The organism is Vibrio profundum, from assembly GCF_050337555.1.
In the GTDB taxonomy this organism is placed as follows: Bacteria; Pseudomonadota; Gammaproteobacteria; order Enterobacterales; family Vibrionaceae; genus Vibrio; species Vibrio profundum.
On sequence record NZ_JAKJTA010000010.1, the window covers coordinates 1 to 57,488 of the forward strand.

The following is a 57,488-nucleotide window of genomic DNA, read 5'->3' on the forward strand; positions in this document are numbered from 1 at the left end:
GGGATGATGGGCACCCAAGAAACGAAGCAGTTAAAGCGTTAAAAAATGACACGTTAACCCAATGGAAAATCGACTCTGGTTACCATGACCGCTCCCTGTCTGAGACGGCCATGTCTCGATACAAAGGACTCACTAGCGGTCAATTGAGCTTAAGGCATTACAACGCTCAAGTCGGTGAGGCACTCGCTAATGTCAAAGCCATGAACAAAGTCATAGGACTAGGTATGCCTGTTAGACACTAACGGAAGCTAAGCGTAGGTAAGATCTGTCTTCAACCTGATTTGTTCAACAACGCCCTTCTCAAACGCGTCGCTCCTGATAGCTCTCGACTCCCTCTTTTAAATTTTGTCGTAATACCATATGAATCTAAATATGGAGATATTCGTGCGAGTTCAATCGAATGAACAACTTATAGGTCTTCTATCTCAAGGTGGAAAATCAGAATACTTATTCTTTTGGGGGCATCAGAAGCCCAAGTCTGGTGTGTCAAAAAGTTGCTTAAGCCAATGGTATGATTCTCCTTTTCAAGAAAATGGGATTCACTTTGCTACGGCTGAGCATTACATGATGTATCACAAAGCGACGTTATTTGATGGCAGCGAAATCGCTCAGAAAGTCATTAATAGCTGCCATCCGAATGAGGTTAAAATGCTTGGTCGGAAGGTATGTAACTTTGATGAAGAAATATGGAATCGAGAGCGGTTTGAGATCGTTGTTAGAGCAAATAAACTTAAGTTTGAGAAAAATCCCGAGCTTTTGGATTTTTTACTTAGTACTGATACTAGAGTGCTAGTCGAGGCAAGCCCAGTAGATAAAATTTGGGGGATAGGTTTAGCTGCTGATGATCCCAACGCATGGGTACCGAAAAACTGGCAAGGGCTCAATTTACTGGGTTATGCGCTAATGAATGTACGTGAGCAGCTAAAATACCCCAGATAGTCCGCATGAGTTTTGTGTACTGAGTAACACTATCGTTTTTTATTCAACAAAAAATCTGCTACATATTTGCTACACAGAAATTTAAAAAGAGAAAAGGCTAAGTGGTTACTCACCGCTTAGCCATTTAAATATGGCGCTCCCGGAGTGATTCGAACACTCGACCTGCCCCTTAGGAGGGGGCTGCGCTATCCAGCTGTGCCACGGGAGCTTAGCTTCTATCATACTAAAATGATCAAAGAAGTTAACCCTCAATTCTTTGTTTTAGCTCTGTTTGTTCATAACGTCGCCAATCTGCACGCTAGATGCCATGTCTTCCTGATCGATATTGAGCTCTGATCCACTCTCGTACACGCGAGTTACGGTTAAGGTGATATCGGTTTGTGACACTTTGGTACGTGGTAAGCCGTGTTGGTCAATAAATGACCCGGTATGCCATAAATGGAGTTTATCGCCGACTTTGACACCGTGAATACGGCCAAGGTCCATGGTCACTTGGTTGCCAAATTTGGCCACGACTTCTGGAAGGGTAATTTTACACGCTAGCTCCGATTCAAGATCGAGCATAATATTTCGGCTAACCCGGACTAATGTCTCGCCATAGGTTGATGCCCAAAAGCGCGCGCTTCGAGTATCGACTTGGCTTGTTTTGGCAAATGGCCACTTTGCAACTTCACGGTACTTCTTCTTAAAAATGCGATGGCCAGTTTTGCCATCATATACTTTTACGTCTAGAGCAAATTGGCGGTTTATGACATCGCTTTTGAGCAACTTGCTTTCAACGGTTGCGGTGAGATCGGTGATTTCGCCAGTAACGACATATTGAGCGCCAGTATCTTGCGAGATCATCTGGATTCGAGTTGGGTCGTTTTCAGGGATAGCATAATCCGTGGTGCCGACGGAAATGAAGCTCGCCGATTGCTCGCTGATCTGGTTGTTGACGATTTTGGTAAAGTCGTCGCCGACGGAATAAATTTGGCCCATGACTGCTTGCTGAGGCGCCACGATATCAATATTGCTGAGCAGAAGCGGCTTTTTATATTGGCTGATGTGGCAACCTGTTGCCGATGGGTAGATATCTACCCGAATCGACGCGTACATGATGTTATTGCTGGAGATATAACGGTTAACCAAGATGTAGCGCACTTCGCTGTTAGCAAACTGGTACTCTTTTTGATCGGCATGCAGTAGTGGACGAATACTACTAATACTGGCGATATCAGCTCCTGAAAAGGTGACAGCGCGGTAAATGGCATCTTCGAGAGCATGCACCTTGGCTACCTCTTTAGACGCAACGACGGTTGAGGTTCCAGTCACTTCATACCAATTGGCCATGGTTTGGCTAGAGAAGAGTAGCCAAACACAGCTCATCAGAAATAATAGGAAACGATTTTTCATAAGGTATCACCACTCGGGTACAAAAATTGCTAGTTTATTTTCAGTGACTCTAAACACTGCTTTCAAAATGTAACTATGATCAGGAAAGCAATTAATGTTCCAGCTGAGTCAGGATGTTAATCAGTTCGCATCAGATTGGAACTCTGGAGAAAAAGAGAATGAAAAAATGGCTACTTTTACTACCTGTGGTCTTACTTACGGCCTGCGCTTATGCCCCTATTTACAATGGTAAAGAACAGTACAATGGGTCACAGTTTATGTTGATGGAAAGTCCTCGCCATACCTTAGATTTTTTCATACAAAGTATGACGGAAGATTTGATGGTTTCGAATACTAGCGTGTCCGCCAGAACACCGATAGCAGTGACTTCTTTTGTTGATTTACAAAATCTTGATGCGACGAACTGGCTAGGAAATTCGGTCTCTGAAGGCTTTATTTATCAGTTTCAGCGGCGCGGATTTAAGGTTGTAGATTTTAAAACAACGGGCTCAATTCAGGTGACTCAACAAGGTGATTTTGCGTTCAGCCGCGATTGGAAAGATTTGGCTCAGGAACAGGAAATCCAGTATGTGTTAACTGGAACCATGTTGCGTCAAGAAGGTGGTGTTTTAATCAACGCCCGTGTGGTGGGGATGCAGTCCAGAATTGTGGTTGCGACCGCTCAAGGTTTCCTCCCTGCCGATAGGATTGGACGAGATCTGGATACTTTGAATAGTATGCGAACAGAAGATGGAGTGATTATTCGCTCAGATCCGACGATTCGCCAGCCTTATACCGTGATTTTGCGACCATAAGGAGTGTGGTTATGAAAAAGTGTCTATTAATCATCGTCGTTATTTTGACTGTAGGGTGTCAGCCGCTAACAGCGATTCGCCAAGAAAATTGGCTGACGGCAGTTGGCTATGCCAGTATTAGTGAGCAAAAAGGGCGTAACGTTGCTGAGAAGCAAGTCAGAGCGATGCGTGCATCGAAAATTGACGCTTATAGAGAGTTGGCAGAACAAGTCTATGGTATGCGTGTCAGCGGCAGAGCAGATCTTAAAGACCAAAGGCTGGGCACTGAATTAACTTCCGGGGCGGTAGATGGCGTTATTCGCGGCGCCGAGGTAGTCAGAGCTTACAAAGTTGGCGACAGTTATGTAACAGAGTTGAGACTTGATATCTTAAAAATGAACAAACTGCGTGAATTTGGTGAAGTGCAGCAAGTGCCAGAAAACCGACAGCAGACGTTGTTTTAAGCAAAAGGCTAAAGATAAAAACCCAAAGCGGCCATTAATCTACCGCTTTGGGTTTTTATCTTTTTAGAGATCACTCACTAGGCTTTGATGTTGGTGCCTAATGTGGAAATAGTCTGCGCTTGTCCACCCGCATTATATGTCATACCCATTTTTCCTTGGCTTTGTTGCATCAGGTTGTTTAGCTTGTTAAAGCTTAATTGGGCACGTTGTAGCGCTTCGCCATTGGCGATGTTGGCTTGCTGGCAATCATGGACGATGGATCGAATTACATCCACTTTTTGGCTGAAGGTTGGGTTACTATCCAGGCTAGATAAGTCGGGGTGTTGACCAATACGCTGGTCGGTATTTTGCAGTTGGGAAATGAGTTCTAATTTCTGGTTGGCTAGTTTTTCGATGTCTTTTGCTATGCGTGAGGTGATCGCGAGCTTTTCTTTCTCCAACAATAAAGAAAGATCTTGAGCGTTTTTGAGTTGAAAATCTAATAGGCTGTCTAATGCCGCCATTTATCCATTACTCTTGTTAGTCAGAGGCACCTCTGAGCTCATGTTCAAACTTGATGATGTTATCGGCCAGCTTTTCTGGATCGACAGAGTAGGAGCCATTTGCGATTGCTTCTTTGATGGCAGCTACTTTAGCGCTGTCAAAGGTTGGTCGTGCAGCCATTTGGTTGTGCATTTTACCAATATCTTTGCTTTGCTGACTGAGCGAAACAGCATCTTCATTACGCACGGTTGATTGTTTCTCCGCGCTCTTTGTGTTCCCCGTTGATCTAGCCTCAGATCGAGAGGAGTCTCTCGTCGAAGACGAGGTCATCGATTGGCCAGAACGTATGTTATCTATACCTGCCATAAATTAGCCTTATTACAAAAACCCGAACCTGTACAGTTGTAGTATCGACATAGAAAGGAATTACTTTAGTACTTTTTGCTTAACAATTCATCTACATGAATCTGGACGTTCTGTTGGGCAATCAAAACTGTACGGTTACTTCAGCGATTCCTGTCACTCTTCCTTCAATTATACGGTTGGATTTACTATTTTTCACTTTTATCTGTTCGCCTTGTGAGCCATCAGATAAGGCGGTTCCTTTCGTGGTAATGGCCATTCCATTTGCAACGGCTCGGATTACGACGTTCTCATTTCGGCATACTAAGCAAATGTCATTACTTTCAATGGCTTCCCCAGCTCGCACGTTTCTCTTTAATTTTGAGCCCACAATTCCACTTGCTGAAGAGAAGCCTTGCCTGCGCTGACGTAACAGATCTACCATGGCCGTAGAAATGTCCTGCTCGGTGACAATTTGCCCCCGGTTGAGGCTTTTACTTGCCACCATCTGTGGGCCAAGCAGCGTCAGTTTTACTGGAACATAGACCTTCCAATTATCGCTCGGACACTCAACGAGAACGGTAATGTTACTGCTCGTCGTCGAATTGTTTGATGACGATGTTTTTAAAGGAAGCTTACAAATGGTTGCTCGTATCCTAGAGTCAATATAGGACGCGTGGGCGCTTAATTGGCTACCCGCAGGTGCATTAACCGTGTTGAGTACATGATTTTGTGCGGCTTGTTGTATTTTTACAATTTGTTCTTGGGTGGCAGAATAAACGTTGCCTGCAAAGAAAAAACAGAAAAAGCTGATACTCAGGTAAAAATATTTTAATAAAGCTCTACACTTAATGGACAAAGGATATGAACGTATATTGAAGTCGAACATTCTAACTCTCTGGTTTTAACTTCGCCTAAATTTAGACTATCACTTTTATTATACAAGTTTGAGATGGAGATGGGTTTATGTCGGGTATTCTTGATTCGGTGAATCAGCGTACGCAACTCGTTGGTCAAAATAGACTTGAGCTATTGACGTTTCGGCTGATGGGCAGTCAGCGTTATGGGATCAACGTGTTCAAGGTGAAAGAGGTTCTACAATGCCCGAAGCTCACGTCCATGCCCAATTTACACCGCTTGGTGAGAGGGGTGGCGCATATTCGTGGGCATACTGTTTCCGTTATCGATTTAAGTTTGGCGATAGGAGGGCGACAAACCGTCGAGGTGGAAAAGTGCTTTGTGGTCATTGCAGAGTTTAACCGAACTATTCAGGCCTTTTTGGTGACTTCGGTGGAACGTATCATCAATATGCACTGGGAGGCTATTCTGCCACCGCCTGATGGCGCGGGTAAAGCTAATTATCTGACTGCAGTCACAAATATCGATAATGAACTGGTTGAAATCCTTGATGTAGAGAAGATCTTGTCGGAAATCGCGCCAATGGATGAGACCATGGATTCGTCGATAGGTGAAGAAATCGCGGAAGCTGAGGCTGAGAATGAAATTGTTCGCCAGATCTTGATTGCCGACGATTCCACGGTCGCACGTCGTCAAGTCGAGCGGGCGATCACTTCGATTGGGTTTGAAGTCATTGCGGTGAAAGATGGCAAAGAAGCTTACGACAAATTGGTTGAAATGAGTGCCGAGGGCAGTATTTACAATCAAATTTCCTTAGTGATATCGGATATTGAGATGCCAGAGATGGATGGCTATACGCTGACAGCGGAAATCCGGCGTCATGCCGAGCTTAAAGATTTATACGTTATTCTGCATTCATCGTTGAGTGGTGTCTTTAACCAAGCTATGGTGGAGAGAGTGGGTGCTAACGCATTCATAGCGAAATTTAATCCTGACGAACTTGGTAATGCCGTGAAAGCTGCGGTAACCAAATAAAGAGATATTAATGACAGCGATCACTATAAGCGATCAGGAGTATCGCGACTTTAGTCGTTTTTTAGAGTCCCAGTGTGGCATTGTTCTTGGGGACAGCAAACAGTATCTAGTTCGTAGTCGGCTTAGTCCTTTAGTGTCTAAGTTCAGCTTGGCGTCTTTATCAGATCTGCTTAGAGATGTTGTCTCTGGGCGCAATCGCGAATTGAGAGTAGCCGCGGTGGATGCCATGACCACGAACGAAACGCTGTGGTTTCGTGATACCTATCCATTTGCCGTGCTTGCTGAAAAATTATTGCCGGAGATGGCGGCGAACAATAAACGCTCGGTCAAGATTTGGTCTGCGGCAAGTTCATCGGGGCAAGAACCGTATTCTATGGCAATGACAGCACTTGAGACGCAGCAGCGAAAACCAGGAATGATCTCCAGCGTTGCAATTACGGCCACAGATATTTCAGCCAGCATGTTAGATATGTGTCGCGCTGGGATTTATGACAACTTAGCGTTGGGGCGAGGCCTGTCGCCTGAGCGTCGTCGTACATTTTTTGAAGACGCCGGAGATGGCCGGATGAAAGTGAAAGACAACGTGAAGCGCTTGGTGAACTTTCGTCCGCAAAATCTGATGGAGAATTACACTTTGCTGGGTAAGTTCGATATTATTTTTTGCCGCAATGTATTGATCTATTTTTCCCCTGATATGAAGTCTCAAGTCTTGAATCAAATGGCTGGGTGTTTAAACCCAGGGGGCTACCTGTTGCTCGGGGCATCGGAGTCTTTAACTGGGTTGACTGATAGATTTGAGATGGTTCGTTGCAATCCAGGCATCATTTATAAGTTGTTATAAACAGCAGCTCACTTAACAAGCCCAGTGTTTTCACTGGGTTTTTTGTTACTAGGTGATAGCTTATTGAGTCTGTGCAGAGTACATGAAGGGGCGTTGGAGCAGTTCTTGCTCTATTTCTTTCTCAATAGTAACCAAGAGCAAATGTATTTTGAGTTTATAAGTTGGTATACATATTGCTAAATATTTAGGGTAGATAAGGACAGTGTTAAGTAGAGGCGAATATGGCTATTTCTTTTGACAGCGCTTTAGGGATTCATCAGTACACAGTTGGCGTGCGTGAACGCAATGCTGAGGTGATATCGACGAATATTGCTCAGGCTAATACCCCTGGCTATAAAGCAAGAGGAATGGATTTCAGTAAAGCGTTGCAAGCGGCAACGTCTGGCGCTTCGATTTCACTGAGCCGCACCGATGGTCGGCACATTCCTGCCACATTCGCAGTCACGGGAGAGAAACTTTACCGCGTACCAACCCAACCAGATACAGGGGATGGCAATACGGTTGATGTTGATCTCGAACGTAACTTGTTTATGCAAAATCAAATTCGCCATCAAGCGTCGCTGGATTTTTTAGGCGGCAAATTTAAGAATTTGACCAAAGCGATTACAGGGGAGTAGCTAGATGAGTTTATTTAATGTATTTGACGTGACTGGTTCAGCGATGAGTGCCGAGTCTGTTCGTCTAAACACGACCTCTAGTAACTTGGCCAATGCTGATAGTGTATCGAGCTCGGCGAAAGACACTTATAAAGCCAGACACGCAATCTTTGGCGCAGAGCTCAATAAGGCGATGTACAACGATGATGATACGGTGCCGGTTAGAGTGCTTGGCATCGTTGAAAGTAACAAGCCATTGACGGCGGAGTATAACCCGGAACACCCTTTAGCGAATAAAGAAGGCTACATATACAAATCCAATGTCAATGTAATGGAAGAAATGGCCAATATGATTTCCGCCTCTCGCTCATACCAGACGAATGTGCAGGTCGCGGATGCAAGTAAACAAATGCTGCTGCGCACGCTGCAGATGGGGCAATAAGGAGTTAGCGTATGGCTGGTATAGATAAACTTGGTCAAAGCAGCTTATCCTATCTCGATCAATTGAAAGCGCTGCAAGATAAGGATAAACCCGAAGAAACTACGGGTAAGCAGGACCTCAAACAAGAAGATTTCTTGTCATTACTGACTAAGCAGCTTGCACAGCAAGATCCGTTTAAACCTGTCAGTAATGATCAGATGATTGCTCAGATGGCGTCTTTCGCAACGGTTGACGGCATCGGGAAAATGAATCATCAGTTTGAGAACCTCAATTCTTCAATGACTTCTAATCAAGCATTACAGGCATCGACGCTCGTCGGACGTGATGTATTGGTGCCGGGAGCGGCCGGCTTAAAAGAAGCCGATGGCGGCATGGCGGCCATGGTGAAGTTACCTGAATCGATGAAGAATGTGCTGGTTCGGATACAAGATGAAGCCGGCCAGTTAGTAAGAACATTCGATGTCGGGGCCAAGCCTGCTGGTGATAACCGGGTGGAATGGGATGGCAAAGACGGCAAAGGAAATTTCTTGCCAGCAGGTAAATATAAAGTCTCAGCATCTGGGCTAGTTGACGGCGCAAACAAAGCGTTTGAAGTGTCAAGTTATGCCAATGTAAACAGCGTGCTGTTGGGCAAAGGTGATGGAAATGTACTGCTTAATCTGGCTGGATTTGAATCGCCAGTTCGACTTTCTGAAGTACTAGAAGTAGGCAAAGCGTAACTCGCTAGCCAGATAGGAGATTATAATATGTCATATATATCTTTGAGCGGATTATCGGCCGCGCAACTAGATTTAAATACCACCAGTAATAATATTGCTAACGCGAACACTTATGGTTTTAAGGAGTCGCGTGCAGAATTTGGTGACGTTTATTCAAATTCGTTGTTTACACAGGCGAAAACGACGCCGGGGCAAGGGGTTCAAGCCAATAAGGTTGCGCAACAATTCCATGAAGGCTCTAGTGTGTATACCAATAACCCTATGGATTTACGTATTGCAGGGACAGGCTTCTTTGCTGTCGCAAAGGATAGATTGGTTCCTCAGCAAAACGAGCTAACTCGTAACGGCTCATTTCACCTGAATAAAGACAACTATATGGTGACATCGCAAGACGAATTTGTGCTTGGTTATCAAGTAAACAAAGATACGGGAGATGTTTTGTCGTATGAGCCTTCTCCTCTTAGTATCCCAGCTGAATTTGGTAAGCCGAAAGAAACGTCTAATGTCGATGCGGGTTTTAACCTACCGGCGAATGGCGACCTGAAAAATCCTGCATTGTTCGACTTTAACGATCCGGAAACCTATAACCGTTCCACATCGTCGACGATTTATGACTCAATGGGTTCTTCGTATAAATTAACCGCGTATTACTTGAAAGACCAAACTCAGGCCAATACATGGCAAGCGTATTACACAGTGACGGATGCGACAGGCGAAAAACCAATCAATATTGTTGGCGGGGACGCGACTACACCGACTGGACAAATTGGTCATACAATGAAGTTCAATAATGATGGGACGTTAGAAAGTATTAATAATGGTCAAAAAGTTCTGTCTGAGCCGCTAGGCTCTGGGGCTGTACCGGTTGATCTCAATGGAGCTGATGGCTCACAAACTATCTCGTTTAAACTAGACTCAGCAACACAATTTGCGGCTCCATTTGAATTGACCAAATTCGACCAAGATGGCGCGACAACGGGCTTTTTGACCAAAGTCGATTTTGATGAAAACGGCAGCGTATTAGGGACGTATTCCAACGGGCAAAATATTACCTTAGGCCGTATGGCCTTGATCAGAGTAGCCAACGAGCAAGGTTTGGATAAGAAAAGTGGTACTCAGTGGGATGCTACGCAATTCTCCGGGCATAAAATTTGGGGTGAATCTAACAAGGGCTCATTTGGCTCGGTCAACAGCGGTACCTTGGAGCAATCGAACATTGATATGACCCAAGAATTGGTTGACCTTATTAGTGCTCAGCGTAACTTCCAAGCTAACTCCCGTTCGCTAGAAGTACACAACCAACTTCAACAAAATATTCTACAAATCCGCTAACGTGATAAACAAGCGGCAATAAAGAGCTCTAACGAGGCAAAGTTGGAACTTTTTATTGCCGCTTCCTTTCTTTCTTTCTTCTAGGCTTCAATGTCCTTCCCATCTATCAACATAATTAGTTGATTAAACGGCCAATATTCGTTGGCACATGAATTGCTTTACATATTGTACCCAAGTGCTCTCAGTGCTTGGTTATTAGAGTCGATATGGAGAGCAATTTATGGATCGCGCATTATATTTGGCAATGAGCGGCGCTAAGCAAAATATGCAGGCAATGCAGTTGCGGGCGAACAACCTAGCGAATGTTAGCACCACTGGTTTTCGCGCGGATTTAGAGCAAGCACGTTCAATGCAGGCCTACGGTGAAGGTTTGCCTTCTAGAGTGTTTAGCATGACTGAGCGCCCTGGGCATAATTTTGAGCAAGGCAGTGTGGTCACGACTGGCCGAGATTTGGATGTCACTGTACAAGGCGATGGTTGGATTTCGGTGATGGACAAAACTGGAAAAGAAGGCCTAACCCGCAACGGCAATTTAAATATCGACTCGAATGGATTATTGACCAACAGCAGCGGTCACGCTGTATTAGGTGAAACTGGTGCACCTATTACGCTCCCAATACCAATAAGTAAAGTCGAGATCGGTAAAGATGGGACTATTTCCGTTGTTCCACAAGGAGCACCCGCCGATGCGATTGAAGTGGTCGACCGTATTAAACTAACTAAGCCAGATAATCGCACTCTTTATAAAGATGCGAATGGTTTATTTCGCTCGAAAGATCCCAATGCAGTGTACACGGCAGACGCTCAAGTGAAACTGTTAACAGGGGCCGTTGAGGGCAGTAACGTCAATGCCATTGGTGAAATGACCAGCCTTATCGACATTCAGCGTCAGTTTGAGATGCAGGTGAAAATGATGAACACCGCAGAAGACATGGATAAAACCTCTGATTCGCTATTGCGAATGAGCTAGTGATTGATGTGAGGAGAGAATTATGCAACCAGCATTATGGGTAAGTAAAACCGGTTTAGATGCACAGCAAACTAATATTGCTACGATTTCCAACAACCTAGCTAACGCCTCAACCATAGGGTTTAAAAAAGGCCGAGCAGTATTTGAAGACTTGTTCTATCAAAATATTAACCAACCGGGTGGGCAGTCCTCGCAAAACACTGAGATGCCAAGTGGGTTGATGCTGGGTGCAGGTTCTAAGGTCGTAGCAACGCAAAAAGTATTTACCAATGGTAATGTTCAAACCACGTCTAATTCGATGGACATGATGATCGAAGGCGATGGATTTTTTCAAATACTTATGCCGGATGGCAACATCGGTTATACGCGTAACGGTCAGTTTACTTTGAATGATGAAGGCATGATCGTGACGTCGGGCAGTGGCTATGCGTTACAACCAGAAATTGTGATACCACAGGATGCGATCAGTGTGACGGTTGGGACTGATGGCGAAGTCTCAGCCCGTGTTCGAGGTCAGCAAGATAATCAGGTCTTGGGCCAAATAACGACGACGGACTTTATCAACCCAGGTGGGTTAGAGCCGATAGGGCAAAACTTGTATTTGCCGACAGGTGCGAGTGGTGATCCACAAGAGGGTGTCCCCGGGCTCGATGGGTTTGGTGATGTCCGCCAATCTATGCTGGAAACTTCCAACGTCAATGTTACGGAAGAGCTGGTGAACATGATTGAAGCGCAGCGCGTTTATGAAATGAATTCAAAAGTGATTTCTGCCGTAGACAAAATGCTGAGCTTCGTAAACCAACAGCTTTAGGTTGAAGGTGAGGGGATGAATATGTTGCGTATTGTATTCTTAGTGATGATCACTCTGATGTCTGGGTGTGCGCTCATTGATGGGCCGATAGAAACGCCGGAACAAGTGTCAGGCACCACAACAGTCGATGCTGTCGAAGGTGACAAAGCCAAGCAAGAAGAATCGTCTTCAGGTGGTATTGTGGATACCTTACGTGGCCGAACGGACCCAATTGCCGGTGACCCAGCGTGGGCACCGATTCATCCCAAACACAAGCCCTCACATTATGTTGCTGAAACAGGATCATTATTTAGCTCAATACAAGCGAGCAGCCTATACGATGACTCGAAGCCGATGGGTATCGGCGACATTATTACCGTTGAATTGAATGAAAGCATGAAAGCGGCAAAAAGCGCTGATGCGGATCTATCGAAGAAAAACGATGCCTCCATGGATCCGTTGGAAGTTGGTGGAAAAGAGCTCAAAATTAAAGACTACAACTTTTCGTACAAACTCTCTAACGATAACAAGTTTAGCGGCAGTGCAGCGGCCAATCAAAGTAATAGTATAAGTGGTTCCATTACCGTTGAGGTGATTGAGGTGCTTGCCAACGGTAATCTCGTAATACGAGGAGAAAAGTGGCTGACTCTCAATGCGGGTGACGAATATATTCGCCTTAGCGGAACTATCCGTCCTGATGATATTTCGCATGACAACACCATCGCGTCTAACCGGATTTCTAATGCACGAATTCAATATTCTGGCACAGGAACCAACCAAGATATGCAAGAGCCTGGATTCTTGGCACGATTCTTTAATGTTGCTTTGTAACAGTGACGGAGCGTTGACGCCTCTATTGGTAGATGTAAGGGATATCGGATGAATAAGTGGAGCATAGCCGGAATAGTTTTGAGCCTGTTGGCATTGACGGCAAATGCTGCTCGAATTAAAGATGTGTCGCAAGTTGCTGGAGTGCGAAGCAACCAATTAATCGGCTACGGTTTAGTTTCCGGTTTGCCGGGCACGGGTGAATCTACCCCGTTTACCGACCAAAGTTTTAACGCCATGCTGGCAAGCTTCGGCATTCAATTGCCACCCGGAACCAAACCCAAAACTAAGAATGTTGCCGCGGTGATTGTAACTGCAAATTTACCCCCTTTTGCGAAACAAGGGCAAACGGTTGATGTGACCGTTTCGTCTATTGGTTCGGCAAAAAGTTTACGGGGCGGTACTTTGATTCAAACCTTTTTGAAAGGGGTCGATGGTAAGGTTTACGCCATTGCTCAAGGTAACCTAGTGGTTAGTGGATTCAGCGCTACAGGAGCCGATGGTTCTAAATTGGTCGGCAACAATCCGGCGGTTGGCTTAATATCGTCAGGGGCAACGGTGGAAAAAGAAGTGCCGACACCATTTGGTCGTGGCGATTATATCACCTTCAATTTAGTTGACCCTGATTTTACTACAGCTCAGAGAATGGCGGACACGGTCAATAATTTCCTTGGTCCCAATATGGCGTCGGCTATCGATTCAACATCAGTGAAAGTGCGCGCACCAAGAGACATAAGCCAGCGCGTGGCTTTCCTATCTGCGGTCGAGAACCTAGAATTTCAAACCGCTGACGGTCCTGCGAAAATTATTGTTAACTCGCGCACCGGAACAATTGTTGTGGGTAGCCATGTACGATTAAAGCCTGCCGCAGTGACTCACGGTGGCATGACGGTTGCAATTAAAGAGAACCTCAATGTCAGCCAGCCTAATGCTTTTTCTGGGGGGCAAACGGTGGTAACGCCAGACTCCGATATTCAGGTGACGGAAAAGCAAGGAAAGATGTTTAAGTTTGCGCCTGGCCCAACATTGGATGAATTGGTTCGTGCCGTTAATGAGGTTGGGGCTGCACCTTCGGATCTGATGGCGATACTACAAGCGTTAAAGCAAGCTGGGGCCATTGAAGGCCAGCTGATTATTATCTAAGCCGTAGGAGCTAAATCATGATAGACAATAAAAATGATGTTGGTTTTATCCATGATATCGCGAGCTTAGATCATTTTCGTCAACAAGCGATTAATGGCGATAAGAAAAGTGAGAAAGCGGCGCTTACTGGCGCAGCTAAGCAGTTTGAGGCCATTTTTACCTCGATGCTATTTAAATCAATGCGTAGTGCTAATGCAGCTTTTGAATCTGATATGACCCAAGGGCAAAACGGTAAGTTCTATCGCAATATGCTGGATGAGCAAATGGCGAGTGATCTTAGCAGCTCTGGCTCTCTCGGCCTAGCCGACATGATAGTTGCTCAGCTCAGTAAAGGGCAGATTGATAACCCAAATGCAGCCTCACGTACTTCTAACTTTGATCAAGTCATGAAAAAGGTACAGGCTCATAACCGTAGCGTACCAATGGCAAATAACGTGCTGCTAACGAATGAAGATAGCAAAGATAACAAAGAGGCCGTGCCGATTGCCTCTTCTGCTGATGTACAAATGGCTCGTCCTGTCTCATTTGAATCACCGAAATCCTTTATTACCTCAATGAAACCATACGCTGAGAAGGCTGCTAAAGCATTGGGCGTCGACAGCTCCTTATTGTTGGCTCAGGCGGCGCTGGAAACGGGTTGGGGTAAAAAGGTGGTTAAGAATGTGGCGGGGAGCAGTAATAATCTATTTAATATCAAAGCCGATCGTAGCTGGCATGGCAATAAAGTGGCAACGCAAACCTTGGAATATCAATCAGGTGTACCTGTAATGGAAAAAGCTTCATTCCGTGCTTATGATAGCTACCAAGACAGCTTCAATGATTATGTCCATTTCTTACAATCTAACCCAAGATATGAACACGCGTTGGCGAGTGGCAATGGTGCCGAGTTTATCCGCGGCATACATTCGGCAGGTTATGCGACCGATCCACAGTACTCCGATAAGATTCTGAGGATTAAACATAAAATAGACACCATGTAGAACTTCTACTTTCTCTTTCCTCCATTGAGCCTACATCAGGCTCATCCTCTGCTTTTGAATTTGTCTTTTCTATTACTTTCGTTGGATCTTCTTCGGCTTTAGCTATTGCAGCGGCAATCTAAGTCGATGGCACATAAGTTGCTTACCTTAGTTTAAGCTCAGCGTGAGCTGGCAGTAACAGACTTAGGGGGCAATATGTCATCGGATATTCTGAATGTGGGTTTGCAAGGCGTACTCACTGCTCAGAAACAGTTAAATACAACTGGTCACAATATTACTAATGTGAACACCGATGGATATAGTCGTCAGTCCGTTATCCAAGGCACGAACACGCCAAGACGATATGGTGGTGAAACTTATGGTATGGGTGTGCATGTGGACAATGTTCGCCGCTCATGGGACCAGTTTGCCGTTAGCGAAATGAACACCTCCACCACCAGTTACGCCAATAAAAAAGATGTCGAAGAAAATCTACAAATGCTGGTGAGCATGTTGTCTTCAGTATCGTCGAAAAAAATCCCAGAAAATTTTAACGAATGGTTTGATGCGGTGAAAACGCTTGCCGATAGCCCGAACGACATGGGTGCACGTAAGATCGTGCTAGAAAAGGCGGAAATGATCACCAAGAGCATGAACGAGTTTCATGAGACGATCCGCCATCAGTCGGATGTGGCAAACGATAAGCTGAAGCTTGGCGTCGAACGTGTGAATGATTTGGCGTTGGAGCTGCGCGACTTACAACGTTTAATGTTGAAGTCTCCAGGGCCGCATAATGACTTGATGGATCAACATGAGAAGCTGATTGCCGAACTTTCTGATTACACCAAAGTGACCGTAACCCCTCGTAAGAATGGAGAAGGTTTCAACATTCTTATTGGCAATGGGCATACCTTGGTATCCGGTACTGAGGCCAGCAAATTGGCCATGATGGATGGTTACCCTGATGTCCATAAACACCGCTTGGCCATGATTGAAGGGAAAGGCATCAAAGCGATTACTAGTAAGGACATCGATGGCAAGATCGGCGCTTTTCTGGATATGCGTGACAACGAAATCCCCCATTTAATGGATGAGTTGGGTCGCATGGCTTCTGCTTTTACCTATGAGGTGAACAAACTTCAGTCTCAAGGGCTGGATTTACGTGGCGATGTGGGCCGCAATATCTTTACCGACATTAACTCTGAGAGCATCGCCAAATCGCGCATTGTGGCGTCTGGAGACTCCAAAGCGGACTTAGCGGCTTATATTGAAGATCCCAATCAGATAAAAGCGGGTGAATATTCACTGAAATATGACGGAAGTGATTATGTCATTACTCGCCCAAGTGGTGAGTCTCTCACTGTCCCTGTAGTTGGGGGCGCCATTGTATTAGACGGGATGCGCGTTGAAGTTCGTAATGATTTAGCGAGCGGAGAAAAGGTTTTGATTCGTCCAACTCGCCAAGCGGCAGCGCAAATGAAAATGGAAACCAATGACGCGAGAGAAATTGCAGCGCAAAGCTATGAAGCTTCAACGACATTTGCGCAGGGCAGCGCCAAGTTCAATATCCTCAAAGCAGGCCAGTTGCGAGAGTTTGAAGTTTTAGTTTCACCGCAAGGGAATCAGTTTGTTGTTACCGACACTAAAGGAAAACTGCTGACCCAGCCTAGCGATTATCCTCCTTCAGGGCCTGTTACCGTTCAGGGCACCACATTTGAATTAACTGGTGGCGCATTACCTAATGACAAATTCACGGCCAATCTTGTGCCATCTGAAGGTGATAACGGTAACTTGCTGAAAATGCAGAATCTTCAAACAGATAAAACACTCAATGGCAACGAATCCACGGTGTTGGATCTGTACAATAATCTCAGTACTGATGTTGGGTTGAGAACTGCCACGGCATCGCGTCTGACCGATATTTCCCGCTTAGAGAAAGAATCTGCTCAAGAGCGTATCGCATCGATCTCTGGGGTTAACCTGGATGAGGAAGCGGCCAATATGATGAAATTTCAGCAAACCTACATGGCTTCATCGAGAATTATGCAGGCCGCTAATGACACGTTTAACACCATTCTTCGGCTCAGGTAACGGGGGTAGAGTTGCATGATCAATCGTATTTCTAGCTTCCACAGTTATCAAGCAGTGCAAAATGATATCCGTCGTCAAGAAGCCAAAATACACCATAACCAAGAGCAATTGGCATCAGGTAAAAAGCTACTCACTGCGGGGGATGACCCTCTTGCTACGCACTACGTACAAGAGCTTGGCCAGCAATCTGAGCAAATTCGACAATACCTTAATGCCATTGTTTTGGTACGGAATCGTTTAGAGAATCACGAGGTGATCGTTTCTAATGCAGAGAAATTCACCGATGAATCGAAACGAACGGTGATGGAAATGATCAATGGCTCGCTGTCGAAAGAAGACCGTGAGGCCAAGACTCAAGAGTTGAGGGAGCTGGCTAATAATATGCTTGGCCTGTCCAATGTTCAGGATGAATCCGGTAACTATGTCTTTGCGGGAACTAAGCCTAAGAATCAACCTTTCTTTCGGGATAATGATGGCCAAGTCAGTTACAACGGTGACGACTACCAACGTAAGATGAAGGTATCGAATAGCTTGGATATGCCAGTGAACGATCCGGGCAGTAAAGTTTTTATGGAGATCACCAATCCCTATGGTGACTACGAGCCACAGTATCAATTGCAATCAGGTTCAGAACTCTTATTGTCCCGCGCGACAAATTTAGACGACGGTGACGACTCAACCTATAAAGTGACTTTTGTCGATATGGCGAACGGCAAGTTTGGTTATCAATTAGAGCAAAATGGCGGCGTGGTACAAGCCGGTGACTTTGATCCAGCCTCAGGCATCAAGTTCAATGACTTAACTATTCAAGTGAAAGGGCAGGTTACTGCCGGCGATAGCCTGACGCTAGAACCGAGAAAAACATTCAGCATATTCGATACATTGAAAGATTCGATTGAGTATTCGAAAGGCTCAGTGTCGGATGCGTCCAACACCGCTAAGTTGCAACAGGTCGTGGAAGAGTTTCATGCCGCCTTTATTCATTTGAACAAAGTGCACTCTGACATAGGCTCGCGTCTTAGTACCCTCGACTTCCAAGAGCAGCAACATGAAGACTTCAATATTTCTCTGGAAAAATCGAAAGGCAATTTTGAAGATTTGGATTATGCCCATGCGGTGATTGAATTTAACGAAAACTCAAGAGCGCTGCAGGCTTCGCAGCTCGCGTTCGGAAAAACCAAAGATTTAAGCTTGTTTAACTATATCTAATTGTTTGATGTAACTGCTGGCCTTCTGGCTAGGATCGCAGCGTTGTTCAATAAAAGAATTAACACAATACCCACCTTCTAATTTTTCACTTGGTCGCCTTATGAGCCACGCCATAAGCGCCCCACAATGACCAACAAATACGGTAGGAAAAGCGGCAATTCCGTGAGCGGCAATAAGCGGCAAGTGGCATTGCAGGGAAGTTGAGAGACAAGGTTGATAAAACTGACACCTTTCAACCTTATGAAAAATAAAGAAAAATTTAATTTTTAAATGAGTTTTCAATATTGGCATGCTACTTGTATTAACCAATATAGAGTATTAGAGCGGCAGTTCGGATTCGCAGAGTTCTCCGACATAGCCTTTACGGTCAGCACTTAACGATGTTACACGCTGGCCGCTTCGCAAGGAGTTGCGAACTCATTAGGGGTGCAAACTTATGACTATTACAGTAAATACCAACGTTTCAGCATTAACAGCTCAGCGTTATCTAAACAAGGCGACGGGCGAGCTTAACACGTCGATGGAGCGCTTATCTTCCGGTAATCGCATTAATAGTGCGAAAGACGATGCAGCAGGTCTACAAATATCCAACCGCTTAACTGCGCAGTCTAGAGGCTTAGATGTGGCAATGCGTAACGCGAATGACGGTATTTCTATTGCACAGACCGCTGAAGGGGCAATGAACGAGTCAACTAATGTGCTGCAAAGAATGCGGGATTTGGCACTGCAATCGGCGAATGGTACTAACTCCGCATCTGAAAGGCAGGCTCTGAATGAAGAATCAGAAGCTTTGGAAACTGAGTTAAACCGAATCGCGGAGACGACCTCATTTGGTGGTCGGAAACTTCTAAACGGAAGTTTTGGTGAATCAGCCTTTCAAATTGGTGCCAGTGCAGGTGAGGCGATGATTATCAGCTTGACTAGTATCCGAGCTGATGAGCCGAAAATGGGAGGGCAAGCCTTCATCGCAGAAAATGGTAAAACAGAAAGCTGGGGTGTCCCGCCTACAGCGAGAGATCTAAAGCTAGAGTTTACAGATAAAAAAGGCGAGCCTCAGACTATAGATATAAGCGCCAAACCGGGAGATGACATTGAAGAACTGGCCACTTATATTAACGGTCAGTCTCATATGATTCAAGCATCGGTCGATCAAGACGGAAAATTGCAGTTGTTTATGGCTGAACCCCATTTGCAAGGAAACCTCAATATGTCGGGTGGATTGGCGACGGAACTTGGGCTAAATGGTGGCCCAGGTAAGGCGACGACAGTGCGAGATGTGGACATTAGAAGCGTGGGTGGTGCGCAAAGTGCGATCTCTATAATTGATTCAGCACTGCGCTATGTGGACTCAGAGCGAGCAGAGCTTGGTGCGAAACAAAACAGATTAGGTCATAGTATCAATAACTTGGCTAATATCCAAGAAAACGTGGAAGCATCGAATAGCCGAATCAAAGATACAGATTTCGCGAAAGAAACCACCAACCTAACTAAAGCACAAATATTGCAACAGGCAGGTACATCGATACTTGCTCAAGCGAAACAGTTACCAAACTCTGCATTATCGTTATTGCAGTAGTAAAATGATGGCCTCATTAAGCGGTATTCAGACGTGGATTGTCGTGGGGTCTTCATTGGTAAAGCATGGTTATCATTAGTTACAGAGCTCTCTCACTTAATTGTTCTGTAAATAAAGTTAATCATGTACTCGGTCAGAAATAGGCGTTCATTTCTCTTGATCTCTATATTGGCGCTGACCTACCAAATAGCCCCCGTTCTCTCAAAGGCAGGGGCTTTTCTTTTTCCTGCAGTTTACCTTATCTGATTTACTGTCTTCTACAGAGTGGCTTCATAGTGGCGCTTCCGCTATGTTGACTAGTCTACAGATCCATACTTTTCACGACATAGCCCTATACCTGAGCTTCCAACGTTTATCATTGATGCTGACGTCGTGAAGTTGTTCTCTTGCTCTGACAATTCATACATCATTGAGAATGCTAAGTCATATCGGTTGCTAGTGGTGAAGTAGGTGATAGAGTTTCGTGAATTGCAATATAGGTGAAAGTAATCTAGTGACTAATTTAATGTTGCAACTTAGATTGGATGTTTATTTATCGATCATATGTTTTTAGTTGAATATATAGAAGTTTAAGGGAGCGGAATATAATAAAGTCATGTTTGCTTACATAAGCTGCCAATACTGTTTAGGCAAATCAGTCGTTTAGAAATTGCAGTTCCTTTCTTGATCCTTGTTAATTTTTATCTAATTAAATCAATACACTAAGGCTATATTCTCTGTTGCATGTACGAAACCTAAACGATTTCTTGCTCGGCCATTACGAGGAAAACTTTAGTTATTTTTGCCTAATTTGCTGCATGTGTCATATCACCATATGTTTTTATAACATTTTCGAGAATGAGCGAATTTTTATTTAAAGGATTTCTAATTGTTGTCGTTATTAAAGGTAACTTTGAGAGAACTCATTTGGATTTCCGAGACGTCGGAAACCGTTTGGCACTTTCGATTTATCGGAAAATCAACAGGAGAAATCACTATGGCAGTGAATGTAAATACAAATGTCTCTGCAATGACCGCACAGCGCTACTTAAACAGTGCTCAGTCTGCGCAGGAGACTGCAATGGAACGCTTGTCTTCCGGGTTCAGAATTAACAGTTCGAAGGATGACGCGGCGGGTTTGCAAATTTCGAACCGATTAACCTCACAAAGCCGTGGTTTAGATATCGCAGTGAGAAATGCTAATGATGGTATTTCTATCGCGCAAACTGCGGAAGGAGCGATGACAGAGAGTACGTCTATCCTGCAACGTATGCGAGACTTATCACTTCAATCAGCCAATGGTTCCAACTCAAAGTCAGAACGTGTGGCGATTCAGCAAGAAGTAGGTGCATTGAATAAAGAGCTGAATAGGATTGCAGAAACGACCTCATTCGGTGGTAAGAGACTTCTCAATGGTACTTTTGATACCAGTGCATTTCAGATTGGTGCTAATAGTGGTGAGGCACTAATGATCACCATGGCGGACATGCGCTCTGACAATGCCCATATGGGAGGAACTAGTTATGTTGCGGCAAATGGTAAGGATGCAAATTGGAAGGTGCAGCAAGGTGCAACTGACCTTAACATAGATTTTACTGATGATCAGGGTCAACAAAGGAATGTGGTCGTCAATGCGAAAGCAGGCGATGATATTGAGGAATTGGCGACCTACATCAATGGTCAAAATGATGCAGTAAACGCCTCAGTTAATGAAAATGGACAGCTACAAATTTACGCAGGTAAAACGAAGGTAGCTGGACCGGTGTCGTTTTCCGGAGGATTAGCTAATGACTTGTCAATGCAGCAAGGCAAGCAAGTTGATGTCGATAGTCTTGATGTTACGACTGTTGGGGGGGCGCAAGAAGCGGTTAGTGTGCTTGATTCAGCACTTAAGTATGTAGATAGCTCCCGAGCTGGGTTAGGTGCGGTTCAAAACAGGTTGAGTCATGCGATCAGCAACTTAGATAATATTAACGAAAATGTTAACGCGTCGAAGAGCCGAATCAAAGATACCGACTTTGCCAAAGAGACGACTGCGCTTACCAAGTCGCAGATCCTTACGCAAGCATCCAGTGCGGTTCTCGCACAGGCCAAGCAGGCTCCCACAACGGCCTTAGGGCTTCTTGGGTAAAGTATAATGTGAGAGTGAATAACCTGGCTGTAGCCGGGTTATTTTTTGCCTGAAATTTGGCATCTACTAATGATTTGATTCTATCTCAAAGCAGTATGTAGGCAGGATCGGTTCTGAAGTATTACAAATAGATAATCAAGAGAAAACTAGCTTACGACTAAGCAAAAAAATGGTAAAGATATAACAGATAGGGAATTAAGATTTTGGGATTTCTAGGATGGTGGCTACGACGGGATTCGAACCTGTGACCCCATCATTATGAGTGATGTGCTCTAACCAGCTGAGCTACGTAGCCATTCCTAAATATTCTATTTCTTGGGGGAAGAAATAGTGGCTGGGCTACCTGGATTCGAACCAGGGGATGGCGGCATCAAAAGCCGCTGCCTTACCACTTGGCGATAGCCCAACAGYTGACTGCATTATTTCAGCAAGTCTATTCTTCTCAGAATAATGGTGCGGAAGGAGAGACTTGAACTCTCACACCTTGCGGCGCCAGAACCTAAATCTGGTGCGTCTACCAATTCCGCCACTTCCGCATGTTTTGTAGTCTTCACTGATGATTGGTTAATCAATGAGACGTTGTACTTTTCTCTAAAACAATAGCTTTAAAAGAGAAATTGGCTGGGCTACCTGGACTCGAACCAGGGGATGGCGGCATCAAAAGCCGCTGCCTTACCACTTGGCGATAGCCCAACAGTTGACTGCATTATTTCAGCAAGTCTATTCTTCTCAGAATAATGGTGCGGAAGGAGAGACTTGAACTCTCACACCTTGCGGCGCCAGAACCTAAATCTGGTGCGTCTACCAATTCCGCCACTTCCGCATGTTTGTGGTCTTCGCTGATGATTGGTTAATCAACGAGACGTTGTTCTTCTCTTAATGATAGCATCAAAGAGAGATTGGCTGGGCTACCTGGACTCGAACCAGGGGATGGCGGCATCAAAAGCCGCTGCCTTACCACTTGGCGATAGCCCAACTGCAACAGCTTATTAATAAGCGTGTTTATTCCTTTAAGAATAATGGTGCGGAAGGAGAGACTTGAACTCTCACACCTTGCGGCGCCAGAACCTAAATCTGGTGCGTCTACCAATTCCGCCACTTCCGCATTATTCTAGGGACTTTCGACATGGTGCGGAAGGAGAGACTTGAACTCTCACACCTTACGGCGCCAGAACCTAAATCTGGTGCGTCTACCAATTCCGCCACTTCCGCGTGTCGATGTCCTATTCATAATCTGTCATATAGACAAATTATTGAATTATGGTGGCTACGACGGGATTCGAACCTGTGACCCCATCATTATGAGTGATGTGCTCTAACCAGCTGAGCTACGTAGCCTTAGTTTTGAGCGAGACAATATAATATAATCTCTCTCGTTGTGCCAACATTTTTTTAAATGTTCACACAAATAAAATTTGGCTGGGCTACCTGGATTCGAACCAGGGGATGGCGGCATCAAAAGCCGCTGCCTTACCACTTGGCGATAGCCCAACTATGACTGCTTTCGCGAGTCTAATCTTCCCAAAAGAATGGTGCGGAAGGAGAGACTTGAACTCTCACACCTTACGGCGCCAGAACCTAAATCTGGTGCGTCTACCAATTCCGCCACTTCCGCATTCTTTTTGTGCATGTTTCCATGGTTAGAAATGGTGGCTACGACGGGATTCGAACCTGTGACCCCATCATTATGAGTGATGTGCTCTAACCAGCTGAGCTACGTAGCCATTTCTAACTCCCCTCTGAGATGTGATATCTCGTTGGGAACGGGGCGCATTATGCGGAGTTGAGCGGATCTCGTCAACCGTTTTTTTTAATAAATTTGTATAAATATCTCGTTCGTTGTCTTTTTGAACAGAAAGGTGTGTTTGTAAGCTAAAGTAGTAAAAAAAACGGCAAGGAAACAAGAACCAGTGTGAGAAAGGAATGAAGGATAAATAGTAGAGAACAATATAAAAAGCCAGCGGTTAAGCTGGCTCTTAGATTCGGTTGGCGAGTTTTTACACGTTAAAACGGAAATGTACGACATCACCATCTTTGACAATGTAATCTTTCCCTTCTAATCGCCATTTACCCGCTTCTTTCGCGCCGCTTTCACCGTCGTACTGAATGAAATCGTCGTAGCCCACGACTTCCGCTCGGATGAAGCCTTTTTCAAAGTCGGTATGGATCTTACCCGCGGATTGTGGAGCCGTCGCACCGATAGGAATAGTCCAAGCGCGAACTTCTTGTACGCCAGCAGTAAAGTAGGTTTGTAGCGTCAATAGATCGTAGCCAGAGCGAATCACTCGATTCAAACCTGGTTCTTCGATGCCCATATCGGCTAGGAATTCTTCGCGATCTTCGTCATCTAGTTCAGAGAGTTCAGATTCAATGGCGGCGCAAACTGGAACGACAACATTATTTTCTTTCTCTGCGAACTCGCGTACAGCATCGAGATAAGGGTTGTTTTCGAAGCCATCTTCGTTGACATTGGCGATGTACATGGTTGGTTTTAACGTTAAGAAGTTAAGGTAGCCGATTGCTGCTAACTCTTCTTTACTTAATTCAACGGTTCTTGCCATGCCACCTTCGGTAAGGATAGGAAGCATTTTTTCAAGTACGGTGACTTCAAATTTGGCATCTTTGTCGCCGCCTTTGGCTTTCTTGGCATTGCGCTGCAGAGCACGCTCACATGAATCAAGATCGGCTAAAGCTAGCTCTAAATTGATGACTTCGATATCTTCAATCGGCGATACTTTACCTGAAACGTGAATAATGTTTTCGTTCTCAAAACAGCGCACAACGTGGCCAATCGCATCCGTTTCACGGATGTTAGCCAGGAATTTGTTACCTAAGCCTTCGCCTTTTGATGCACCAGCAACTAAGCCTGCGATATCCACAAATTCCATCGTGGTTGCCAGGATTTTCTTTGGGTTTACAATTTTAGCCAGTGCGTCTAGACGTAAATCTGGCACAGGTACGATGCCTGTGTTTGGCTCGATAGTGCAGAATGGGAAGTTTGCCGCTTCGATTCCCGCTTTAGTCAATGCATTAAACAGTGTCGATTTGCCCACATTTGGTAGGCCAACAATGCCACATTTAAATCCCATGATAATAACCTTTATTCAGCTTTGAACGTATGTAGTCGATTTTGTGCCTTGGCTAAACCATCTTTTAGCAAAATATCTAAGCTGCGTACCGATTCGTCGACTACGGCATCTAGACATTCTTGTTCTTTAGCGGGCGCTTTGCCCAGCACATAACCTGATACTCTATCTTTATGCCCAGGATGGCCAATGCCAATCCGCAGGCGGTAAAATTCTTTGTTGTTGCTCAGTTTACTGATTGTGTCTCTGAGTCCATTGTGGCCGCCATGGCCGCCACCTTTTTTAAATTTCGCGATACCCGGTGGTAGGTCGAGTTCATCGTGCGCGACCATGATCTCTTCTGGAAGGATCTGATAAAACTTCGCTAACGCCGAGATTGCCTTCCCCGACAAATTCATGAAGGTCGTTGGGATGAGCAAGCGCAAGTCTTGTCCATTGACCATGATACGTCCGGTTAAGCCATAAAACTTGGTGTCATTTTTTAAGATAACATTGTGGTTTCTGGCTAGCTCTTCCACTACCCATGCACCTGCGTTATGTCGAGTTTGTTTATACTCAGGGCCAGGGTTGGCCAGTCCGACAAGAAGTTTTATTTGTTGGCTCAATGTTAGGATCTCTCTAGGAACTCAAAAAGCGCGCTATCATAGCATATATAACCAACCAACATGAAGATGCTTATTTGGGCAGCTTTTCGGTTGGCGAAGCGTTGATACTATTGGCGCGATTTGTATCGGGGGCGGAAATAAAAAAGCACCTCATAACATTATGAAGTGCTTTGGCATTTCAGCGTTTGGTACGATGAATGAGCTATAACAATCTGCTCATTAACGAAACATGGCTGAGATAGATTCTTCGTTGCTGATACGGCGAATGGCTTCAGCCAGCATGCGTGATAGGCTCAAGGTGGTGACCTTGCCAGTTTTCAGCATTTTATCTGCAACAGGAATCGAATCAGTAATGATGACTTGGTCTAGCACAGAGTTTTTGATGTTTTCTGCAGCATTGCCAGAGAACACGGCGTGCGTTGCATAAGCAAAAACTCGCTTAGCGCCACGCTCTTTTAGTGCTTCAGCTGCTTTACATAATGTGCCGCCAGTATCAATCATGTCATCGACGATCACACAGTCACGACCTTCGACATCACCAATGAGGTTCATCACTTCAGAAACGTTGGCACGAGGACGACGCTTGTCAACGATGGCGATATCAATATCATCTAGCGCTTTTGCGGTTGCGCGAGCTCGAACAACACCGCCTAGATCAGGAGATACCACGACTGGGTTTTCCAAGCCACGGTTTTTCATGTCCTCTAGCAGTACTGGAGTGCCGAAGATGTTGTCGACAGGGACATCGAAGAAACCTTGAATTTGCTCAGCGTGCAAATCAATGGTTAAAACACGATCGACACCAACGTTAGATAGGAAGTCTGCGACCACTTTTGCGGTAATAGGAACACGGGCTGAACGCACGCGTCTATCTTGACGGGCATAGCCGAAATATGGAATGACGGCAGTAATACGGCCAGCTGAAGCACGGCGCATTGCATCAATCATGACCACTAACTCCATTAGGTTGTCGTTAGTTGGTGCGCAAGTTGATTGAATAATGAATACATCACTACCACGAACATTTTCGTTGATTTGCACTGCGACTTCTCCATCGGAGAAACGATCAACAGCGGCATCACCAAGAGAGATGTATAGACGGTCAGCAATACGTTGGGCTAGTTCAGGTGTTGCGTTACCAGCAAATAGCTTCATATCAGGCACGGTAGAAACCTCAGGGTTGCGTCCAGTTTTTAAATAGAATGGTTGTGGGCTGATTGGTATTCAGCCAGCCTCTGCGTCAATGGTGACAGATTTCGCCCTTGAGCGACAAACGCAGAGACAGTGTCAGGAAGTCGAGTATAGAGAGATTCTGCTTCAGATCTGCTCTCAAATTCCGAAAATATACAGGAACCTGTCCCCGTCAATCTTGACGGCGCGTATTGTAGCAGCCATGAAAGTTGCTTATCAACCTCTGGGTACAGCATTCGCACAATTTTTTCGCAATCGTTTACGTATGGCTGCGACAATATAAAGTCTAGAGGCAATTTTGTTGTATCGCGAGTAAGGTTAGGGTGTTGGAATATTTCAGCGGTCGATATACTCACATTTGGGCGAACGACTAAATACCACTTTTCATCAGGTTCTGTTGGAGTGAGCTGTTCTCCAACACCTTCAGCAAAAGCAGAGAAGCCACGAACAAACACGGGCACATCGGCACCAAGTGGTAAAGCAAGCGCTGCTAACTCGTCATCTGACAATTGTGTTTGCCATAAATGATTCAGTGCGACCAGGGTCGTAGCTGCGTTGGATGAGCCGCCTCCAATCCCTCCTCCCATCGGTAATATTTTCTCTAGCTCAATGTGCGCGCCAAACGGACAACCGGTTGCTTGCTTAAGTGCGTTGGCCGCTTTCCAGATCAGGTTTTCTTCTAGAGATACCCCAGGGATTGCAGGGCTAAGAGAAATTTCTCCTGAATTGTTGGCGAGAATTGAAAGTGTATCGCCGTGATCTAGAAACTGAAATAGGGTTTGCAGCTCGTGGTAGCCAGAACTAAGCTTGCCATTAATATAGAGAAATAAATTCAGTTTGGCGGGAGAGGGCCACTGAGTCGTTTGTGCGATCATTGCTTGAGAACCCATTTTGAAATCACAATATTGAGTGTGGTTGAACCTTGCTTAAGTGACAGCTGGCTCGGTAGCGGCAGAGTTTTTCCGGCAAAGGTTTCATCGGTGTAGCTTTTGTAAGTTAAAGCCCACTGTTCCCCATTGATCTCCTTAGACAAAGACGCAAGGGTATTAGTGATATTTTGTTGGTATTGATCCGCCCCTGTAGGCTGGCCGAGGAGCCAATTTTGTAATTGGGCGACTGGGATAGATAATCCGGTTAAGCGAGAAACAAGTATTCTTGGGTCGTGGTTTTGATAGGTATTGCCATTGTATGTGGTGACTTTTGATCCTTGTGGAGTCATCGTCAAGTTCAATACGGATTGACCTAAAAAGGTGGTGAGGCGCAGTTGGCTACGAGTAGGGCTGTGCTTCCACTGAAAATAGAGGGATTGCTTCTGTGATGGCGATAAGTAGGTTAGCTTTCCTGTCGCTCGATAGCTATGGATGGCTGAGAGTTGCTGCTGTTGTGCTTGCCATTGCACATTTGTCTGGCTTTTCGGTAGTGTGCTGCAGCCAGACACGATAAAGAGGACCGAAACCAATAGAAACAGTTTTTTCAGCGATCTCATATGTGCTCGCAATTCATACAGTTTATCAGTGAGTTTACCCGCTACTATATCATTGAATTTAAGAAGCGATGAAAACAAATCACGCTTGCTCTTTTAATACACTAGGGCATAAAGTAAAATTGCCAGCTTATTCCACCATTCCAACCCAGAGAAACCTGCACACATGTCCTTGCTCGCTATTGGTATCAATCACAATACAGCGTCGGTAGAGCTGCGCGAAAAAGTGGCATTTGGCCCAGATAAGTTATCTGAAGCGCTGAAACAGCTTACGGCAAATGAGTACGTTAACGGTAGCGTTATCCTTTCTACGTGTAACCGAACCGAGGTGTATTGCGACGTTAAGCCAGCAAGCAAGAGCCGAGTGATCGACTGGTTGATTCAGTTTCATCAAGTGAACCCTGAAGATATTAAGCCTTGTTTATACGTGCATGAAGAGCAAGCCGCAATTAAGCATTTGATGCGGGTGGCATGTGGTTTGGACTCTTTGGTCTTAGGTGAGCCGCAAATCTTGGGGCAGGTTAAACAAGCCTACACGGATGCGAAGGAACACCAAGCGGTTGACCCATCAACAGAGAAACTGTTTCAAAAGACTTTCTCTGTTGCAAAGCGGGTAAGAACGGAAACGGAGATTGGTGGTAGTGCGGTGTCTGTTGCCTATGCCGCTTGTACTTTAGCTAAGCAGATCTTTGAGTCACTGGCAGATCTCACCGTCATGTTAGTCGGTGCTGGGGAAACCATTGAATTGGTGGCGAAGCATTTATCGGGACACGGTTGCCGTAAAATCATTGTTGCCAACCGCACGAAAGAACGTGCCTTGGCCTTGGCAGAATCGTTTGCAGGGCATGTGATCACGTTAAACGAGATCCCTGAGCACCTGTATGAAGCGGATATTGTGATTAGTTCTACGGCCAGCCCTCTGCCGATCATCGGTAAAGGTATGGTTGAAAGTGCTCTGAAAGCACGTCGTTATCAGCCAGTGTTGTTGGTCGATATTGCGGTGCCGAGAGATATCGAGCCACAAGTTTCTGAGCTTAGCGACGCTTACCTGTATAGTGTCGATGACTTACAATCTATCGTTGATGGCAATATCGAGCAGCGTAAAGTGGAAGCCGTACAAGCTGAAGCGATTGTCAGTGAAGAAAGCGCTGCTTTTATGAGTTGGATGCGTTCTTTGCATGCTGTCGACAGTATCCGAGAGTACCGTACGTCGTCGAACTCTATACGTGAAGAGCTGTTGAGCAAAAGTCTGCAGGCACTCGCGTTGGGGCAAGACCCAGAGAAAGTATTGCTCGAGCTTAGCAACAAGCTGACTAATAAATTGATTCACGCGCCAACTCGAGCATTGCAGAAGGCTGCCGAGCAAGGTGAACCTAGTAAATTGACAGTGATCCGTCAAAGCTTAGGCTTAGACGAAACACAATAATTAAATCTATTTTTGAGTAAAAGTAATCCTATGAAAGCGTCGATATTAGTGAAACTTGAAACCTTAGTTGAACGTTATGAAGAAGTTCAACATCTTCTTGGTGACCCCGGTGTCATTGGAGATCAAAATAAGTTTCGAGCTCTATCCAAAGAGTACTCTCAATTAGAAGAAGTGACTAAGTGCTTTCAGTCGTATCAACAGGCGCAAGAAGATTTTGCCGCTGCTGAAGAAATGGCTCAAGAAGATGACGCTGAAATGCGTGAAATGGCCCAAGAAGAAATGAAAGAAGCTAAGTCTGCGATAGCAAATTTGGCTGATGAACTGCAAATTTTATTACTGCCGAAAGATCCTAATGATGAGCGCAACTGTTTCCTAGAGATCCGTGCTGGCGCTGGTGGTGATGAGGCCGGAATTTTCGCGGGAGATTTGTTCCGCATGTACAGCCGATTTGCTGAAAAGAAAGGCTGGCGCGTTGAAGTGATGTCTGCGAACGAATCGGAACATGGCGGCTACAAAGAAATGATCGCAAAAGTGAGCGGTGATGCCGTGTATGGTGTACTGAAGTTTGAATCTGGTGGCCATCGCGTACAACGTGTTCCGGCGACAGAATCACAAGGCCGAGTGCACACTTCGGCGTGTACTGTAGCGATTATGCCTGAGATCCCTGAAGCTGAAATCCCAGAAATTAAAGCTAGCGATTTAAAAATTGATACCTTCCGCGCGTCAGGCGCAGGTGGTCAGCACGTCAACACGACGGACTCTGCCATTCGTATTACTCACTTGCCAACTGGCACTGTGGTTGAATGCCAAGATGAACGTTCACAGCATAAGAACAAAGCGAAAGCGATGTCGGTGTTGGCGGCGAGAATTATTCAAGCAGAAGAAGCAAAACGTGCCGCGGAGGTGTCGGATACACGCCGCAACCTACTTGGCTCTGGCGATCGCAGCGATAGAATCCGTACGTATAACTACCCGCAAGGCCGAGTATCAGATCATCGAATTAACCTTACCTTATACCGTCTAACAGAGGTGATGGAAGGCGACCTGCAAAGTTTGGTTGATCCGGTCATTCAAGAATACCAAGCCGATCAGCTTGCTGCGCTAGCAGAGAACCACTAGAGCATGTCTCTACCGTCGATTGAAGCCGCATTACGTAATGCGGCTGAATGCCTCACGACAAGTGGCAGTGATTCTGCAAAAATTGATGCCGCGGTACTCCTCTGCCACGCATTGGCGAAGCCTCGCAGTTATTTGCTGACATGGCCAGAAAAGGTGCTTACTCAGGAGCAATTCTCTGCATTTGAGAGTTTGCTTGAGCAAAGAGCGTCGGGAAAACCGGTCGCTTACATAGTCGGGGAACGAGAGTTTTGGTCTTTGGCATTGAAAGTGTCACCTTCTACCTTAATCCCAAGACCAGATACTGAACGCTTAGTTGAAGTCGCTTTGCAGTATTTAGAAAATAACGCTGGCAAGGTATTGGATTTAGGCAGTGGTACTGGTGCTATCGCATTAGCGATTGCTTCGGAGCGTACCGACCTGCAGGTGATCGGAGTAGATTTGCAGCCAGAAGCGGCGGCGCTAGGCAAAGAAAATGCCGAAAAGCATTCGATTAAAAACGCAGAGTTTCGCTGTGGCAGTTGGTTTGATCCAGTGAAGCCTGACGAAAAATTTTTACTTATTGTTTCCAATCCTCCATATATCGACGAACAAGACCCGCATTTAAGCCAAGGCGATGTTAGGTTTGAACCTGCTTCAGCACTTGTTGCAGCAGAGCAGGGTTTAGCCGATATACGTCACATCGCGAGCGAAGCATTGGCCTTTTTGGCTGCAAATGGTTGGATTGCGTTTGAACACGGTTATGCTCAAGGGGCGGCGGTAAGGCAGTTACTACTCGATCTTGGTTATAGCAATGTAGTCACAGAGCAAGATTACGCTGGGCAAGATCGCGTGACATCAGGACAATATTTAGCGGAATGAGCATAGGAAGACATTCATGTACGAAATTGTAAAGGCTATTCACTTACTTACCATTGCCATTAGTGCGGCGATGTTAACGATACGCTATGGGTTGATCATGGCCGATTCTGCGTGGATAAATAAGAAGTTTTTTAAGATTTTCCCCCACGTTAATGACACATTATTATTGTTATCTGGCGTTGCTCTGATTGCGATTACCGGTTTCATTCCATTTACCCCAGCAGCCCCGTGGCTGACTGACAAGCTCATGTGTGTATTGGCTTATATTGCGCTTGGTGTATTTGCTATCAAAATGGGTAAGAATAAACTGATTCGGTCACTGGCGTTTTTTGGCGCACTGGGCTGGCTGGCGATTGCGGGTAAGATTGCAGTTACCAAAGCTCCATTCTTTTTTAGTTAAGGCTAAGGTTTTATTCAATGTTTGATTTATTCGATGAAGACCTAGATGAGATGGATTTGGTTCATGGCGCATTAGCTTTGAATAAATCCATCAATCCGGAAACTAAGTCTGACTGGGCGCAAGGTGAACTCGACCGTTTGTTTACTGAAGCTGAATTGGCTTTGGCGCATGAAAATGATGAACAGCTTCGCTTTACTGCTTTTTTGCGTTTGTTCTATTGTGAGTGGGGATTTCAAGGTAACAAAGAGGCTTACTATGATTCTAAGAACGCGTTCGTTGATACAGTTCTTAAAGAACGTCAAGGTATCCCAGTTAGCTTAGGTGCGGTTGTTCTTTTTCTAGGACAAAAGCTGGGCTTTCCGTTAGAAGCGGTGGCATTCCCAACTCAGTTATTGATTAAGGTACGTTGGCACGGTGAACCTGCACGCTTTCTGAATCCGTTTGATGGTGACTATGTCACTAAGCATACGTTAAAAGCATGGCTTATTGGCCACAGCGGGCAGTTTGCTTCAGTGAAAGCCAAGGATTTAGAAGCAACCGACAACCCGACCATCATTGGGCGTTGGTTGGCGCTGATTAAAACGGCGTTGCTGCGAGAAGAGCATTATACATTGGCGCTGCGTTGTACCGACTTAGCATTGACCTTTGTGCCTGACGATCCTTATGAAATTCGTGACCGTGGCTTTATATATCAGCAGCTTGATTGCCATAAAGTGGCCCTTACGGACTATCAATACTTTATTGATCAGTGCCCTAATGATCCCGCAGCTGAACTGCTAAAAAGTCAAGTTAACGCGATGAGCCGAACGCCCGTCGTTGTGCATTAACATTATTGAAGAGATTACAGCATGCAACAAAAAATCGTTAATATCGGTGATATCCCTGTCGCAAACGACAAACCGTTTACTTTGTTTGCGGGAATGAACGTATTGGAATCGAGAGATTTGGCAATGCGCATCTGCGAGCACTATGTCACTGTGACCGACAAATTGAATATTCCTTATGTGTTTAAGGCATCGTTCGACAAGGCAAACCGTAGTTCAGTGCATTCTTACCGAGGCCCGGGCTTGGAAGAAGGTATGAAAATCTTCCAAGAAATTAAAGACACGTTTGGTGTGAAAATCATCACCGATATTCACACAGAAGAGCAGGCTCAGCCAGTATCGGAAGTGGTTGATGTTATTCAGTTACCAGCATTTCTTGCACGCCAAACTGACCTCGTTCAAGCGATGGCTCGCACGGGCGCTGTCATTAACGTTAAAAAACCTCAGTTCATGAGCCCAGGTCAAGTAGGTAACATTGTTGAGAAATTTGCCGAGTGCGGCAACGATCAAGTGATCTTATGTGAACGGGGCTCTTGCCTTGGTTACGATAACTTGGTTGTCGACATGCTTGGCTTTGGTGTGATGAAAAAATCCACCAATGGCAGCCCAATTATTTTTGACGTGACACACGCATTGCAAATGCGCGATCCTTCAGGTTCGGCATCGGGTGGCCGACGCGAGCAGACGGTTGAACTTGCCAAAGCAGGTTTAGCTACGGGTATCGCAGGACTATTTCTTGAAGCGCATCCTAATCCAGAACAAGCACGTTGTGATGGGCCATCTGCGCTGCCACTAGATAAACTAGAGCCGTTTCTTGCCCAAATGAAAACACTAGACGATCTTATCAAAAGCTTCGAGCATATAGATATCAGCTAGTCTTAACTTGAATTCGAAACCGGCTTTTATTGCCGGTTTTTTTTCATCTGCATATCGAAAACTTACCCCACCATTTCCTCTCTCAACACATGTGACCGATTCATCAAATTGATATATTGATTGTGTTACGTGAGTAATAGTCGATTAAACTTGCTTGGTATTGTGAACGCTTCCCTAGTTCAGCCGCTCGTTACACATAAGCAAAGGAATCACTATGGCACAAGGTCGTTTTATTCAAACTGTTCTCGTTGGTATTGCTCTGTTATCCCTATTGGGATGCTCTCCTGAGCCTAAGCACGAGTGGCAATCTGATAAGTCTTACCAAATCACAGTGCTGCACACGAACGACCACCATGGCCGATTTTGGCAAAATAAGCACGGCGAATATGGTATGGCCGCGCGGAAAACACTTATTGATAAGATACGACAAGAGGTGGCTAGCCAAGGGGGGAGTGTATTACTGTTGTCGGGCGGAGATATTAATACCGGTGTTCCGGAGTCGGATCTACAAGATGCTGAGCCTGACTTTAAAGGGATGAATAAGATTGGTTATGATGCCATGGCAATTGGCAACCATGAGTTCGATAACCCGTTAGAGGTGCTACGTAAACAGCAAGGTTGGGCGAATTTCCCACTTCTTTCAGCGAATATTTATGATAGTTCAACTGGAAAACGGCTGTTTAAGCCCTATCAAATCTTTGATTTAAATGGCGTGAAGGTGGCCGTGATTGGGCTGACGACAGAAGATACCGCGAAGGTGGGTAACCCTGAATACCTCACCAACGTGGAATTTCGAGATCCTAAACAGGAAGCCAAGCAGCTCATTGCCAATATACGTCAAGCTGAGCAACCGGATCTCATTTTTGCTGTGACTCATATGGGGCATTACGAAAATGGCCACCATGGGATCAACGCGGCAGGGGATGTTGCTTTGGCAAGATATCTTGAGCCAGGGCAACTGGACATGATTGTTGGTGGGCATTCACAAGAGCCTGTTTGTATGGAATCGATAAACCATATTAATACTGGTTTTCATCCTGGTGATGATTGCCAGCCTGATATGCAAAATGGTACTCATATCGTGCAGGCGCATGAATGGGGCAAGTATGTGGGCCGTGCGGATTACACTTTTAAAAATGGCCAGTTGAAGCTTGAGAGCTATCGCTTGATTCCGGTAAATTTGAAGAAGAAGGTTGAAATAGACGGCAAGAAACAGCGCGTGCTTATCACAGAAGAAATCGTACAAAATCCTGAGTTGGCATCTTTTTTAAGGCCTTATCAAGAAAAAGGCCAAGCTCAGCTGAATGTTAAAATCGCCCAAAGTAATGGCAAGCTCGAAGGTGACCGCAATGTGGTTCGCTTCCAGCAAACCAACCTAGGTCGTTTAATCGCCACTGCGCAAATGGAACGAGGTAAGGCTGATTTTGGCATTATGAACTCGGGTGGGGTGCGAGACTCTATTGAGGGTGGCGAGATCACTTACAAGGATGTACTAAAAGTACAGCCGTTTGGCAATATGGTGGCCTATGTCGATATGAAAGGCTCAGAGGTGCTCGACTACCTCAATGTGGTCGCGACGAAACCAATAGATTCTGGCGCGTACGCACAGTTTGCAGGGATTTCTATGATCGTGAGTGGTGATACGGTATCGAACGTTAAAATTGGTGGGGTCGACATTGACCCAGACAAAGTCTATCGTTTTACTATTCCAAGCTATAGTGCATCGGGTGGTGATGGCTATCCGAAAATCACTGATCACTCCGGTTATGTGGATACCGGCTTCGTTGATGCGGAAGTACTGAAAGAGTATTTGTCTTCCCGCAGCCCAATTGATGTCCAGCAGTTTTCACCAAAAGGTGAGGTGGTGATTAAATAGAGTCGTCAATATCGTCGTCGACTAATTAGCAATATGAGTTCGTTTTTTTGATTATTGCTCGTACATTCATCGATTAATGTGGTTTGATTTAACAATGACTCCAGCAGTGAACCTAGTACAAAAAAAGCGTGTCGAGCACACTTTGCACCAATATTCTCACTCGCCTAATGCAGGCAGTTTTGGTGAAGAGGCCGTTGAAGCACTTAATATGAACCCAAATCAAGTGTTTAAAACTTTACTCTTTTGTTTAAATAGCGATCCTAAGGCACTGGCTGTCGCGGTTATTCCCGTTAGCCAGAAGTTAAATTTGAAACTGGCGGCTAAAGCTGCTGGCGAGAAAAAAGCAGCCATGGCGGATCCTGATGTGGCACAAAAAACAACGGGCTATGTTGTTGGTGGAATTAGCCCGCTGGGGCAGAAAAAACGTTTGCCGACTTTCATTCACTCAACGGCGGAGACGCTCGAGACTATGTGTGTCAGTGGAGGGCGAAGAGGTTTAGAAATTGAATTAAGCCCATGCGAACTTGCGCGAATCACGCAAGCTAAATTTTTGCCATTGTGTGATGGGTGCAGTGAAGCAACGTAAAAAAGCGATCTGGAAAACTTTAGAGGCTTGGGTTTATCGCTAACATTGCCGCTATATTCTATGCTGGTTAGTAAATGATATTTCTCTGTTTGGTCACTGGCGAGTTGTTACTTACTACTTGTATTGAGGTGTAACGCGTTATTGGGCATCGCGACCTTGTACTCACGCTGCTTTGTTTAAGCGAAGGTACACAGTTGTAAAATGAGAGTTAGTGCTCAACTAAGTGTAGGGCGTAGGCGAAACAAGGAATGAAATTGTCGTTCAGTTAGCTAAGGTGTTGTTAATTCTGACGCTATATTGATGTGCGTTTCTTGCTCGAAGCTATATAGTTGCTTATTATCACGAGTTGCAATGAACTTGATAGGACAAACATGCGTAATTTAGCTTTATTGATGATGACATTGGTGGCGCTGCCTGCATCTGCGCTAACGAAAGTGGATTTGTACAATTCGCAGATATTATTGGGCCAAGATGTAAAAGATGCAAAGGTGGCTGATTCTGGAGCACGAATTCAAGGTATGAAAAATGTGCTGGTTCGGGCTTCTGGTGACATTCACGCGACAGATAATGCTGTGATCAAAAAGGCTCTGCAGAATAACTCACGGTACATTACCCAACTTAGTTATTCGACCCAAGACCAAGACACGTTCTTAAAAATGCATTTTGGTGCACCACAAGTACGAGCGTTACTCACTCAAGCTCGTCTGCCATTCTGGCCAGCGATGCGGCCAAACGTTTTGGTATGGGTTATCGAAGACAATGGCTATGAACGTCAAATCGATTGGGAACATTCAAGTTCACCAATTTTAAAAGAAATTAAGGAGACCGCTGAGCAGCGTGGTTTACCTTACACAGTACCCGTTGGTGACTTTGATGATATTACTAGCGCTTCCGCGGCTGACTTTTGGGGCGGCTTCATTGTTCCTATGAGCAAAGCGAGCCAACGTTACCCTGCGGATGCGGTTCTAGTTGTGAAGGTCTCAAGTGGTACGCAAGTCTCATGGACATTGTACGATCAATCGCCATCTTCAATGACGGATACGACTAAAGTCCCTGTCACTGGTAATGATTCAGGGGACGATGCGGGTACACAGATGATGAATCAGGTCAGTGATTACTACGCGAAGAAAAGTGGCGTGGTGATCGCTAGTGAATCGTCTGAATCAGTGAAAACTCAGTTCTCCAATATTCGCACGGCGCAAGATTTCTTCAAGCTCGAAGATAAATTGAAAGGCTTGAGCTCAGTCGCAGCACTGGATGTGTTAAACATTCAAGGCTCCACAGTGCTGTTTAGAGTGCACCTCTTAGCCTCGCAAGATAGCTTTGAAGATGAAGTCGCTCGTATGGGGCAGGTCACGAAAGTTGATGCGGAGCCAATCCCTGTGATGCCGCCAGTGACTCAACCTGCTGATTCCACTGATCCAGCAGCAGTGGCGGCACAAACTACGACAGGCGCTGCGAGTGAACCTGCGACAGCGTCACTGGCAAATGAACAATTTGCCGTAGATCCGACGCTAGATCAGGCCGCGAGCACAACAGGTAGCGAATCTGTTGCGAATGTATCTAATACCGCTATGCCAGAGCCAGCACCTGTCGCGCCAGTTTTAGCCTACCAATGGCAAGGCTGATTCTCAGATAGTGCTTAGTTTTTCAGGTTGTTAAACTGACTGACAAAGATACCTTTATAGCGACGCCGTCTGATCTGGACTGGCGTCGTTATCGTTCAAACTCTTTTCTTTCTTTTGATTCCACTTCAGATAATTTTGTTAATGCTAAACCAAGCTCTCGTCCCCTATAGCGCGCGTAGTGAATATTGCTAATAAAGGCCGCGCTGGTGAGTGCTAATTCCACTATGGCAAGAATACGTTCATCTGGATTGATGTAGAGTATCGTTAGTGCATGCAGGAAATAGAGCATCAGAATAAAGTTCGCCCAAGCATGGGTATAAGGCTTAGCCGCTAGGATTCCTGGTAAAGGTAACAGTAACGGTAAGCTCCATGCTGCCGCGACGGCAAAGGGTGAGAGGTGCGGGTGAGGGGAGATAACAAGTTGCCACATGACCACCCAAGCGATCAAAGTGAGGTGAGCAGACAGTGCAGCTATTCGATAAGATTTTGTCGTCCGTGACATGATCATATTGATTACCCTTAGATTAGTTTCATCGCAGTGGTCGCCAACCTTTTCCCCAGCGCCATAGCGAGGCGGCTTTCTTCGGTAGAAAGCGTTGTATTGTTATGACTGCTGACATGAGTCGCGCCGTAGGGAGTACCGCCCGTTTGGGTGGTGTGAAGCTCAGGGGCAGAGTAAGGAATACCGAGTACGAGCATACCGTGGTGCAGGAGAGGCAACATCATGGATTGCAGTATCGTTTCTTGCCCTCCATGTAAGCTAGATGACGACGAAAATACGCATGCTGGTTTACCAATCAGATCGCCCCCCACCCAAAGGGTGCTAGTTTGGTCCCATAGATGCTTAAGTGGCGCAGCCATATTGCCAAACCAAACTGGGCTGCCCATTGCTAAGCCGTTGCAGCCGCGTAATTCCTCGATGGTGATTGAGGGATCGTTCGCTGGTTTCTCGTTTTCTTCAATTTCATCGACGGTGCGTAGTAGCGCCTCACATCCAGCTACCGACTCAACTCCTCGCGCGACTTGCCTTGCAATTGCACGAGTGCTGCCGTGCCTGCTGTAGTATAAGACGATCAGTTGGCAACTCATAAGATTTCAAGCACTTGCTCAGGGGGACGGCCAAGCTTTGCCTTACCGTTCGTGACCACAATTGGGCGTTCGATGAGTTTTGGGTGCTCTGTCATCGCTTGATATAGCTGCTCGTTAGTAGCGTCGCTCAATGAGAGCTCTTTATATATGCTCTCTTTTACTCGCATCATGTCTCTAACTTGGCTGATGCCTAGCTGAGAGACTAAGGCCTTGAGCTGTTCAACAGAAGGGGGAGTATCCAAATACAAGATGATCTCTGGTTGAATATTTCGCTCTTCTAATAGTGCTAATGTTTGGCGACTCTTTGAGCAGCGAGGATTATGATAAATAGCTACAGACATAAAAACTCCTATGGGTCTTTTATTTTAAGGCGTTAAATTGATCTCTTTGTACGATCAATTGGTCAATTCGTGCATCATACCGAGCTTGAGAAAAGCTGCCGAGTTTGGCGATTTTACTGGCTTGGCTATATTGCTCAATGGCTTTATCCCAGTTGGCACTTAGAGCAAAAAGTTCTGCCCTTGCAGCCAGTTCTTCGGCTCGATTACCCTGTTTGGCACTGGCTTCAGATAAAAGTTGCCAACCAATGACATCATCAGGGTGGTCATGGCTATAGCGCTGCAGAAGCTGGATAGCGGGCTCGAGTTTGCGCTGTTTGATCAGTACGTTCGCTAAGTTGACTTGCACGACTCGGTTGTTGGGTTTGTCTTTTTGCGCTTTTTCCAGCATGGTTTGCGCGCGTTTTGGCTGTTTTAAGTCGAGGTAGACATCAGAAAGCGCATCGAGATAGAAATCATTATTGGGTGACGCTTGATGCAGTTTTTCTAAAATAACGGCCGCGGCTTTGGGTTGTTTATTTTTGAGGTCGACTAAAGCCTTACCGTATTGGAACGCAGGTTGTAGCGCGGCGGGCGCGTTTTTCTGATGACGCTCTATCCAATCTAATGACGATGCGCTATCCATGTTCACATAGCGGACGATAACCCTAACTCTAGCGAGGTAGTAGTTAAGCGATGGCTTCACTTTATGTAGAGGGTATTGCATCGCGCGCTCGCGGGTATCGGTAATGCGCTGATCGGGTAGCGGGTGAGTGAGTAACATCGGTGGCGGCTTACTCGCGTAGCGATATTCATCGGCTAGGCGTCCAAAAAATCGCGGCATTGCGCGCACGTTGAACCCCGCTCTTTCTAGAGTCGCTAGGCCAAATCGGTCTGCTTCGATTTCGTTGCTCCGAGTATGATTAATTTGGCTTTGCATGCTTCCAGCGGTGGTGGCTGTTAAGGCTGCGATGCCAGCCTCGGGGGCCGCAATCGCTAATAGAATTGAGCCCGCAATTGCCGCGACCGTAGCGGGTGTACGGCGAGCTTGTTCTTCCATACTTCGCGCTAGGTGGCGTTGTGTCACGTGGGCAATTTCGTGCGCCATGACTGAAGACAGCTCACTTTCTGTATTCGCTTGCAAAAATAACCCAGAATGCAAAGCCACATGACCACCAAAAAAGGCAAACGCATTGAGGTTGCGATCTTGAATCAAGAAGAAGGTAAAGGGTGTTTTAACATCGTTGGCGTGCGCCACTAATCGATACCCTAAATTACTAATATATTCTGTCAGCACAGGGTCGTGGATTATGGGTTTTGTGCCACGCAGCACCCTCATATAGGCATCGCCAAAGACATTTTCTTGTGCAATAGACAGAGTCCCAGCTGCGACAGTGCCCATACTAGGGAGCTGGTTGTTATCGGCATAGACAGAGGGAGTACCACCTATCATGGCTGCAAGGCACAGGTATAATGTGTAGCGTGAACGCTTAAACATAATTGGTCGAATTTCCTCCATTTTTTATTTTGTGCTTGGTGCTTGCTTGGTCGAGTCGGCCCTGAGGTTGTTTCACCTAACTTTCGCTTATCTTCCATTGATGGGGTTAGCGGTGATACTTTCTAGAAAGAAGGTATCGCTAATTGCATGAGAGTTAGACTCCAGTTGGTAGTCAAGGTTTTACTGGATATGCCGAGAGCGAGAAACAAAAAACGATTTGATACAATTAATTGTAGTCAGATCGCTAGTTCAGCATGCAAAAGCCGATACAATGTCATCACTATGATAAACATCGGCCAATAGAATGAAACCTAATTTTCTCGATTTACGTGATGAGCGCTGCCCTCGAGCGTTATTGTTGGCAAAACGTCACATTGCGCGTCTCGATATTAGGGACATTGCTACAATTGAGCTAACGGAATTGACTTCATTGCAAGATATAGAGCATTACTTGCGAAATAATGACTATTGCTTTACACGCGTTGTTTTACCTGATGGTTGGATAATAGGCAGTATTCAAAAGCTGATCTCCCAACCCCTGTAGAGGAAAAGGGATAAAGTGATCTAAAAAGAGGAAAGTAAAGTTAATGTTTGAAATGGTAGTTCGCTGGTATAAGCGACGTTTTTCCGACCCCCACGCTGTCAGTTTGGTAGCAATCTTGCTGTTTGGTTTTGTCATCATTTACTTTTTTGGTGATTTGATTGCGCCGCTACTCGTTGCCATTGTGCTGGCTTATTTACTTGAGTGGCCAGTAGCAAAATTAGTGAGTTGTTCAATTAATCGCACGTTAGCCGTTGTTTTAGTTATCGTGACCTTTACCAGCTTTATGTTTCTATCATTATTGATCTTAGTGCCAACGATCTGGCAGCAGGTCGGTAATCTGGTCAACGATATTCCGAACATGTATGCGGGCATGCAACACTTTATTACGGCTATTCCACAACGTTACCCCGATCTTGCAGATTTGAAGATTGTCGAATCCGTGATGACTAATATCAAGAGTCAGGTTATTGGAGCCGGTGAGAGTGTCGTTAAGGGATCTTTGGCGTCATTAGTGAGCATTGCTACTCTAGCTATTTATCTGATTTTAGTGCCACTATTGGTATTTTTCTTGTTAAAAGATAAACAAGAAATGATCGCCATGGCAAGTGGTGTGTTACCACGTAATCGCAAACTGGCTAACAAAGTTTGGTTAGAAATGAACGAGCAAATTAGTAATTATATTCGTGGTAAAGTGCTCGAAATACTGATTGTTGGCAGTGTCAGTTATCTTACGTTTATGTTACTCGACTTACGATATGCAGCGCTGTTGGCTGTAGCGGTCGGGGTGTCTGTATTGATCCCTTATATTGGCGCGGCAGCGGTGACTCTCCCAGTAGCCATCGTTGGCCTATCACAGTGGGGGCTGACCCCTCCGTTTTATTGGTTACTCCTTGCCTATGGCATAGTGCAAGCGCTTGACGGTAATGTTCTAGTGCCGATTTTATTTTCCGAAGCTGTGAATCTGCATCCTGTGGCAATCATTGTTGCTGTGCTTGTGTTTGGCGGACTATGGGGCTTTTGGGGAGTATTTTTTGCTATTCCTTTAGCGACACTAGTCAAAGCGGTTTGGAATGCTTTGCCAAGCCATGAAGAAACAGAAGATAGTGTGACCCCGTAGACTGCTTTTACTATTGATCCCCTATATGGCGCCACTGATAAGAGCTGGCGCCTTGCCTTTCTAAAAATCCCACTATACTTCTTACAAGTGTGTTTGACGTGGACGCGAGTCTATGGCATCGATGGAGTGACCGCACTCTAGCTTTTCAAGCGAAGATGATGACCATCCGCAGCGCTACTAATCACGGAATCAAGGACGATGATTCGGTCAAGGGGGATATCTATGAAGTTCAGCCAAAAAGTCGTCGCAGCATCAGCGGCATTACTGTTTGTTACTATATCTCTGCTGTCCTTTCAACAGCAGCGGACAGTGAGTAGCGAGATTGAATCTTTAGTCGGTAGCAGTTTACTGGAAATGATTAAAGGGGTGAGAAACACTGTAAGCGCAGAAATGCAGATGAAAAAGCAGCTGGCTCAATCCACCACCGAAGTTATCGAAATGCAGCCAGAAAATCGTCAGTATGTCAGTGATATCATAGAAGAGCCTACTGTAAAGAGTAACTTTTTATCCATTGGTTTAGGCTATCAAACTGATGGCTCTCTAATCGAAAATGATGATAATTGGGAAGCGGATTCTAGTTACGATCCACGCGTTCGACCTTGGTATATTGACGCTAAATCGAAAGGGAAATTGGTTGTCACGGCGCCATACGTAGATGCTTCATCCGGCACGGTGATTATCTCCATCGGGACGCCGGTGAAGAAAAGTGGCAGCTTTGTTGGTGGAATGTTCTATGACGTGGAGCTGAGTGGCCTCGCGAAGTTGGTGAACAGCGTCAATTTATTTGATGCGGGTTACTTGTTTATCGTTACCGCAGATGGAACGACGATCGCGCATCCTAAGGGCGCATTCAATGGCAAAAAAATATCAGAATATCTTCCCGGTGCGGCGATTCAGCAAGGCGAGGAACATGTAAGCGTAGACGGGAAAGAATTCCTCGTGAACTTTGTTGAGATCCCCGGTGAAAATTGGTTTGTTGGCGCTGTGGTGGATGAGTCTATCGCGTATTCTGCCGTTGGTCAGTTACGCAACAGCGCTATTGTATATGTCATTGTAAGTGTGGTGCTGAGTATCACGATTCTAACCTTCTTGATTCGTTTCCTCATGCGACCACTTGGCTCGCTGAACCAAGCTATTCAGGCCGTGGCTTCAGGACATGGTGATCTGACCAAACGATTAGATACCAATACAGATAAAGAATTTTCCGAACTGGCAAGTGGCTTCAACACTTTTGCTAGTACGCTGCAAAATCAAATTACTCAGTCGAAAGCGATCGGTACCGAGATCATGCATAGTGCGGATACCACAGTGAGAGGGGCAGAGGAGTCAGCAGAGGCGATGCGAAGTCAGTTGTATGAATTGGAACAATTAGCGACAGCGATGAACCAAATGGCAGCGACAGCGACTGAAGTTGCAAATAACGCTCAGGGCGCAGCAAGCGCTGCTCAGCATGCAGATGATGCGACTGAGCAAGGCTCTAAAGTGGTCGGGCAAACCACAACGTCTATTGATAACCTTTCTGAGCGAATCGATCAAGCCGTTGAAGAAGTACAAGGGCTCGAAACGGCGACGGCAAATATTGAGACGATTCTGAAGGTGATTAACGACATTGCTGACCAAACCAACTTGCTGGCGCTGAATGCGGCGATAGAAGCCGCTCGGGCAGGGGAATCGGGACGCGGTTTTGCCGTTGTTGCTGACGAAGTAAGAACTCTGGCGCAAAGAACCCAAGAATCGACCACAGAAATTCGTAGTATGATTGAACAGCTTCAAGCTGGGGCAAGTGCGGTATCTGGAGCGATGGGAGAAAGTAAAGCCACTGCGGTGGAAGCGGTCGAAAATGCGCAGCTCGCCAATACCTCTTTGAGTCAAATACGTGATGCTATTCAACAAATCTCGGACATGAACTTACAAATTGCTTCCGCGGCTGAAGAGCAAAGCTTGGTGGCGGAAGAAATTAATAACAATACGGTAAAAATTAAAGACCTGTCTACCACGGTTGCGGAGTCAGCTGACGGGGCCAACATGGCGATGCAAGCGCAGCGTGAGAATGTCAAAGAGCAAGAAGCGATTTTGAATCGGTTTATTGTCTAGGCTCTATAGATTGCCGAGGGCTTGTTAATTGCCGATAGGCTTGTTTGATTGACATATATCCTGAAGGAAACAAGATACGCCCCATTTGATGGGGCGTCTTACATAGAATGGCAATAAAAATTAGAGTAGGAATTACAGACTAAGATTATTAATAGGCGTCATTATGGACGGTTTGGACTGCTCGGCCTGAAGGATCGACACAGTTTTTGAAAGATTCATCCCACTCCACGGCTTTTGCCGAAGAGCAGGCGACCGAAGGGCCACCGGGCACACAACGGGCAGCTGATTCTAACGGGAACAATTGCTCAAATATTTCTCGATACATATAACCCTCCTTAGTGGTGGGTGTGTTGTACGGGAAGCGGTATTGCGCTGTTTCCATTTTCTGGTCAGAAATGGTTTCTTCAGACACTTCTTTTAGTGTATCAATCCAACTATAGCCAACTCCGTCGGAAAACTGTTCTTTTTGACGCCATGCGATGTTGTGTGGAAGGTGGTCTTCAAAGCATTCACGCAAAATGTGTTTTTCCATTTTTCCGTTACCGCACATCTTATCTTCAGGGTTTAAGCGCATTGCTACATCAATAAACTCTTTGTCTAAGAAAGGCACACGACCTTCTACGCCCCAAGCGGCTAGAGACTTGTTGGCTCGCGCACAATCAAACTGGTTGAGGGCGAGTAACTTACGCACGGTTTCTTCGTGAAATTCTTTCGCGTTAGGCGCTTTATGAAAATACAGATAGCCGCCAAATAATTCGTCAGCACCTTCACCAGATAGCACCATCTTTATTCCCATGGCTTTGATCTTTCTGCCCATAAGATACATCGGAGTAGATGCACGTATTGTAGTGACGTCATATGTTTCGATGTGGTAAATCACATCACGAATAGCGTCCAAGCCTTCTTGAATGGTATAGGTCATTTCATGGTGAACGGTACCGATTTTATCGGCGACTTCACGTGCGGCTTTTAAGTCGGGTGCACCTTCTAAACCAACGGCAAAGGAGTGAAGTTGTGGCCACCAAGCGGTAGATTTGTCATTGTCTTCGATTCTCATCGCCGCATATTTTTTGGCAATCGCAGAGGTGATGGAAGAATCAAGACCACCAGACAGAAGCACGCCATAAGGAACATCTGTCATCAATTGGCGCTTGACTGCTGCTTCTAGTGCCTGCTTGAGCTCAACTCTGCTAGTTGGGTTACTCGCGACATTCTCAAAGCTATTCCAGTCACGGGTATAATAACGTTCAGGTTGCTCTAAAGACGAACTGTAGAAGCATCCCGGTGGAAACTCACTGATGGTTTTGCATACAGGAACCAAGGCTTTCATTTCAGACGCGACGTAATAGTTGCCTTGCTCGTCTAGGCCCTGATAAAGAGGAATGATGCCAATGTGATCGCGACCGATTAAGTATTGGTCTTTATTTTCATCGTATAGAACAAACGCGAAGATACCATTGAGTTCTTCAAGAAGCTCTGCACCCATCTCTTGATACAGAGCCAGAATTACTTCGCAATCGGAATCTGTTTGAAATTGGTATTTATCTTGATACTTTGCGCGAAGCTCTTGGTGATTATAAATCTCACCATTTACTGCTAGAACTAGTTTGCCATCATGACTGTAAAGGGGTTGAGCACCACTATTTAAGCCGACTATCGCTAAGCGTTCATGGGCAAGGATCGCATTCTCCGACGCATAAATACCTGACCAGTCAGGTCCACGGTGACGCATTTTTTTTGACATTTCTAATGCGGTACTGCGCAGCGCGGATGCGTCGCCTTTTATATCCAATATCCCAAATACTGAGCACATGTAAAGTTTCCCTTTGTCTAAAAGCAGTAAGTTACAATGTGCCAGTTGAACAATAAAAAGCAACCTTGAACATGCTTTATTTTTACAAATCACACGTGTGATTAAACAATTTCTAATAATCACCCATAATTTTAAATTTTATCTAATTTTAGTGTGGTTTCTCCATGTTCAGTGGGATTATTCTGTAGGGGAGGGCTTTCAGATTGGTACTTGGCTTGCCTGTTACGGCATGTCTATCAAGGCCATCCTTGGCCCCCACATATTGGGTTCTCACTGTGTACTCAAAGGAGCTTAGCTGCGACTGCCCACGTTTATTGCGACTAAGTTAGGTTGCAAGCCATCGCATACGTGCTTAGCAAAACCACTACCGGCTTCGTTGTATACGTTGAATGCGGCGTCGACGCCCTTGGACAATAGTTCATCTACTTGATCCGAGTATTCCGCGATGGCAGCGATTTGTCCTGAGAACTGTTTGTTTTGCAGTTGTTCTAATGCCATTTGGTTACCTTGGTGGTGAGGCATCGCAAGCAGGACAAGTTTGACTTTGGATGTGTCAAAAACGCGCTCCCAGAAGTCGGAATCGGTGGCGTCTCCGGAAATGACTTGTCGGCCTTGTTCACGATGCAGCTGCGCTGTACGGTCGTTTATATCTATGCCTAACGCGATATCGCCGTACTGAGCTCTTAGTTCATTGTAGGCCCCGGTACCAATGCGGCCCATCCCAAAGATAAGAATTTGTGCATGACCTGGATTAATCAGGCGATCCTTTTGGTGTAGGACTTCTGCAGAATGCTCTTTAACCCACTGAGTCGATTTACGGTAAAGTTCATGGGCTTTACGGTTCAGTGGCGCAGCGAGCACAAAGGATATGGAGACGGCCATGGCAATCGCGACCATGATATCACTATTGATCCAGCCAAGTTTGTAGGCAAGTGCACCAACGATCAGGCCGAATTCACTGAAGTTGAATAAGGTGAGTGCGGTAAAGAGGGAGGTACGTACTCGGAATTTGAATTTGTTCAATACCTGAAAATACAGGAACCCTTTTAAAGGTAATACGAGCAGTAACAAAAGTGCGAGCGTCAGACCTGCGAGGGTCGGCTGAGCTTGTAAACCGATGTTTAAGAAAAAACACACCAAGAATACTTCTTTGAGGTTAAATAATGACTTGGAGAGTTCTGATGCCTTTTTATGCCCGGATAGCAGCATGCCCATTATCAAAGCCCCTAAGTCTGGCTTAAGACCAACAAAGCTGAACAAGCCTGCTCCCATTACTAGGGCAAAGAAAATGCCAAACAAGACTAACATTTCACCATGCCCGGCCCAATCGAGCAGCTTATAAAATAGAGGGCGTAGTAGCGGTAAGGCTATTAAAACGACGGCATACCACTCTGGCATTTTCCCTGTAGAGGCCGTGAGAAATAGTACCGCAAAGATGTCCTGCATGACCAAGATACCGATCGCCATCACACCATACAAGGCGTTCATATCGCCTTTTTCCTGGATAGATTTAACCGCAAATACCGTACTAGAAAAAGACAGAGCGAAGCCCAAGGTTACAAGTTGGCCTAGCGAGACTTCGGATAAGCATGCGACACCTAAAAACTTTAGCATGACTAAAAATGCACTGAACGCGAGCGTCGACAGGATATTGTGTATGCTAGCGCCAGCCCAGATTTCTTTAGATAATAATACTTTGATATCTAATTTTAGGCCGATGGTAAACAGCATTAATGTCACACCGAGATCGGCAAGAAATTCAATGTTGTTACTACTTTGATAACCAAAATGGTGCAGTGCAAACCCCGCAAGTAAGAAACCAACTAGGGGTGGAAGGTGACAACGAAGCGCGATAAAACCTGCAATAAATACAGAGGATAAAAGTACAAGTTCGGTCAAAGGCAAAAGTCCTTAATATTGGAGGTTTGGTGTATAATTTATAAACAAGATAAATTATACACACATTAAGCTCTAACATTCAGACTTCAAATAGAAAACAAACCAAAATATAACAATTAAGATGTTATATTTTGGTTTGTTTATCGTTGGGAGCTGGTGTATATGTCAGTCTTCTAACAGTTTTTGCAATAAAGCGCCATTTAGCATTGCTCGTTTAATCATGGCGAATGCTCCCATCGAAGGTTGGTCGTTAAGCAACGAGGCGACAATTGGAAGCGACTCGTGGAAGGTTTTCAGTGACTGATTTTGTACATTTCGTTTGATTGCGGGGAAAATGATATCTTGGCACTGAGTAATGTCACCGGCGATGACGACTTTCTGTGGGTTAAACAAGTTGATGGTGATGGCGACGGCTTTACCAAGTTGGTTACCGACACGGATTAAACTTTGCCTAGCTAATTCATCTCCAGAATTTGCATGCGAGCAGACATCTTTGATGGTGATATGGTTGAGTTCTGCAAGGCTAGATTCATAGCCTTGACTAACAAGTTGGCGGACTCGTTTAATGATGGCAGGGTTGGCTGCGATGGTTTCTAAACAGCCAAAGTTACCACATTGACATTGCTCTCCGAGCGGGTCAATTTGAATGTGGCCGATTTCGCCCACATTTCTATTTGAGCCGAGAAAAACGTTACCGTTGATAATAATGCCAGCCCCCGTTCCACGGTGAACGCTGACAAGGATTGAGTCTTGGCAGTCTTGGCTAGCGCCAAAGTAGTGTTCAGCGAGCGCCATCCCTCGGACATCGTTGCCAATAAAGCTGTGCACTTTAAATTTTGCTTGGATAATACTGCCGAGTTCTAACTTATTAACTCGAATACCTGGCACATACTCCACCGTGCCTGTTTCCGGGTTGATAAGTCCTGGCAAAACAATGCCAATGGCGATCAGCTCTTCGACCACGTTTTTATTGTCGAATAAAAAGAAGGATAGCTGTTGAATGAGCCCTTCTACCAATTCGTCTTGGGTCGTGTAGAGGAACTCATTATGACTCGTGGCGAGCTCTCGTCCCGATAAATCGAATAAACTGAAGTGGATATAGTCGCGGCCGATTCGCACTGCTAAAGAGTGGAACGGTTCAACAACCGTTTTTAACGAGATAGCTCTTCGCCCTCCCGTTGAAGCTTGTTGGGCGACCTCTTTTATGAGGCCGCGCTCTAGCAACTGGCGGGTGATCTTAGTAACGCTCGCCGGAGCGAGTTGACTGAGGTCGGCTACCTGAATACGCGAGATAGGACCTTGTTGATCAATCAACCGATATACGGCTGCACTATTGAGTTGCTTGACTAAGTCTACGTTACCGATTTGTCCGCCATTCATGATTAATTTTGCTCGTATATTCCGTTTACAACAGTTGCTTGGACATTGAAGTCATTATCAAATACTGCCAAGTTCGCGACCATTCCTTTTTGAACTCGCCCAAGCTCGTCCTGCATGCCAATTGCCGTCGCAGGGTATAAGGTGGCCATTCTAAGTACTTCATCTAAGGCGATACCTGCGTGATCGACGGTGTTTTTCACCGCTTCAATCATAGTTAGCGCAGAACCTCCAAGTGTACCACTTTCGTCAATGCACTTACCATCGCGGTAATAGACTGTTTTACCAACAAAAAGAAAGCTATCTATTTCAGCTCCTGCTGGGGCTGTGGCGTCGCTCACTAAGACTAATTTCTCACCCTTCATTTTGTGTGCAATACGGATGTTGGCGTAGTCAACGTGGAACCCATCAGCGATTATCCCAGCGTAAACGTCTGCGGTATCATAAACGGCCCCCACGACACCAGGATCGCGGGCACTAATGGAGGTCATAGCGTTGAAAAGGTGAGTGGCAAACGTAATTCCATCATTAAAGCTTTGCTTCGCTTCTGCATATGTCGCGTTAGTATGGCCGATAGCTACGACAATACCCGCTCGTTTTAGTTGTTCTATAAACTGCACGTCATTACATTCAGGAGCGAGGGTGACTTTGGCGACTACGTCTTTGTTGGCGCATATGAAGTCGATCATGTCTGCCGCAGACTGGCGGATAAAGTCCACGCTGTGAATGCCTTTCTTGGCACTATTAAGATAGGGCCCTTCTAAGTGTAGACCTAGAGATTGATTGAGGTATCGACCTTGGTACTCACGCGCAACAGTGATAGCACGCTTCATATCCTCGTCTGAAGAAGTAATCAATGTCGGTAAAAAGCTGGTACAGCCCGAGCGTAGATTGGCCAAGTGCATCGTTTGTAGCGTTTCGACGGAAATATCGTTGTTTAGCATGACTCCGCCACAGCCGTTAAGTTGTAAATCGATAAAACCTGGGCTTAGGTTTGCACCATTTAGATCCACTCGTTGTACGTTGCTAGGGAGATCTTTCAGCAAACAAATGTTCTCAATCATATTGCCATTAATGATAACGGCATGATCTCGAAGAATTTCTCTCCCGGTATAAATTTTGCAGTTAGTTAGCGCGTACATCGTTGGCTAATCCTTATCAATTCGTTGGTTTGAACAAGTGCTAGTGCTTACCCCGTAGAAATCCGAGCCTTTCGGGTTAGGGTAAGCTCATTTAATGTGCAGTCAAATGAGTGTGCGCGATATTGTATAACACCGATGGTGTCACGTCTTACCTCATTTTAGCCCTGTAAACTGTAACTCGTTCACGTGGCCTAGATTTATTAATTCGTATTGTAAAATAAGAGTGAGCGTTCAGCCAGTCAAATTGATACTTCTTATTAATTGTTGGTGATTAATATCACACATATGGAGGTTTTCATTTGCTAGCAAACTAGATTTACATACACTTAGGCAAACTAAATTGAGGCGCTAAAATAAGTGCCTTGTACGATATTCTGAAATCCGATAGGGGGAACTAGAGGTGAATATTCTTGGTTACGCGCAACGATTAGGTAAAGCATTAATGCTGCCGATTGCAACACTACCAGTTGCCGCGCTTCTATTACGTCTTGGGCAGCCTGACTTGCTCGACATTCCATTTATGGCTCAAGCTGGTAACGCTATTTTCACTAACCTACCGCTATTGTTTGGTCTAGGTATCGCTATTGGCTTGTCGAAAGACGGCTCAGGTGCTGCCGGCCTTGCGGGTGCCGTGGCTTACTTCGTTCTAACTGCGACCTCTTCTACAATCAATTCTGAAGTAAACATGTCTTTCTTTGGCGGTATTATTGCGGGTGTTATTGCGGGCCACGCATACAATGCTTTCCATACTACACGTTTACCAGAATGGCTTGCTTTTTTCTCCGGAAAGCGTTTAGTGCCAATTATGGCAGGACTGATCGCTCTCATCGTCGGTGGCGGAGCTGGTTATGTATGGCCAACCATTCAACATGGTTTGAATGCGCTTGCTCATGGCATCTCAACCACAGGCTATGTTGGTGAGTTTATTTATGGTGTCCTTAACCGCGCGCTCATTCCTGTTGGTCTGCACCATGTACTTAACTCGTACATGTGGTTTGGTCTAGGTACATGTCAAGAAGTGTTCACGGCTCCTATTGCGGCGCTACACGGTGCAACTCAACTATGTGTTGACCCATCTATTGCGAAGTCGCTGGTTGTTGGCCAAGAGCACACGTTCCACTTTGTGAACTCGGTTACTCCTGAAATTAAAGCGACCGTGACTAGCCTAACTGATTCTGCAGGTCAAATTGTTACTAAGACTGGCGACTTAAACCGCTTCTTCGGTGGTGATAAGAGTGCTGGTGTGTTCATGACGGGCTTCTTCCCAATCATGATGTTTGGTTTGCCAGCAGCAGCGTTAGCGATGTACTTAGCAGCGCCAGCGAAAACTCGCCCACAAATCGCTGGTGCACTTTTCTCTGTTGCTTTCTGTGCATTCCTGACCGGTATTACAGAGCCGCTTGAGTTCATGTTTATGTTCTTAGCACCAGGTCTGTATGCTATCCACGCTGTGTTTACTGGTTTGGCAATGGTTGCGACCAACATGTTTGGCACGCTTGACGGATTTGGTTTCTCTGCAGGTCTGATTGATTTCGTATTGAACTGGGGTTTAGCAACCAAGCCGGTCACTCTGCTTATCATCGGCTTATGCTTTGGTGTGCTGTATTTCGTGACTTTCAGTGTTGCTATTCGAGTGTTCAACTTGAAATCACCAGGTCGTGAAGGCACGGAAGATGATGCTCCTGTGTCAAAAGAAGAAATTAAAGGTGATTTGGCTCGCCAATACGTTAAGGCTCTGGGTGGACGTGAGAACTTAACCGCGATTGATGCCTGTATTACACGTTTACGTTTGACTTTGAAAGACCGCTCTGTTGCTGATGAAGCTGTGCTTAAAAGGCTTGGTGCCAAAGGCGTGGTTAAATTAGGCGAAAACAACCTACAGGTCATTTTAGGCCCACTTGCTGAAATCATCGCAGGTGAAATGAAAACGGTTGGTATCGGTGAAGATTTAACTGAAGTGAAACTTCCGTAATATTTAATCATCACGATAAAAAGCCTCCACATAGGAGGCTTTTTTGTATTAAGCGGTCATGCCTGCGTGGTTTTCGAACAGTTTGCGTAAATAATCAGAAGAAATGATGTCTTGGTATTGTGTCACATCTCAGAATCATGGATTATTAACGTTAACATGCTTTCCTTGTTCAAGAAGCGAGAGCAAAACCAATTTTTGACAATACTGAATAGATTTGAGGTGCCATAGATGAGTGAAGTTGAGGCTCGTCCTTCGAACTTTATTCGCCAAATCATTGATAAAGATTTAGCGAATGGTGGACATACTAGCGTGCATACCCGCTTTCCCCCAGAGCCAAACGGCTATTTGCATATCGGTCATGCAAAGTCCATTTGTCTGAATTTCGGTATTGCTCAGGATTATCAAGGCCAGTGTAATCTTCGCTTTGATGACACAAACCCTGAGAAAGAAGACGTCGAATACGTTGATTCTATTAAAAACGATGTGAGTTGGCTTGGATTTGAGTGGAGCGGTGATGCTCGTTATTCATCGAACTATTTCGACAAGTTGTATGGCTATGCTGTTGAGTTGATCAACAAAGGTCTTGCTTATGTTGATGGGCTTTCTCCTGAGCAGATCCGTGAATATCGCGGCACATTAACAGCACCGGGTAAAGCAAGCCCATATCGCGATCGCAGCGTTGAAGAGAATTTAGCACTGTTTGAAAAAATGCGTTCGGGTGATTTTGCTGAAGGCACCGCGTGTTTACGCGCTAAAATTGATATGAGCTCTTCGTTTATGGTAATGCGCGATCCGGTTATCTACCGTGTTCGTTTTGCCCATCACCATCAAACGGGTGATAAGTGGTGCATTTACCCAATGTACGACTTTACGCACTGCATTTCTGATGCGATTGAGAATATTACTCATTCACTGTGTACGTTGGAGTTTCAGGATAACCGACGTTTGTACGATTGGGTCTTAGACAACATTTCTATTGAGAGCCAGCCTCGTCAGTATGAATTTAGTCGTTTGAACCTTGAATATACGGTGATGTCGAAGCGTAAACTTAGCCAACTTGTCACTGAGAATTTGGTTGAAGGCTGGGATGATCCGCGTATGCCGACGATTTCAGGCTTGCGTCGCCGAGGCTTTACATCTGGTTCTATTCGAGAGTTTTGTAAGCGTATTGGAGTAACGAAGCAAGAAAATATGATCGAATTTGGCTCATTGGAGTCATGTATTCGTGATGACCTGAATGAGAATGCGCCACGCGCGATGGCTGTACTCGATCCTGTCAAAGTTGTGATTGAAAACTTCGCGGAGCAGTCAGTTGAAACGCTGTCTGTTGCTAACCACCCGAATAAACCAGAAATGGGGTCTCGCGACGTTCCATTTACTCGTGACGTGTGGATCGAGCGTGATGACTTCCGTGAAGAAGCAAACAAAAAGTATAAGCGTTTGGTTCTTGGCAAAGAAGTTCGTTTACGTGGCGCTTACGTGATCAAAGCTGAACGTATTGAGAAGGACGAGCAGGGTGAAATCACGACTATTTATTGTAGCTACGACGCTGATACCCTAGGTAAGAATCCAGCTGATGGTCGCAAAGTGAAGGGTGTTATCCATTGGGTTTCTGCGCAAGAAGGTAAAGCTGCGGAAATTCGTTTGTATGATCGCTTGTTTAGTGTGGCCAACCCAGCAGCTTCAGATAACTTTGCTGAAACAATCAACCCAGAATCTTTGGTTACCGTTAATGGTTATGTTGAACCGAGCCTTGTTACTGCACAAGCAGAGCAAGGAATTCAGTTTGAGCGAACGGGTTATTTCTGCCTAGACAGTAAAGATTCTCTACCAGATGCACTCGTGTTTAACCGCACAGTTGGTCTGCGTGATTCTTGGGCTAAAATAGAAAGCAAATAGCGAAGCTATTGTACTTAGCAAAATAGACGCAATAAAAAACCAGCACTTCAGTGCTGGTTTTTTTTATGTTGCCCAGCCGTGTTTTAGATAACCTAGCTATGGGTAACATCGCTAGGGGCAACATAACTCAAATCCGTTTGCCGAGAGCGCTACTTTTTCAGTTTATGCGCATCTGGGTTGGTTTTACATGACCCATCACCACACTTACCGTAAAGGTACAAACTATGGTTGGTCAGGACGACATTGTAATCAGACGCAATCTCTTTTTGACGCTCTTCAATCGTGTCATCCGAAAACTCGATCACTTCACCGCAGTCCAAGCACACTAAGTGGTCGTGGTGGTGCTGCGTGGACAATTCAAAGACAGACTTTCCGCCTTCAAAGTGGTGACGAGTGACAATACCTGCATCATCGAACTGGTTGAGGACTCGGTATACAGTCGCAAGACCAATTTCTTCACCAATATCAATGAGTTTCTTATACAGATCTTCTGCACTGATGTGTTGACACTCAGGCTGCTGCAGAACCTCTAAAATTTTTAACCTAGGTAAAGTAACCTTAAGACCAGCATCTTTTAACGCCTGGTTATTGTCTGACATATGTATTCCTGTAGATGATCTGTTGTAAAACAGAATTCAAGTATCACTTACATTATATGGTAGTCGAACTGAACAATAAACCACGAACTTCAAAGGGTTACTCTGAATTATTATCAACGCTTAAAAATATTACTGATATTGGAGGTAAGACCAGTTACCATAGGGCGTAAGGATCGAGACATTCAGGAGAGAAAGACTCAAGATGAATAAAGTAGTTGCCAAAATTTATAAACCGAATTGGGTAAAATTAGCCTTAAATATTTGGCCACCTTTCTGGGGTTCGGGAATCAAAATTGTTTCTATTAGTCAGGACTTTAGGCAAGTTAGGATGAAGCTAAAACTGCGTTGGTGGAACAAAAATGCCAATCGTACTCAATATGGAGGAAGCATATTTTCACTCACCGATCCTGTATATGCATTAATGTTGATGGGCATCCTAGGTGAGGAGTACTTTGTGTGGGATAAAGAAGCCAGCATTAATTTTATTAAACCGGGAAGTACGGATTTATATGCGGATTTTTGTATCACAGATGAGCAGTTGCGCGCGATTCACGCTCACACAGGCGAAGGCGAAAAGTGTTTTCCCGAGTTTGTAGTTCGAGTGGTCGATACCAATCATGAAATTGTATCAGAAGTGCAGCGTACGCTTTACGTGCGTAAGAAGCCTAAGTATAGAGAGCAGGCGGTTACAGGGGAAGAGTCATTGAAGAAAGCCCAATAGGCTGGGCTCTCTTAGGTGAAGCAGAGGATCTAGTCTTCTAGTTCTGCTAAACACATTTCGCTGTGGATTTGTTTTACCCAGCTTGATACACGCTCTTCTGTTAGCTCAGGTTGGCGGTCTTCATCGATACACAAGCCGACAAACATGCTGTCGTTGTCTTCTAGCACAGCTTTTGATGCTTCAAATTCGTAGCTGTCCGTGCTGGTGTGGCCAAGGATGGTTGCACCTTTTGTTTCAATGATATCGCGTACCGTACCCATTGCATCACAGAAATACTCTGCGTAATCTTCTTGGTCGCCGCAGCCGAAGATAGCGACGAGCTTATCAGCAAAGTCGATGTTTTCGAGTTCAGGGAAGAAATCATCCCAGTCACATTGCGCTTCGCCGTAGTACCACGTTGGGATGCCCAGCAACAGCAGATCGAAATTCGCAATGTCTTCTTTGCTGCTTTTAGCAATATCTTGTACGTGAACCAGTTGTTTACCTAATTGCTTTTGAATCATCTTTGCAATTGCTTCAGTATTGCCTGTATCGCTACCAAAGAAGATGCCTACACTTGCCATAGAGTCTTTACCTTTAATTTTGTCTAATTCTTGGCTGATAAGAAAACGTGGATACTATAAACCCTGTCCTTCCCAAATAAGCTGTATGACGCCTTTGGCGACAAAGCCTGTACAACCTAAGAACAGGACTAACCACACGATACGACGACCAAACGGTGGAACATTTCCTTGCTTGAGTACATCCTTGATTGCCATGCCGATCAAGAAAAAAAGACCCGCAAAGAGCAAGTCAAGGCCGACTGATTCAAGGATGTTCATATAGTCGTATAGCATAGTAATCCTATATGCTAATTTGCTTGCGCGCACTATACCATTGTTGTGGCGCAAAGTTAATTGATGCGTCTACACGCGAGTCTAAGATAAGTGGCTCACGCGATAAATTTGCGAATCGTGCGTATTACTTCAAACGGTTTTTCAGCGTGTAACCAATGCCCTGTATTGGCAATGACGTGTGCTTTAGCGCGGCTAAATTGTCGCTGAATCTGCATTTGATGTTCTGCCAGCAAGTAATCTGAATCCCCACCTTTAATGAACAAGGTTGGAATATCGATTGGCGTAATTTCTTGCCAATTTTGAATGTGATCATAGTTGTTTTCAAGAGCGGGTACATTAAATCGCCACGACAAATGCTCCCCATCTTTGTATAAAGACTTACTTAAAAATTGGCGAACACCATCAATCTCAATATGCTGAGCCAGTACTTTCATGGCCTCACTGCGTGACACAGGTTTTGCCGCGAGGACAGCATTGAGCCCAGCGAGTACATTGTCATGCCGTCTTTGCTGGTAGCGGACAGGGGCCATATCCAACACGATTAGCTCTCGGACCTGATCTCTTGCAATATCAGCAAGCGCCATAGCAGCCTTGCCACCCATTGAGTGACCGATCAAGGAGTAATTTTCGAGGCCAAGATAGTTTAAGGTGTGATTGGCGTCTTGCGCCAAAACTTGGTAGTTATGGGTGTCACTGTGAAACGATCGCCCATGATTGC

The 57,488-nt window shown here is 45.3% G+C and carries 55 protein-coding genes, 13 tRNA genes and 1 pseudogene (1 of these 69 running past the window's edge); 34 read left to right on the forward strand and 35 right to left on the reverse strand.

Going from position 1 to position 57,488, the window contains the following annotated elements; all coding sequences use genetic code 11:
- Positions 1–242, forward strand: a pseudogene (locus L4C34_RS10665) (IS5/IS1182 family transposase); the annotation flags it as partial.
- 142 nt (positions 243–384) lie between these two features.
- Positions 385–939 (forward strand): riboflavin biosynthesis intermediates N-glycosidase, encoded by a 555-nt coding sequence (gene ybiA, locus L4C34_RS10670; protein WP_428789334.1) that lies wholly within the window; start codon positions 385–387, stop codon positions 937–939.
- A gap of 131 nt (positions 940–1,070) precedes the next feature.
- Here the strand turns inward: ybiA and L4C34_RS10675 are convergent.
- Both L4C34_RS10675 and L4C34_RS10680 read right to left on the reverse strand, forming a co-directional pair.
- A tRNA-Arg gene (locus L4C34_RS10675) sits at positions 1,071–1,147 on the reverse strand.
- A gap of 53 nt (positions 1,148–1,200) precedes the next feature.
- Positions 1,201–2,307 (reverse strand): flagellar assembly protein FlgT, encoded by a 1,107-nt coding sequence (locus tag L4C34_RS10680; RefSeq protein ID WP_428789509.1) that lies wholly within the window; start codon positions 2,305–2,307, stop codon positions 1,201–1,203.
- A gap of 185 nt (positions 2,308–2,492) precedes the next feature.
- On the opposite strand from L4C34_RS10680, the gene L4C34_RS10685 reads away from it, so the two are divergent.
- Complete coding sequence (locus tag L4C34_RS10685; protein ID WP_428789335.1) at positions 2,493–3,128, forward strand: FlgO family outer membrane protein; 636 nt, start codon at positions 2,493–2,495, stop codon at positions 3,126–3,128.
- 11 nt (positions 3,129–3,139) lie between these two features.
- Positions 3,140–3,571: a flagellar assembly lipoprotein FlgP gene (gene flgP / locus L4C34_RS10690; RefSeq protein ID WP_428789336.1), complete on the forward strand. Its 432-nt coding sequence runs from the start codon at positions 3,140–3,142 to the stop codon at positions 3,569–3,571.
- Positions 3,572–3,648: 77 nt separating this feature from the next.
- Here the strand turns inward: flgP and flgN are convergent, their stop codons facing one another.
- The 3 genes from flgN to flgA all read right to left on the reverse strand — a co-directional run bounded on the left by flgN (position 3,649) and on the right by flgA (position 5,285).
- The gene (gene flgN / locus L4C34_RS10695; protein WP_428789337.1) at positions 3,649–4,074 is read right to left on the reverse strand and encodes a flagellar export chaperone FlgN; all 426 of its coding nucleotides are present in this window, start codon (positions 4,072–4,074) and stop codon (positions 3,649–3,651) included.
- Between the two features lie 16 nt (positions 4,075–4,090).
- Positions 4,091–4,420, reverse strand: coding sequence for a flagellar biosynthesis anti-sigma factor FlgM (gene flgM, locus L4C34_RS10700; protein ID WP_428789338.1), 330 nt, complete (start codon positions 4,418–4,420; stop codon positions 4,091–4,093).
- Positions 4,421–4,541: 121 nt separating this feature from the next.
- Complete coding sequence (flgA, locus tag L4C34_RS10705; RefSeq protein ID WP_428789339.1) at positions 4,542–5,285, reverse strand: flagellar basal body P-ring formation chaperone FlgA; 744 nt, start codon at positions 5,283–5,285, stop codon at positions 4,542–4,544.
- Positions 5,286–5,362: 77 nt separating this feature from the next.
- Here flgA and L4C34_RS10710 point away from each other — a divergent pair, with 77 nt between their 5' ends.
- From L4C34_RS10710 to flgL, 13 genes are all read left to right on the forward strand, one after another.
- Positions 5,363–6,289, forward strand: a complete 927-nt coding sequence (locus L4C34_RS10710) for a chemotaxis protein CheV (protein WP_428789340.1) — start codon at positions 5,363–5,365, stop codon at positions 6,287–6,289.
- Positions 6,290–6,299: 10 nt separating this feature from the next.
- Positions 6,300–7,130 (forward strand): protein-glutamate O-methyltransferase, encoded by an 831-nt coding sequence (locus tag L4C34_RS10715; RefSeq protein WP_428789341.1) that lies wholly within the window; start codon positions 6,300–6,302, stop codon positions 7,128–7,130.
- A 221-nt stretch (positions 7,131–7,351) separates the two neighbouring features.
- Positions 7,352–7,747, forward strand: a complete 396-nt coding sequence (gene flgB, locus L4C34_RS10720; protein WP_428789342.1) for a flagellar basal body rod protein FlgB — start codon at positions 7,352–7,354, stop codon at positions 7,745–7,747.
- Positions 7,748–7,751: 4 nt separating this feature from the next.
- Positions 7,752–8,168, forward strand: coding sequence for a flagellar basal body rod protein FlgC (flgC, locus tag L4C34_RS10725; protein WP_428789343.1), 417 nt, complete (start codon positions 7,752–7,754; stop codon positions 8,166–8,168).
- An 11-nt stretch (positions 8,169–8,179) separates the two neighbouring features.
- A complete protein-coding gene (gene flgD, locus L4C34_RS10730; protein WP_428789344.1) occupies positions 8,180–8,887 on the forward strand; it encodes a flagellar hook assembly protein FlgD in 708 nt (235 codons plus the stop codon).
- A 27-nt stretch (positions 8,888–8,914) separates the two neighbouring features.
- A complete protein-coding gene (flgE, locus tag L4C34_RS10735; protein ID WP_428789345.1) occupies positions 8,915–10,219 on the forward strand; it encodes a flagellar hook protein FlgE in 1,305 nt (434 codons plus the stop codon).
- A gap of 220 nt (positions 10,220–10,439) precedes the next feature.
- Positions 10,440–11,189 carry a flagellar basal-body rod protein FlgF gene (gene flgF / locus L4C34_RS10740; RefSeq protein ID WP_428789346.1) on the forward strand — a complete coding sequence of 250 codons (750 nt, stop codon included), beginning with the start codon at positions 10,440–10,442 and terminating at the stop codon, positions 11,187–11,189.
- Between the two features lie 22 nt (positions 11,190–11,211).
- A complete protein-coding gene (gene flgG, locus L4C34_RS10745) occupies positions 11,212–12,000 on the forward strand; it encodes a flagellar basal-body rod protein FlgG (RefSeq protein WP_428789347.1) in 789 nt (262 codons plus the stop codon).
- 21 nt (positions 12,001–12,021) lie between these two features.
- Positions 12,022–12,810: a flagellar basal body L-ring protein FlgH gene (gene flgH / locus L4C34_RS10750; RefSeq protein WP_428789510.1), complete on the forward strand. Its 789-nt coding sequence runs from the start codon at positions 12,022–12,024 to the stop codon at positions 12,808–12,810.
- Between the two features lie 48 nt (positions 12,811–12,858).
- On the forward strand, positions 12,859–13,950 hold the full coding sequence (locus L4C34_RS10755) for a flagellar basal body P-ring protein FlgI (RefSeq protein ID WP_428789348.1): 1,092 nt from the start codon (positions 12,859–12,861) through the stop codon (positions 13,948–13,950).
- 17 nt (positions 13,951–13,967) lie between these two features.
- Entirely contained in the window at positions 13,968–14,930 is a 963-nt protein-coding gene (gene flgJ / locus L4C34_RS10760; protein WP_428789349.1) for a flagellar assembly peptidoglycan hydrolase FlgJ, read from the forward strand.
- Between the two features lie 195 nt (positions 14,931–15,125).
- Positions 15,126–17,000, forward strand: a complete 1,875-nt coding sequence (gene flgK, locus L4C34_RS10765; RefSeq protein ID WP_428789350.1) for a flagellar hook-associated protein FlgK — start codon at positions 15,126–15,128, stop codon at positions 16,998–17,000.
- Positions 17,001–17,015: 15 nt separating this feature from the next.
- Positions 17,016–18,209: a flagellar hook-associated protein FlgL gene (gene flgL, locus L4C34_RS10770; RefSeq protein ID WP_428789351.1), complete on the forward strand. Its 1,194-nt coding sequence runs from the start codon at positions 17,016–17,018 to the stop codon at positions 18,207–18,209.
- Here flgL and L4C34_RS10775 read toward each other — a convergent pair.
- On the reverse strand, positions 18,186–18,500 hold the full coding sequence (locus L4C34_RS10775) for a hypothetical protein (RefSeq protein ID WP_428789352.1): 315 nt from the start codon (positions 18,498–18,500) through the stop codon (positions 18,186–18,188). The genes flgL and L4C34_RS10775 overlap by 24 nt on opposite strands.
- Positions 18,501–18,645: 145 nt before the next feature.
- Between L4C34_RS10775 and L4C34_RS10780 the strand changes: the two genes are divergently transcribed.
- Both L4C34_RS10780 and L4C34_RS10785 read left to right on the forward strand, forming a co-directional pair.
- Positions 18,646–19,785, forward strand: a complete 1,140-nt coding sequence (locus L4C34_RS10780) for a flagellin (protein ID WP_428789353.1) — start codon at positions 18,646–18,648, stop codon at positions 19,783–19,785.
- 976 nt (positions 19,786–20,761) lie between these two features.
- A complete protein-coding gene (locus L4C34_RS10785; protein WP_428789354.1) occupies positions 20,762–21,895 on the forward strand; it encodes a flagellin in 1,134 nt (377 codons plus the stop codon).
- Positions 21,896–22,113: 218 nt separating this feature from the next.
- Here the strand turns inward: L4C34_RS10785 and L4C34_RS10790 are convergent.
- The 17 genes from L4C34_RS10790 to lolB all read right to left on the reverse strand — a co-directional run bounded on the left by L4C34_RS10790 (position 22,114) and on the right by lolB (position 28,263).
- Positions 22,114–22,190 (reverse strand) — tRNA-Met (locus tag L4C34_RS10790).
- A 36-nt stretch (positions 22,191–22,226) separates the two neighbouring features.
- A tRNA-Gln gene (locus tag L4C34_RS10795) sits at positions 22,227–22,301 on the reverse strand.
- Between the two features lie 45 nt (positions 22,302–22,346).
- A tRNA-Leu gene (locus L4C34_RS10800) sits at positions 22,347–22,431 on the reverse strand.
- An 82-nt stretch (positions 22,432–22,513) separates the two neighbouring features.
- Positions 22,514–22,588: transfer RNA gene (locus L4C34_RS10805), tRNA-Gln, on the reverse strand.
- 45 nt (positions 22,589–22,633) lie between these two features.
- A tRNA-Leu gene (locus L4C34_RS10810) sits at positions 22,634–22,718 on the reverse strand.
- Between the two features lie 77 nt (positions 22,719–22,795).
- Positions 22,796–22,870, reverse strand: a tRNA-Gln gene (locus L4C34_RS10815).
- 45 nt (positions 22,871–22,915) lie between these two features.
- A tRNA-Leu gene (locus L4C34_RS10820) sits at positions 22,916–23,000 on the reverse strand.
- Positions 23,001–23,022: 22 nt separating this feature from the next.
- A tRNA-Leu gene (locus tag L4C34_RS10825) sits at positions 23,023–23,107 on the reverse strand.
- A 49-nt stretch (positions 23,108–23,156) separates the two neighbouring features.
- Positions 23,157–23,233 (reverse strand) — tRNA-Met (locus tag L4C34_RS10830).
- A 78-nt stretch (positions 23,234–23,311) separates the two neighbouring features.
- Positions 23,312–23,386: transfer RNA gene (locus L4C34_RS10835), tRNA-Gln, on the reverse strand.
- A gap of 39 nt (positions 23,387–23,425) precedes the next feature.
- Positions 23,426–23,510, reverse strand: a tRNA-Leu gene (locus tag L4C34_RS10840).
- A gap of 32 nt (positions 23,511–23,542) precedes the next feature.
- Positions 23,543–23,619, reverse strand: a tRNA-Met gene (locus L4C34_RS10845).
- 273 nt (positions 23,620–23,892) lie between these two features.
- A complete protein-coding gene (gene ychF / locus L4C34_RS10850) occupies positions 23,893–24,984 on the reverse strand; it encodes a redox-regulated ATPase YchF (protein WP_428789355.1) in 1,092 nt (363 codons plus the stop codon).
- A gap of 11 nt (positions 24,985–24,995) precedes the next feature.
- Positions 24,996–25,586 (reverse strand): aminoacyl-tRNA hydrolase, encoded by a 591-nt coding sequence (gene pth, locus L4C34_RS10855; RefSeq protein WP_428789356.1) that lies wholly within the window; start codon positions 25,584–25,586, stop codon positions 24,996–24,998.
- 219 nt (positions 25,587–25,805) lie between these two features.
- The gene (locus tag L4C34_RS10860) at positions 25,806–26,750 is read right to left on the reverse strand and encodes a ribose-phosphate pyrophosphokinase (RefSeq protein WP_428789357.1); all 945 of its coding nucleotides are present in this window, start codon (positions 26,748–26,750) and stop codon (positions 25,806–25,808) included.
- Between the two features lie 29 nt (positions 26,751–26,779).
- Complete coding sequence (ispE, locus tag L4C34_RS10865; RefSeq protein WP_428789511.1) at positions 26,780–27,652, reverse strand: 4-(cytidine 5'-diphospho)-2-C-methyl-D-erythritol kinase; 873 nt, start codon at positions 27,650–27,652, stop codon at positions 26,780–26,782.
- Positions 27,649–28,263, reverse strand: a complete 615-nt coding sequence (gene lolB / locus L4C34_RS10870) for a lipoprotein insertase outer membrane protein LolB (protein WP_428789358.1) — start codon at positions 28,261–28,263, stop codon at positions 27,649–27,651. The genes ispE and lolB overlap by 4 nt, the downstream gene beginning before the upstream one ends.
- 163 nt (positions 28,264–28,426) lie before the next feature.
- Here lolB and hemA point away from each other — a divergent pair, with 163 nt between their 5' ends.
- From hemA to L4C34_RS10915, 9 genes are all read left to right on the forward strand, one after another.
- Positions 28,427–29,686, forward strand: a complete 1,260-nt coding sequence (hemA, locus tag L4C34_RS10875) for a glutamyl-tRNA reductase (RefSeq protein ID WP_428789359.1) — start codon at positions 28,427–28,429, stop codon at positions 29,684–29,686.
- A gap of 30 nt (positions 29,687–29,716) precedes the next feature.
- Positions 29,717–30,805 (forward strand): peptide chain release factor 1, encoded by a 1,089-nt coding sequence (gene prfA, locus L4C34_RS10880; RefSeq protein ID WP_428789360.1) that lies wholly within the window; start codon positions 29,717–29,719, stop codon positions 30,803–30,805.
- Between the two features lie 3 nt (positions 30,806–30,808).
- The gene (prmC, locus tag L4C34_RS10885; RefSeq protein WP_428789361.1) at positions 30,809–31,663 is read left to right on the forward strand and encodes a peptide chain release factor N(5)-glutamine methyltransferase; all 855 of its coding nucleotides are present in this window, start codon (positions 30,809–30,811) and stop codon (positions 31,661–31,663) included.
- Positions 31,664–31,679: 16 nt separating this feature from the next.
- Positions 31,680–32,063, forward strand: a complete 384-nt coding sequence (locus L4C34_RS10890; protein ID WP_428789362.1) for a SirB2 family protein — start codon at positions 31,680–31,682, stop codon at positions 32,061–32,063.
- Between the two features lie 17 nt (positions 32,064–32,080).
- Positions 32,081–32,890 (forward strand): SirB1 family protein, encoded by an 810-nt coding sequence (locus L4C34_RS10895; protein ID WP_428789363.1) that lies wholly within the window; start codon positions 32,081–32,083, stop codon positions 32,888–32,890.
- Between the two features lie 21 nt (positions 32,891–32,911).
- On the forward strand, positions 32,912–33,763 hold the full coding sequence (gene kdsA, locus L4C34_RS10900) for a 3-deoxy-8-phosphooctulonate synthase (protein ID WP_428789364.1): 852 nt from the start codon (positions 32,912–32,914) through the stop codon (positions 33,761–33,763).
- 214 nt (positions 33,764–33,977) lie between these two features.
- Positions 33,978–35,639: a bifunctional UDP-sugar hydrolase/5'-nucleotidase UshA gene (gene ushA, locus L4C34_RS10905; protein WP_428789365.1), complete on the forward strand. Its 1,662-nt coding sequence runs from the start codon at positions 33,978–33,980 to the stop codon at positions 35,637–35,639.
- Positions 35,640–35,733: 94 nt separating this feature from the next.
- The gene (gene ybaK / locus L4C34_RS10910; RefSeq protein WP_428789366.1) at positions 35,734–36,225 is read left to right on the forward strand and encodes a Cys-tRNA(Pro) deacylase; all 492 of its coding nucleotides are present in this window, start codon (positions 35,734–35,736) and stop codon (positions 36,223–36,225) included.
- A gap of 371 nt (positions 36,226–36,596) precedes the next feature.
- Complete coding sequence (locus tag L4C34_RS10915) at positions 36,597–37,853, forward strand: DUF8605 domain-containing protein (protein WP_428789367.1); 1,257 nt, start codon at positions 36,597–36,599, stop codon at positions 37,851–37,853.
- Between the two features lie 88 nt (positions 37,854–37,941).
- Here the strand turns inward: L4C34_RS10915 and L4C34_RS10920 are convergent, their stop codons facing one another.
- The 4 genes from L4C34_RS10920 to bepA are packed head-to-tail and all read right to left on the reverse strand — an operon-like array spanning position 37,942 to position 40,760.
- On the reverse strand, positions 37,942–38,361 hold the full coding sequence (locus tag L4C34_RS10920; protein WP_428789368.1) for a DUF2069 domain-containing protein: 420 nt from the start codon (positions 38,359–38,361) through the stop codon (positions 37,942–37,944).
- An 11-nt stretch (positions 38,362–38,372) separates the two neighbouring features.
- Positions 38,373–38,942, reverse strand: a complete 570-nt coding sequence (gene wrbA, locus L4C34_RS10925) for an NAD(P)H:quinone oxidoreductase (RefSeq protein WP_428789369.1) — start codon at positions 38,940–38,942, stop codon at positions 38,373–38,375.
- Entirely contained in the window at positions 38,939–39,283 is a 345-nt protein-coding gene (gene arsC, locus L4C34_RS10930; protein ID WP_428789370.1) for an arsenate reductase (glutaredoxin), read from the reverse strand. Before arsC ends, wrbA begins: the two co-directional genes overlap by 4 nt.
- 19 nt (positions 39,284–39,302) lie before the next feature.
- Complete coding sequence (bepA, locus tag L4C34_RS10935) at positions 39,303–40,760, reverse strand: beta-barrel assembly-enhancing protease (protein ID WP_428789512.1); 1,458 nt, start codon at positions 40,758–40,760, stop codon at positions 39,303–39,305.
- A gap of 301 nt (positions 40,761–41,061) precedes the next feature.
- On the opposite strand from bepA, the gene L4C34_RS10940 reads away from it, so the two are divergent.
- The 3 genes from L4C34_RS10940 (at position 41,062) to L4C34_RS10950 (ending at position 44,512) form a co-directional block, all read left to right on the forward strand.
- Complete coding sequence (locus L4C34_RS10940) at positions 41,062–41,301, forward strand: sulfurtransferase TusA family protein (protein WP_428789371.1); 240 nt, start codon at positions 41,062–41,064, stop codon at positions 41,299–41,301.
- A 43-nt stretch (positions 41,302–41,344) separates the two neighbouring features.
- On the forward strand, positions 41,345–42,418 hold the full coding sequence (locus tag L4C34_RS10945) for an AI-2E family transporter (RefSeq protein ID WP_428789372.1): 1,074 nt from the start codon (positions 41,345–41,347) through the stop codon (positions 42,416–42,418).
- Between the two features lie 222 nt (positions 42,419–42,640).
- Positions 42,641–44,512, forward strand: coding sequence for a methyl-accepting chemotaxis protein (locus tag L4C34_RS10950; RefSeq protein WP_428789373.1), 1,872 nt, complete (start codon positions 42,641–42,643; stop codon positions 44,510–44,512).
- 148 nt (positions 44,513–44,660) lie between these two features.
- On the opposite strand, the gene asnB is transcribed toward L4C34_RS10950, so the two are convergent.
- The 4 genes from asnB to nagA all read right to left on the reverse strand — a co-directional run bounded on the left by asnB (position 44,661) and on the right by nagA (position 50,743).
- Positions 44,661–46,325: an asparagine synthase B gene (gene asnB, locus L4C34_RS10955; RefSeq protein ID WP_428789374.1), complete on the reverse strand. Its 1,665-nt coding sequence runs from the start codon at positions 46,323–46,325 to the stop codon at positions 44,661–44,663.
- Positions 46,326–46,616: 291 nt separating this feature from the next.
- Entirely contained in the window at positions 46,617–48,224 is a 1,608-nt protein-coding gene (locus L4C34_RS10960; protein ID WP_428789375.1) for a cation:proton antiporter domain-containing protein, read from the reverse strand.
- A 165-nt stretch (positions 48,225–48,389) separates the two neighbouring features.
- The gene (nagC, locus tag L4C34_RS10965) at positions 48,390–49,604 is read right to left on the reverse strand and encodes a DNA-binding transcriptional regulator NagC (RefSeq protein WP_428789376.1); all 1,215 of its coding nucleotides are present in this window, start codon (positions 49,602–49,604) and stop codon (positions 48,390–48,392) included.
- A 2-nt stretch (positions 49,605–49,606) separates the two neighbouring features.
- On the reverse strand, positions 49,607–50,743 hold the full coding sequence (gene nagA, locus L4C34_RS10970) for an N-acetylglucosamine-6-phosphate deacetylase (RefSeq protein ID WP_428789377.1): 1,137 nt from the start codon (positions 50,741–50,743) through the stop codon (positions 49,607–49,609).
- 400 nt (positions 50,744–51,143) lie between these two features.
- On the opposite strand from nagA, the gene nagE reads away from it, so the two are divergent.
- Together nagE and glnS are read left to right on the forward strand one after the other, a co-directional pair.
- Positions 51,144–52,715, forward strand: coding sequence for an N-acetylglucosamine-specific PTS transporter subunit IIBC (gene nagE / locus L4C34_RS10975; RefSeq protein ID WP_428789378.1), 1,572 nt, complete (start codon positions 51,144–51,146; stop codon positions 52,713–52,715).
- Positions 52,716–52,943: 228 nt separating this feature from the next.
- Entirely contained in the window at positions 52,944–54,614 is a 1,671-nt protein-coding gene (gene glnS / locus L4C34_RS10980) for a glutamine--tRNA ligase (RefSeq protein ID WP_428789379.1), read from the forward strand.
- A gap of 149 nt (positions 54,615–54,763) precedes the next feature.
- Here the strand turns inward: glnS and fcrX are convergent, their stop codons facing one another.
- Complete coding sequence (gene fcrX / locus L4C34_RS10985; protein WP_428789380.1) at positions 54,764–55,213, reverse strand: ferric iron uptake transcriptional regulator FcrX; 450 nt, start codon at positions 55,211–55,213, stop codon at positions 54,764–54,766.
- A 202-nt stretch (positions 55,214–55,415) separates the two neighbouring features.
- Between fcrX and L4C34_RS10990 the strand changes: the two genes are divergently transcribed.
- Positions 55,416–55,934, forward strand: coding sequence for a DUF4442 domain-containing protein (locus L4C34_RS10990; RefSeq protein WP_428789381.1), 519 nt, complete (start codon positions 55,416–55,418; stop codon positions 55,932–55,934).
- Between the two features lie 29 nt (positions 55,935–55,963).
- Here L4C34_RS10990 and fldA read toward each other — a convergent pair whose 3' ends face one another.
- The 3 genes from fldA to L4C34_RS11005 form a co-directional block, all read right to left on the reverse strand.
- Complete coding sequence (gene fldA / locus L4C34_RS10995) at positions 55,964–56,497, reverse strand: flavodoxin FldA (protein ID WP_428789382.1); 534 nt, start codon at positions 56,495–56,497, stop codon at positions 55,964–55,966.
- Positions 56,498–56,551: 54 nt separating this feature from the next.
- Positions 56,552–56,770: a DUF2788 domain-containing protein gene (locus tag L4C34_RS11000; RefSeq protein ID WP_428789383.1), complete on the reverse strand. Its 219-nt coding sequence runs from the start codon at positions 56,768–56,770 to the stop codon at positions 56,552–56,554.
- 95 nt (positions 56,771–56,865) lie between these two features.
- On the reverse strand, positions 56,866–57,488 hold the 3' portion of the coding sequence (locus L4C34_RS11005) for an alpha/beta fold hydrolase (RefSeq protein WP_428789384.1). 142 nt of this gene lie beyond the right edge of the window; the window shows 623 of its 765 coding nt (coding positions 143–765); its start codon lies off the right edge, out of view; it ends in the stop codon at positions 56,866–56,868.

Bases quoted from the DNA above. Each gene is read 5' to 3' on its own strand.
- lolB (WP_428789358.1), bottom strand. From the start codon at position 28,263: ATGAGATCGCTGAAAAAACTGTTTCTATTGGTTTCGGTCCTCTTTATC.
- L4C34_RS11000 (WP_428789383.1), bottom strand. From the start codon at position 56,770: ATGCTATACGACTATATGAACATCCTTGAATCAGTCGGCCTTGACTTG.
- nagC (WP_428789376.1), bottom strand. From the start codon at position 49,604: ATGAATGGCGGACAAATCGGTAACGTAGACTTAGTCAAGCAACTCAAT.
- L4C34_RS10890 (WP_428789362.1), top strand. From the start codon at position 31,680: ATGTACGAAATTGTAAAGGCTATTCACTTACTTACCATTGCCATTAGT.
- L4C34_RS10990 (WP_428789381.1), top strand. From the start codon at position 55,416: ATGAATAAAGTAGTTGCCAAAATTTATAAACCGAATTGGGTAAAATTA.
- L4C34_RS10775 (WP_428789352.1), bottom strand. From the start codon at position 18,500: ATGCCAATATTGAAAACTCATTTAAAAATTAAATTTTTCTTTATTTTT.
- L4C34_RS10680 (WP_428789509.1), bottom strand. From the start codon at position 2,307: ATGAGCTGTGTTTGGCTACTCTTCTCTAGCCAAACCATGGCCAATTGG.
- flgP (WP_428789336.1), top strand. From the start codon at position 3,140: ATGAAAAAGTGTCTATTAATCATCGTCGTTATTTTGACTGTAGGGTGT.
- kdsA (WP_428789364.1), top strand. From the start codon at position 32,912: ATGCAACAAAAAATCGTTAATATCGGTGATATCCCTGTCGCAAACGAC.
- flgK (WP_428789350.1), top strand. From the start codon at position 15,126: ATGTCATCGGATATTCTGAATGTGGGTTTGCAAGGCGTACTCACTGCT.
- prfA (WP_428789360.1), top strand. From the start codon at position 29,717: ATGAAAGCGTCGATATTAGTGAAACTTGAAACCTTAGTTGAACGTTAT.
- L4C34_RS10780 (WP_428789353.1), top strand. From the start codon at position 18,646: ATGACTATTACAGTAAATACCAACGTTTCAGCATTAACAGCTCAGCGT.
- L4C34_RS10715 (WP_428789341.1), top strand. From the start codon at position 6,300: ATGACAGCGATCACTATAAGCGATCAGGAGTATCGCGACTTTAGTCGT.
- asnB (WP_428789374.1), bottom strand. From the start codon at position 46,325: ATGTGCTCAGTATTTGGGATATTGGATATAAAAGGCGACGCATCCGCG.
- flgH (WP_428789510.1), top strand. From the start codon at position 12,022: ATGTTGCGTATTGTATTCTTAGTGATGATCACTCTGATGTCTGGGTGT.
- nagA (WP_428789377.1), bottom strand. From the start codon at position 50,743: ATGTACGCGCTAACTAACTGCAAAATTTATACCGGGAGAGAAATTCTT.
- L4C34_RS10920 (WP_428789368.1), bottom strand. From the start codon at position 38,361: ATGATCATGTCACGGACGACAAAATCTTATCGAATAGCTGCACTGTCT.
- L4C34_RS10945 (WP_428789372.1), top strand. From the start codon at position 41,345: ATGTTTGAAATGGTAGTTCGCTGGTATAAGCGACGTTTTTCCGACCCC.
- L4C34_RS10950 (WP_428789373.1), top strand. From the start codon at position 42,641: ATGAAGTTCAGCCAAAAAGTCGTCGCAGCATCAGCGGCATTACTGTTT.
- flgL (WP_428789351.1), top strand. From the start codon at position 17,016: ATGATCAATCGTATTTCTAGCTTCCACAGTTATCAAGCAGTGCAAAAT.
- fldA (WP_428789382.1), bottom strand. From the start codon at position 56,497: ATGGCAAGTGTAGGCATCTTCTTTGGTAGCGATACAGGCAATACTGAA.
- L4C34_RS10785 (WP_428789354.1), top strand. From the start codon at position 20,762: ATGGCAGTGAATGTAAATACAAATGTCTCTGCAATGACCGCACAGCGC.
- flgG (WP_428789347.1), top strand. From the start codon at position 11,212: ATGCAACCAGCATTATGGGTAAGTAAAACCGGTTTAGATGCACAGCAA.
- hemA (WP_428789359.1), top strand. From the start codon at position 28,427: ATGTCCTTGCTCGCTATTGGTATCAATCACAATACAGCGTCGGTAGAG.
- L4C34_RS10915 (WP_428789367.1), top strand. From the start codon at position 36,597: ATGCGTAATTTAGCTTTATTGATGATGACATTGGTGGCGCTGCCTGCA.
- ychF (WP_428789355.1), bottom strand. From the start codon at position 24,984: ATGGGATTTAAATGTGGCATTGTTGGCCTACCAAATGTGGGCAAATCG.
- prmC (WP_428789361.1), top strand. From the start codon at position 30,809: ATGTCTCTACCGTCGATTGAAGCCGCATTACGTAATGCGGCTGAATGC.
- ushA (WP_428789365.1), top strand. From the start codon at position 33,978: ATGGCACAAGGTCGTTTTATTCAAACTGTTCTCGTTGGTATTGCTCTG.
- flgF (WP_428789346.1), top strand. From the start codon at position 10,440: ATGGATCGCGCATTATATTTGGCAATGAGCGGCGCTAAGCAAAATATG.
- L4C34_RS10940 (WP_428789371.1), top strand. From the start codon at position 41,062: ATGAAACCTAATTTTCTCGATTTACGTGATGAGCGCTGCCCTCGAGCG.
- L4C34_RS10685 (WP_428789335.1), top strand. From the start codon at position 2,493: ATGAAAAAATGGCTACTTTTACTACCTGTGGTCTTACTTACGGCCTGC.
- flgD (WP_428789344.1), top strand. From the start codon at position 8,180: ATGGCTGGTATAGATAAACTTGGTCAAAGCAGCTTATCCTATCTCGAT.
- flgE (WP_428789345.1), top strand. From the start codon at position 8,915: ATGTCATATATATCTTTGAGCGGATTATCGGCCGCGCAACTAGATTTA.
- fcrX (WP_428789380.1), bottom strand. From the start codon at position 55,213: ATGTCAGACAATAACCAGGCGTTAAAAGATGCTGGTCTTAAGGTTACT.
- L4C34_RS10710 (WP_428789340.1), top strand. From the start codon at position 5,363: ATGTCGGGTATTCTTGATTCGGTGAATCAGCGTACGCAACTCGTTGGT.
- L4C34_RS10755 (WP_428789348.1), top strand. From the start codon at position 12,859: ATGAATAAGTGGAGCATAGCCGGAATAGTTTTGAGCCTGTTGGCATTG.
- flgN (WP_428789337.1), bottom strand. From the start codon at position 4,074: ATGGCGGCATTAGACAGCCTATTAGATTTTCAACTCAAAAACGCTCAA.
- flgC (WP_428789343.1), top strand. From the start codon at position 7,752: ATGAGTTTATTTAATGTATTTGACGTGACTGGTTCAGCGATGAGTGCC.
- flgA (WP_428789339.1), bottom strand. From the start codon at position 5,285: ATGTTCGACTTCAATATACGTTCATATCCTTTGTCCATTAAGTGTAGA.
- flgB (WP_428789342.1), top strand. From the start codon at position 7,352: ATGGCTATTTCTTTTGACAGCGCTTTAGGGATTCATCAGTACACAGTT.
- ybaK (WP_428789366.1), top strand. From the start codon at position 35,734: ATGACTCCAGCAGTGAACCTAGTACAAAAAAAGCGTGTCGAGCACACT.
- glnS (WP_428789379.1), top strand. From the start codon at position 52,944: ATGAGTGAAGTTGAGGCTCGTCCTTCGAACTTTATTCGCCAAATCATT.
- wrbA (WP_428789369.1), bottom strand. From the start codon at position 38,942: ATGAGTTGCCAACTGATCGTCTTATACTACAGCAGGCACGGCAGCACT.
- flgJ (WP_428789349.1), top strand. From the start codon at position 13,968: ATGATAGACAATAAAAATGATGTTGGTTTTATCCATGATATCGCGAGC.
- ispE (WP_428789511.1), bottom strand. From the start codon at position 27,652: ATGATCGCACAAACGACTCAGTGGCCCTCTCCCGCCAAACTGAATTTA.
- arsC (WP_428789370.1), bottom strand. From the start codon at position 39,283: ATGTCTGTAGCTATTTATCATAATCCTCGCTGCTCAAAGAGTCGCCAA.
- L4C34_RS10895 (WP_428789363.1), top strand. From the start codon at position 32,081: ATGTTTGATTTATTCGATGAAGACCTAGATGAGATGGATTTGGTTCAT.
- flgM (WP_428789338.1), bottom strand. From the start codon at position 4,420: ATGGCAGGTATAGATAACATACGTTCTGGCCAATCGATGACCTCGTCT.